The organism is Marinitoga sp. 1135 (genome assembly GCF_013363245.1).
GTDB classification, from domain to species: domain Bacteria; phylum Thermotogota; class Thermotogae; order Petrotogales; family Petrotogaceae; genus Marinitoga; species Marinitoga piezophila.
The window spans coordinates 1-57,671 of record NZ_LBEZ01000012.1; the positions used below are offsets into that span (position 1 = coordinate 1).

54 protein-coding genes and 1 pseudogene (1 of these 55 running past the window's edge) are annotated in these 57,671 nt (G+C 28.1%); 31 read left to right on the forward strand and 24 right to left on the reverse strand.

What is annotated here, in order from left to right; all coding sequences use genetic code 11:
• Nucleotides 1-39 precede the first annotated feature (39 nt).
• The 18 genes from XO10_RS05975 to XO10_RS06060 all read right to left on the reverse strand — a co-directional run bounded on the left by XO10_RS05975 (nucleotide 40) and on the right by XO10_RS06060 (nucleotide 20,613).
• Nucleotides 40-1,176 carry a glycosyltransferase gene (locus tag XO10_RS05975; RefSeq protein ID WP_175421257.1) on the reverse strand — a complete coding sequence of 379 codons (1,137 nt, stop codon included), beginning with the start codon at nucleotides 1,174-1,176 and terminating at the stop codon, nucleotides 40-42.
• Nucleotides 1,177-1,235: 59 nt separating this feature from the next.
• Nucleotides 1,236-2,459, reverse strand: coding sequence for a hypothetical protein (locus XO10_RS05980; RefSeq protein WP_175421258.1), 1,224 nt, complete (start codon nucleotides 2,457-2,459; stop codon nucleotides 1,236-1,238).
• Between the two features lie 154 nt (nucleotides 2,460-2,613).
• Nucleotides 2,614-3,702 carry a glycosyltransferase gene (locus tag XO10_RS05985; RefSeq protein ID WP_175421259.1) on the reverse strand — a complete coding sequence of 363 codons (1,089 nt, stop codon included), beginning with the start codon at nucleotides 3,700-3,702 and terminating at the stop codon, nucleotides 2,614-2,616.
• The gene (gene wecB / locus XO10_RS05990; protein ID WP_175421260.1) at nucleotides 3,683-4,834 is read right to left on the reverse strand and encodes a non-hydrolyzing UDP-N-acetylglucosamine 2-epimerase; all 1,152 of its coding nucleotides are present in this window, start codon (nucleotides 4,832-4,834) and stop codon (nucleotides 3,683-3,685) included. Before wecB ends, XO10_RS05985 begins: the two co-directional genes overlap by 20 nt.
• A 1-nt stretch (nucleotide 4,835) precedes the next feature.
• Nucleotides 4,836-5,945 (reverse strand): capsular polysaccharide biosynthesis protein CapF, encoded by a 1,110-nt coding sequence (locus XO10_RS05995; protein WP_175421261.1) that lies wholly within the window; start codon nucleotides 5,943-5,945, stop codon nucleotides 4,836-4,838.
• 1 nt (nucleotide 5,946) lies between these two features.
• Nucleotides 5,947-6,966 (reverse strand): polysaccharide biosynthesis protein, encoded by a 1,020-nt coding sequence (locus XO10_RS06000; RefSeq protein WP_175421262.1) that lies wholly within the window; start codon nucleotides 6,964-6,966, stop codon nucleotides 5,947-5,949.
• Complete coding sequence (locus XO10_RS06005; RefSeq protein WP_175421263.1) at nucleotides 6,967-8,190, reverse strand: glycosyltransferase family 4 protein; 1,224 nt, start codon at nucleotides 8,188-8,190, stop codon at nucleotides 6,967-6,969. It lies immediately after the preceding gene.
• Nucleotides 8,187-9,509 carry a sugar transferase gene (locus tag XO10_RS06010; RefSeq protein ID WP_175421264.1) on the reverse strand — a complete coding sequence of 441 codons (1,323 nt, stop codon included), beginning with the start codon at nucleotides 9,507-9,509 and terminating at the stop codon, nucleotides 8,187-8,189. Before XO10_RS06010 ends, XO10_RS06005 begins: the two co-directional genes overlap by 4 nt.
• A gap of 250 nt (nucleotides 9,510-9,759) precedes the next feature.
• Nucleotides 9,760-11,151, reverse strand: coding sequence for a cysteine--tRNA ligase (cysS, locus tag XO10_RS06015; RefSeq protein ID WP_175421291.1), 1,392 nt, complete (start codon nucleotides 11,149-11,151; stop codon nucleotides 9,760-9,762).
• Between the two features lie 5 nt (nucleotides 11,152-11,156).
• Nucleotides 11,157-12,617: a glutamate--tRNA ligase gene (gltX, locus tag XO10_RS06020; protein ID WP_075780563.1), complete on the reverse strand. Its 1,461-nt coding sequence runs from the start codon at nucleotides 12,615-12,617 to the stop codon at nucleotides 11,157-11,159.
• Between the two features lie 655 nt (nucleotides 12,618-13,272).
• Complete coding sequence (locus XO10_RS06025) at nucleotides 13,273-13,557, reverse strand: DUF4351 domain-containing protein (protein ID WP_175421265.1); 285 nt, start codon at nucleotides 13,555-13,557, stop codon at nucleotides 13,273-13,275.
• Between the two features lie 15 nt (nucleotides 13,558-13,572).
• Nucleotides 13,573-14,727, reverse strand: coding sequence for a SpoIIE family protein phosphatase (locus XO10_RS06030; protein ID WP_175418341.1), 1,155 nt, complete (start codon nucleotides 14,725-14,727; stop codon nucleotides 13,573-13,575).
• Nucleotides 14,702-15,127: a cytidine deaminase gene (locus XO10_RS06035; RefSeq protein ID WP_014296679.1), complete on the reverse strand. Its 426-nt coding sequence runs from the start codon at nucleotides 15,125-15,127 to the stop codon at nucleotides 14,702-14,704. The genes XO10_RS06030 and XO10_RS06035 overlap by 26 nt, the downstream gene beginning before the upstream one ends.
• Nucleotides 15,102-16,436: a hemolysin family protein gene (locus XO10_RS06040; RefSeq protein ID WP_014296680.1), complete on the reverse strand. Its 1,335-nt coding sequence runs from the start codon at nucleotides 16,434-16,436 to the stop codon at nucleotides 15,102-15,104. Before XO10_RS06040 ends, XO10_RS06035 begins: the two co-directional genes overlap by 26 nt.
• Nucleotides 16,437-16,455: 19 nt before the next feature.
• A complete protein-coding gene (locus tag XO10_RS06045) occupies nucleotides 16,456-17,349 on the reverse strand; it encodes a YitT family protein (RefSeq protein ID WP_368494260.1) in 894 nt (297 codons plus the stop codon).
• Nucleotides 17,350-17,351: 2 nt separating this feature from the next.
• On the reverse strand, nucleotides 17,352-18,485 hold the full coding sequence (gene dnaJ, locus XO10_RS06050; protein WP_014296682.1) for a molecular chaperone DnaJ: 1,134 nt from the start codon (nucleotides 18,483-18,485) through the stop codon (nucleotides 17,352-17,354).
• 2 nt (nucleotides 18,486-18,487) lie between these two features.
• Nucleotides 18,488-19,126, reverse strand: a complete 639-nt coding sequence (gene grpE / locus XO10_RS06055) for a nucleotide exchange factor GrpE (RefSeq protein WP_175421266.1) — start codon at nucleotides 19,124-19,126, stop codon at nucleotides 18,488-18,490.
• A 476-nt stretch (nucleotides 19,127-19,602) separates the two neighbouring features.
• Complete coding sequence (locus tag XO10_RS06060) at nucleotides 19,603-20,613, reverse strand: heat-inducible transcriptional repressor HrcA (RefSeq protein WP_014296684.1); 1,011 nt, start codon at nucleotides 20,611-20,613, stop codon at nucleotides 19,603-19,605.
• Nucleotides 20,614-20,731: 118 nt separating this feature from the next.
• Here XO10_RS06060 and XO10_RS06065 point away from each other — a divergent pair, with 118 nt between their 5' ends.
• The 5 genes from XO10_RS06065 (at nucleotide 20,732) to XO10_RS06085 (ending at nucleotide 25,068) form a co-directional block, all read left to right on the forward strand.
• On the forward strand, nucleotides 20,732-22,219 hold the full coding sequence (locus XO10_RS06065; RefSeq protein WP_175421267.1) for a UDP-N-acetylmuramoyl-L-alanyl-D-glutamate--2,6-diaminopimelate ligase: 1,488 nt from the start codon (nucleotides 20,732-20,734) through the stop codon (nucleotides 22,217-22,219).
• Nucleotides 22,216-23,469, forward strand: coding sequence for a UDP-N-acetylmuramoyl-tripeptide--D-alanyl-D-alanine ligase (murF, locus tag XO10_RS06070; RefSeq protein ID WP_175421268.1), 1,254 nt, complete (start codon nucleotides 22,216-22,218; stop codon nucleotides 23,467-23,469). Before XO10_RS06065 ends, murF begins: the two co-directional genes overlap by 4 nt.
• An 11-nt stretch (nucleotides 23,470-23,480) precedes the next feature.
• Nucleotides 23,481-24,428 (forward strand): phospho-N-acetylmuramoyl-pentapeptide-transferase, encoded by a 948-nt coding sequence (mraY, locus tag XO10_RS06075; protein ID WP_075780568.1) that lies wholly within the window; start codon nucleotides 23,481-23,483, stop codon nucleotides 24,426-24,428.
• A gap of 93 nt (nucleotides 24,429-24,521) precedes the next feature.
• Nucleotides 24,522-24,803 (forward strand): hypothetical protein, encoded by a 282-nt coding sequence (locus XO10_RS06080; protein WP_014296688.1) that lies wholly within the window; start codon nucleotides 24,522-24,524, stop codon nucleotides 24,801-24,803.
• Nucleotides 24,796-25,068 carry a type II toxin-antitoxin system mRNA interferase toxin, RelE/StbE family gene (locus XO10_RS06085; RefSeq protein WP_014296689.1) on the forward strand — a complete coding sequence of 91 codons (273 nt, stop codon included), beginning with the start codon at nucleotides 24,796-24,798 and terminating at the stop codon, nucleotides 25,066-25,068. The genes XO10_RS06080 and XO10_RS06085 overlap by 8 nt, the downstream gene beginning before the upstream one ends.
• Before the next feature lie 7 nt (nucleotides 25,069-25,075).
• Here XO10_RS06085 and XO10_RS06090 read toward each other — a convergent pair whose 3' ends face one another.
• From XO10_RS06090 to glpX, 3 genes are all read right to left on the reverse strand, one after another.
• Nucleotides 25,076-26,251: a HAMP domain-containing sensor histidine kinase gene (locus tag XO10_RS06090; protein WP_175421269.1), complete on the reverse strand. Its 1,176-nt coding sequence runs from the start codon at nucleotides 26,249-26,251 to the stop codon at nucleotides 25,076-25,078.
• 92 nt (nucleotides 26,252-26,343) lie between these two features.
• A complete protein-coding gene (locus XO10_RS06095) occupies nucleotides 26,344-27,147 on the reverse strand; it encodes an S-adenosyl-l-methionine hydroxide adenosyltransferase family protein (protein ID WP_014296691.1) in 804 nt (267 codons plus the stop codon).
• 2 nt (nucleotides 27,148-27,149) lie between these two features.
• Nucleotides 27,150-28,199, reverse strand: coding sequence for a class II fructose-bisphosphatase (glpX, locus tag XO10_RS06100; RefSeq protein ID WP_014296692.1), 1,050 nt, complete (start codon nucleotides 28,197-28,199; stop codon nucleotides 27,150-27,152).
• A 690-nt stretch (nucleotides 28,200-28,889) separates the two neighbouring features.
• Between glpX and XO10_RS06105 the strand changes: the two genes are divergently transcribed.
• From XO10_RS06105 to XO10_RS06120, 4 genes are all read left to right on the forward strand, one after another.
• Entirely contained in the window at nucleotides 28,890-30,290 is a 1,401-nt protein-coding gene (locus tag XO10_RS06105; RefSeq protein WP_075780571.1) for an aminopeptidase, read from the forward strand.
• Nucleotides 30,291-30,301: 11 nt separating this feature from the next.
• Nucleotides 30,302-30,889 (forward strand): hypothetical protein, encoded by a 588-nt coding sequence (locus tag XO10_RS06110; RefSeq protein ID WP_014296694.1) that lies wholly within the window; start codon nucleotides 30,302-30,304, stop codon nucleotides 30,887-30,889.
• Nucleotides 30,886-31,599 carry a hypothetical protein gene (locus XO10_RS06115; RefSeq protein WP_075780573.1) on the forward strand — a complete coding sequence of 238 codons (714 nt, stop codon included), beginning with the start codon at nucleotides 30,886-30,888 and terminating at the stop codon, nucleotides 31,597-31,599. The genes XO10_RS06110 and XO10_RS06115 overlap by 4 nt, the downstream gene beginning before the upstream one ends.
• Nucleotides 31,600-31,757: 158 nt before the next feature.
• Nucleotides 31,758-33,551: a GNVR domain-containing protein gene (locus tag XO10_RS06120; protein ID WP_175421270.1), complete on the forward strand. Its 1,794-nt coding sequence runs from the start codon at nucleotides 31,758-31,760 to the stop codon at nucleotides 33,549-33,551.
• A gap of 410 nt (nucleotides 33,552-33,961) precedes the next feature.
• On the opposite strand, the gene XO10_RS06125 is transcribed toward XO10_RS06120, so the two are convergent.
• From XO10_RS06125 to XO10_RS06135, 3 genes are read right to left on the reverse strand one after another with little or no spacing between them, the layout of a single operon-like run.
• Entirely contained in the window at nucleotides 33,962-34,183 is a 222-nt protein-coding gene (locus XO10_RS06125; RefSeq protein ID WP_175421271.1) for a hypothetical protein, read from the reverse strand.
• Between the two features lie 60 nt (nucleotides 34,184-34,243).
• Nucleotides 34,244-34,456: a DUF2922 domain-containing protein gene (locus XO10_RS06130; RefSeq protein WP_014296715.1), complete on the reverse strand. Its 213-nt coding sequence runs from the start codon at nucleotides 34,454-34,456 to the stop codon at nucleotides 34,244-34,246.
• Nucleotides 34,457-34,471: 15 nt separating this feature from the next.
• Nucleotides 34,472-34,687, reverse strand: coding sequence for a DUF1659 domain-containing protein (locus tag XO10_RS06135; protein ID WP_014296716.1), 216 nt, complete (start codon nucleotides 34,685-34,687; stop codon nucleotides 34,472-34,474).
• A gap of 281 nt (nucleotides 34,688-34,968) precedes the next feature.
• On the opposite strand from XO10_RS06135, the gene XO10_RS06140 reads away from it, so the two are divergent.
• The 22 genes and pseudogenes from XO10_RS06140 to XO10_RS06245 all read left to right on the forward strand — a co-directional run.
• The gene (locus XO10_RS06140) at nucleotides 34,969-36,381 is read left to right on the forward strand and encodes a sugar transferase (RefSeq protein ID WP_175421272.1); all 1,413 of its coding nucleotides are present in this window, start codon (nucleotides 34,969-34,971) and stop codon (nucleotides 36,379-36,381) included.
• Nucleotides 36,381-37,493 carry a glycosyltransferase gene (locus XO10_RS06145; RefSeq protein ID WP_175421273.1) on the forward strand — a complete coding sequence of 371 codons (1,113 nt, stop codon included), beginning with the start codon at nucleotides 36,381-36,383 and terminating at the stop codon, nucleotides 37,491-37,493. The genes XO10_RS06140 and XO10_RS06145 overlap by 1 nt, the downstream gene beginning before the upstream one ends.
• 2 nt (nucleotides 37,494-37,495) lie before the next feature.
• Entirely contained in the window at nucleotides 37,496-38,629 is a 1,134-nt protein-coding gene (locus XO10_RS06150) for a glycosyltransferase (protein WP_175421274.1), read from the forward strand.
• Nucleotides 38,626-39,897: an O-antigen ligase gene (locus XO10_RS06155; RefSeq protein WP_175421275.1), complete on the forward strand. Its 1,272-nt coding sequence runs from the start codon at nucleotides 38,626-38,628 to the stop codon at nucleotides 39,895-39,897. Before XO10_RS06150 ends, XO10_RS06155 begins: the two co-directional genes overlap by 4 nt.
• On the forward strand, nucleotides 39,887-41,695 hold the full coding sequence (locus XO10_RS06160) for a Wzz/FepE/Etk N-terminal domain-containing protein (RefSeq protein WP_175421276.1): 1,809 nt from the start codon (nucleotides 39,887-39,889) through the stop codon (nucleotides 41,693-41,695). The genes XO10_RS06155 and XO10_RS06160 overlap by 11 nt, the downstream gene beginning before the upstream one ends.
• 2 nt (nucleotides 41,696-41,697) lie before the next feature.
• Complete coding sequence (locus XO10_RS06165; protein WP_175421277.1) at nucleotides 41,698-42,732, forward strand: glycosyltransferase family A protein; 1,035 nt, start codon at nucleotides 41,698-41,700, stop codon at nucleotides 42,730-42,732.
• Nucleotides 42,668-43,543, forward strand: a complete 876-nt coding sequence (gene rfbA / locus XO10_RS06170) for a glucose-1-phosphate thymidylyltransferase RfbA (RefSeq protein ID WP_175421278.1) — start codon at nucleotides 42,668-42,670, stop codon at nucleotides 43,541-43,543. Before XO10_RS06165 ends, rfbA (XO10_RS06170) begins: the two co-directional genes overlap by 65 nt.
• Complete coding sequence (gene rfbC / locus XO10_RS06175; protein WP_175421279.1) at nucleotides 43,540-44,112, forward strand: dTDP-4-dehydrorhamnose 3,5-epimerase; 573 nt, start codon at nucleotides 43,540-43,542, stop codon at nucleotides 44,110-44,112. Before rfbA (XO10_RS06170) ends, rfbC begins: the two co-directional genes overlap by 4 nt.
• 8 nt (nucleotides 44,113-44,120) lie before the next feature.
• Nucleotides 44,121-44,975 carry a dTDP-4-dehydrorhamnose reductase gene (gene rfbD / locus XO10_RS06180; protein WP_175421280.1) on the forward strand — a complete coding sequence of 285 codons (855 nt, stop codon included), beginning with the start codon at nucleotides 44,121-44,123 and terminating at the stop codon, nucleotides 44,973-44,975.
• A gap of 2 nt (nucleotides 44,976-44,977) precedes the next feature.
• Nucleotides 44,978-46,042 carry a dTDP-glucose 4,6-dehydratase gene (gene rfbB, locus XO10_RS06185; RefSeq protein ID WP_175421281.1) on the forward strand — a complete coding sequence of 355 codons (1,065 nt, stop codon included), beginning with the start codon at nucleotides 44,978-44,980 and terminating at the stop codon, nucleotides 46,040-46,042.
• Nucleotides 46,035-46,781 carry a CDP-alcohol phosphatidyltransferase family protein gene (locus XO10_RS06190; protein ID WP_175421282.1) on the forward strand — a complete coding sequence of 249 codons (747 nt, stop codon included), beginning with the start codon at nucleotides 46,035-46,037 and terminating at the stop codon, nucleotides 46,779-46,781. The genes rfbB and XO10_RS06190 overlap by 8 nt, the downstream gene beginning before the upstream one ends.
• A 23-nt stretch (nucleotides 46,782-46,804) precedes the next feature.
• Nucleotides 46,805-48,622 (forward strand): aminotransferase class I/II-fold pyridoxal phosphate-dependent enzyme, encoded by a 1,818-nt coding sequence (locus XO10_RS06195; protein WP_175421283.1) that lies wholly within the window; start codon nucleotides 46,805-46,807, stop codon nucleotides 48,620-48,622.
• A 16-nt stretch (nucleotides 48,623-48,638) separates the two neighbouring features.
• Nucleotides 48,639-50,057 carry an oligosaccharide flippase family protein gene (locus tag XO10_RS06200; RefSeq protein ID WP_175421284.1) on the forward strand — a complete coding sequence of 473 codons (1,419 nt, stop codon included), beginning with the start codon at nucleotides 48,639-48,641 and terminating at the stop codon, nucleotides 50,055-50,057.
• 200 nt (nucleotides 50,058-50,257) lie between these two features.
• Nucleotides 50,258-51,169 (forward strand): glycosyltransferase, encoded by a 912-nt coding sequence (locus XO10_RS06205; RefSeq protein WP_175421285.1) that lies wholly within the window; start codon nucleotides 50,258-50,260, stop codon nucleotides 51,167-51,169.
• 4 nt (nucleotides 51,170-51,173) lie between these two features.
• Nucleotides 51,174-52,049 (forward strand): glucose-1-phosphate thymidylyltransferase RfbA, encoded by an 876-nt coding sequence (gene rfbA / locus XO10_RS06210; protein ID WP_175421286.1) that lies wholly within the window; start codon nucleotides 51,174-51,176, stop codon nucleotides 52,047-52,049.
• Nucleotides 52,046-52,204 (forward strand): annotated as a pseudogene (locus tag XO10_RS06215) (dTDP-4-dehydrorhamnose 3,5-epimerase family protein); the annotation flags it as partial. The gene rfbA (XO10_RS06210) and the pseudogene XO10_RS06215, both read left to right, overlap by 4 nt.
• The gene (locus XO10_RS06220; protein WP_368494261.1) at nucleotides 52,204-52,542 is read left to right on the forward strand and encodes a GDP-mannose 4,6-dehydratase; all 339 of its coding nucleotides are present in this window, start codon (nucleotides 52,204-52,206) and stop codon (nucleotides 52,540-52,542) included. The pseudogene XO10_RS06215 and the gene XO10_RS06220, both read left to right, overlap by 1 nt.
• Nucleotides 52,542-53,549 (forward strand): hypothetical protein, encoded by a 1,008-nt coding sequence (locus tag XO10_RS06225; protein WP_175418357.1) that lies wholly within the window; start codon nucleotides 52,542-52,544, stop codon nucleotides 53,547-53,549. The genes XO10_RS06220 and XO10_RS06225 overlap by 1 nt, the downstream gene beginning before the upstream one ends.
• The gene (glf, locus tag XO10_RS06230; RefSeq protein WP_175418358.1) at nucleotides 53,546-54,652 is read left to right on the forward strand and encodes a UDP-galactopyranose mutase; all 1,107 of its coding nucleotides are present in this window, start codon (nucleotides 53,546-53,548) and stop codon (nucleotides 54,650-54,652) included. The genes XO10_RS06225 and glf overlap by 4 nt, the downstream gene beginning before the upstream one ends.
• Nucleotides 54,653-56,092: a flippase gene (locus tag XO10_RS06235; RefSeq protein WP_175418359.1), complete on the forward strand. Its 1,440-nt coding sequence runs from the start codon at nucleotides 54,653-54,655 to the stop codon at nucleotides 56,090-56,092.
• 15 nt (nucleotides 56,093-56,107) lie between these two features.
• A complete protein-coding gene (gene tagD, locus XO10_RS06240) occupies nucleotides 56,108-56,611 on the forward strand; it encodes a glycerol-3-phosphate cytidylyltransferase (protein ID WP_175418360.1) in 504 nt (167 codons plus the stop codon).
• A 9-nt stretch (nucleotides 56,612-56,620) separates the two neighbouring features.
• Nucleotides 56,621-57,671: the 5' portion of a CDP-glycerol glycerophosphotransferase family protein gene (locus tag XO10_RS06245; protein ID WP_175421288.1), read on the forward strand. Its footprint extends 113 nt past the window's final position; only the first 1,051 of its 1,164 coding nucleotides appear in the window; the start codon lies at nucleotides 56,621-56,623; its stop codon lies off the right edge, out of view.

The following is a 57,671-nucleotide window of genomic DNA, read 5'->3' on the forward strand; positions in this document are numbered from 1 at the left end:
TGTCCTGTTATTCCGGTTATTATTGCTGTTTTCATTAAATTAACTCCTTTCTTGAACATATTTTAGCAGCTTTAGTATTTCTTTCTTTTCATTTTCTATTATTTTTTCTATCTTTTTTAAATTTTTATTTTTTTCTTTATTTTTTTCAATACATCTTTTTATTGCATATTCTAAACTTTCTTTATTTCCCTCATCATAAAAACTTATGAAATCTTTATACGGAGAATTTAAAGCAGCTTCCATTTTTGTCGAAACAATACATTTTCCTAATGATGCATAATATGTAATTTTTGAAGGAAATGAGACTTTAGAAAATTTTGATTTCGCAGGTTGAGGATTTACGCAAATATCAACATTTTCTATTATAAATTTTTTATACTCAGAATCTTTTAAAATTCCCAAATATTTTATATTTTTATTTTTTTGTGTAATTCTAATTAATTTATCTTTTAAAGGTCCATCACCTGTTATGCATAATTTATAATTTTCATTTTCTTTTATTAATTCATTAAATATTCTAATAAAATTAAATAAACCTCGTTCCTCGTCGATTCTTCCAGAATATAATAAAATATTATTATTACTCTTTTTCTTTTTTAAACTACTTATATTATTAAGAATAAATGGATAACCATAACTTAACACTACAGGAGAATTATTATTTATTTCTTTTATAATGTCTTTTATTTTTGTAGAACATGTAATAAACCCTTCAGCTTCTTTTATTCCTAAAATTTCTAAAAACTTAAAAAGCTTAAATTTTCTGCTAAAAAAACTATAAATTTCTTCAAATTCGATTATTAATTTAAATTTTTTTATTTTCTTCGCTAATAATATAGACACTGCCATTTCTGGTCTAAAATTATATGTGATTATAATATCTTCTTTTTTTACTTCCAATAATAGAAATAACAAAAAATTAAGAGATGAAAAAAAATAATTAAATGGAAATAAACTAAAAAAATTTCCTATGTATATACTATTTTTATATTTTTTCTTAACAAAAAAAAAACTTTTTCTTTTATTATTTAAAATATAAACTGTTTTTATTTTCTTTATATTTTTTAATATATTTAATAAATACTTTACTCTTTTTTCTCCGGCTAGTGAGGTTTGCAAATTTTTTTCAAACTTTACTTCATTACTTAAAATTACATTAGAAACGTAATATAACAAAATTAACACCTCGCCCCTTATTAATTTAACCTTAAATTCGATTTTAATAGTTCATACATTTATTTATTATTATTATTATTATTAAATTTTGACTTTTGTAAATTAAAACTTCGATTTTTATAAATATAAAACCCCAAAATATATCCTATAAAAGGATTTGCTATAGGTATTTGATTTATTAAAATAATATTGAGAAGTACAAATCCAAAAAAATCTTTATTAATATGAATATTTTTTATTAAATTTTTATTAATAATATAGATTAATGGAAATGAAAAAATACCTAAAGTAAACATCATCATTCCATATGCAGACATAATTCTAGTTGTTTTTATATTAAAAACAATATTTGTTGTATTTAAATATTTTGATATATTATTAATAAATAATTTCCATTCACCATATCGATGCGGAAAAAAGAAATTATAATAACTCCCTTGTAAAGAATAGATAATATGACCTATTCTATCACTAGCACTTTCATCCATAATTAATAATTTTACTGGATCTTTTTTTAATTTTATCAAAACATCAACTAATCTTATATTATTAAAATTACTTAAAAAATCTTCATTTACGAATAAAAATAATATAAGAATAATCAATATTAAAAGAGGAATTTCATAAATCTTCTTCTTTAAAAATATATCCATAAATTTATAAATTACCAAAAAAGCTATAAATATTAAGAAAGATATAGCAGATTTTGCCATAAATAATATTTGTATTATTTCTAAAATATACATTACATATTTCATCTTTTTCTGCTTTATAAATTCATGTGTAAAATATATAAATATTAACATATTCAATCCATAATAACTTGGCTCTGGAGCAAAGCTAGTTACACCACGTTCTATTGAAGTAGAAACTCTACTTGTAAAAAGCCATATATGTTTCCCAAAAAACATTTGAATGATTCCACCAATAAACCATATAAAATTTGAATATATAAATAATTTTGAAGGAAATTTATAACCTTTTTTAAAAATCAAATATGATGTAACAGCTCCCATAAAAATTGATATATATCCAAAAACATTCTTTAACCCATAAAAATAATCATATGAAAAAAATAACCATTCTATACTTATAATCACAACTAATAAAAGGATATAAAAATCTTTTGGTATTCTTGTGTAAAAAACATAAAAATTTATTAAAATAAAAATCATAGAAAATATTAAATTATATGGTTGTAAATCAAATAATCTAATTTTTATAAATGTAAAGTACGGAAAAAACAGAGTAAAATAATATAAATAAATAATTTTTTTTTCCATAATTCCTCCATATGTATATAATTCAAACATGAAATACATTGATTTAAAATACTGTAAAATTCATGTAACCCTTCAAATTAAAAGCTACTTTTTACATTTCATGTTATTTCAATATTTATTGAATTTGAAATTTTTAATTTTATCCATATTATTTTTAAAACTTTATTACTTCATATAATAAATTATTATTATTATTATTATTATTATTATTATTATTATTATTATCTAATTCTCTATATTTTATTTTTTTGATTAAAACTGATTTCATAAGAGTGTATAATGAACTTTTATCAAATGGATCAAAAAAATATGCATTTGGATAACCATCTAAAATTTCATGTGAAAACGGCATATCCGAAGCTAATATTATCGTTTTATGTAATTTTGCTTCTAACAAAGGTAACCCAAAAGTTTCTATATAAGAAGGAAATAATAAAACTGACTTTGTATATAAATCAAAAACTTTCTCTCTTGAAATATTTCCAATGAATTTTATAGGAAGATTATATTTATTTACTTCATCTACTAATTTTAATATATGCTTATTTTCATTTCCTTTTAAAGTAAATAATATTTTAAACTTATCAAAACCATCATACTTAAGTTTTTTTACAGCTTCAATAATAATTTGATGATTTTTGTATTGGATTCCACTTGCTGGATAAAAAAAAGTGCTTAATCCTTTATCTGTTGGAACAAAATTTTCATCTATCTTAATATTTATTTTTGGTGGAATAACTACAATTTTTTCAGAATCTATTCCTGTTTTTTTTATACAAGCTTTTCTAAACCATTCTGTTTGTACGATTACTTTATCAGCTTTTTTTATAGATCTAAAAATTTGCCTACTAATTATATTTTGATAAATCCAAAATAATCTATTTTCTTTAAAAGAAAATCTATATTCAGAAAAAGGAAGTGATTGATGTACATATACTATTTGAGATATATTAGAACATGGAATTATCATGTTTTGTAAAGAAAAAACTTTATCTATATTATATTCTTTTATTAACTTAGGAGCAATAAAATTATCAAAATATAACCTATGAAACCAACTTTTTTTTACCCATGGAAATCTTAAAATTTTGATATTTTCTGTTTCTTCAAAGGTTGGAGTACTAACAACAAAATACCATTTTATATCTTTACTGTTATTTTTACGAATTTCATTATAAAAATCTGTCAATATTGATAAAGCACCACCACTTGAAGCCGGAACATCAAAAACCATTATTCTCATAATTCATATCCTTTCTCCATGTAACAATATTTATAATTTTTGTATAACTCTGAATAATTTTAACAACTTTCACTGAAACATTATCATCAAAATAATCGTTTGCTCTAATTGTTTTTTCATTATTTTCCCACATTGAACGTGTTAATTCAACTGCTTGAACTATATCTTTTTCTGTGATTCCACCAATAACAATTGTTCCTTTATCTAAAACTTCCGGTCTTTCTGTTGATGTTCTTATTAATACCGCTGGAAATTCCAATATAGCTGATTCTTCCGATAATGTTCCGCTATCAGATAAAACACAAAAAGCATTTTTTTGTAATTTATTATAATCAAAAAAACCGAAAGGTTTTAATTGTCTAATTAAAGGATGAAATTTAAAGTTTCTTTCTTCTATTCTTTTCCAGCTTCTTGGATGAGTGGAATAAATGATTGGTAATTGATATTTTTCGGCAATATTATTAAGAGCATTCATTAATGAAAAGAAGTTTTTTTCATTATCAATATTTTCTTCTCTATGTGCTGAAACTAAAATATATTTTTCTTTTTCTAATCCTAATTTTTCCAATACTTTACTATTTTCTATTTTGTCCATATTTTTATAGAGAACTTCTGTCATTGGTGAACCTGTAACAAATATATGTTCTTTTCTAAAACCTTCTGATAATAAATATCTTCTGCTATGTTCTGTATATGGTAAGTTAATGTCTGCTATATGATCAACTATTTTCCTATTAATTTCTTCAGGAACGTTCTGATCAAAACACCTATTACCAGCTTCCATATGAAAAATTGGTATTTTTAATCTTTTTGCAGATATTGCTGAAAGTGCTGAATTTGTATCTCCCAATATTAATAATGCATCTGGTTTTTCTTTTAATAATACTTTATATGATTTAGCTATAATATTTCCAATAGTTTCACCTAAATGTTCTCCAACAGAATTTAAATAGTAATCTGGTTCTCTAAGTCCTAAATCTTCAAAAAATATTTGGTTTAATGTATAATCCCAATTCTGTCCTGTATGAACCAAGATATGATTAAAGTATTTATCGCATGCTTTTATAACTTCTGATAATCTAATTATTTCAGGTCTTGTTCCCACTATTGTCATAACTTTTAATTTTTCCATTTTAAACCTCCAAATAATATGTATCAGGATTTTCTGGATCAAATGGTTCATTTGCCCACATTATTGTTACCATATCTGTGTCTCCAAGATTTTCTATATTATGTGTATATCCTGGAGGTATATCAATTACTTCTAATTTATCTCCACTCACATAATATTCTATTACTTCATCAGAATCTATTTTTCTAAATCTTATTACACCTTTTCCACTTACAACTAAAAATTTTTCATTTTTAGTATGATGCCAGTGATTTCCTTTAACTATTCCGGGTTTAGAAATATTTACAGAAACCTGACCTCTATCTATTGTTTTGATAAATTCTGTAAACGATCCTCTATTATCAATATTCATTTTAAGTTCATAACTAAATTGATCTTCCGGTAAAAAACTTAAATACGTACTATATAGTTTTTTTATAAAAGAATCTGACATATCAGGGATAGTTTTATCTTCTCTACTTTTTTTGAAAGAATAAATTAATTCAACTATTTCTCCTAATTTCTTTTTATGTTCAACAGGAACCTTACAAAAATTCCCTTTTCTATTTTCAGTGTTATTTAAAGCCCTTATAAACTCATTAACAACATCATCTATATATACCAAGGTTAATTCAACAGTTGGATCATTTACTTTAATTGGTAAATCTCGTGATATATTATAACAAAATGTGGCTATTGCACTATTGTAATTTGGTCTACTCCATTTTCCAAAGACATTTGGTAATCTATATACAAAAACTTTAACATTATTTTCTTTTCCATATTTAAAGATTAAATCTTCTCCCGCTTTTTTGCTTCGCCCATAAGGATTATCTCGTTCTGCTTGAATTGAAGATGTTATTAAAATTGGTGCTTTATTATTGTGTTTTTTTAATAATTCTAATAATTCAGAAGTAAATCCAAAATTACCTTTCATAAACTCTTCTTCATTTTTAGGTCTATTTACACCAGCAAGATGATATACAAAATCACATTTTTTGGTATATTCATCCAATAAATTTTTATCTGTTTCCCGATCAAATTCATAAATTTCATTATATCCTCTATTCCTCAATTCTGCAACTAAGTTTTTACCTATAAATCCTTTAGCCCCTGTTACTAATATTTTCATTTTATTTCACTCCAAATTCTTTTAAATCTTCCTCTATTTCCTTTAAGTTTAAAAGCATTTCTTTTAACTCTTCTTCTGTTAATCTGTGCGTATTATGTGAATTGTATTCATGTGCCTCAGTTATTACTTCTTCACCATCATTAAAGAATTTATCATAGTTTAAATCTCTTGTATCTGCTGGAATTCTATAATATTTTCCAAGATCAATAGCCTTTACCATTTCTTCTCTTGTAATTAATGTTTCATACAACTTTTCACCATGTCTTGTCCCTATAATCTTTATTTCGTGATCAGGCCTATTTAATAATTTCCTTATTGTATTAGCAAGTAATTCTATAGTAGCAGCTGGTGCTTTTTGAACAAAAATATCACCATCTCTTCCATTTTCAAAAGCAAATAAAACAAGATCAACAGCTTCATCTAAACTCATCATAAACCTTGTCATTTTAGGATCAGTAATAGTTATAGGTTGATTGTTTCTAATTTGATTAATAAATAATGGTATAACGGATCCTCTTGACGCCATTACATTTCCATATCTTGTTACACAAATTGTAGTTCCATTATCCGCTCTGGATTTTGCTATGGCTATTTTTTCCATAATGGCTTTTGTCATTCCCATAGCATTTATTGGATAAACTGCTTTATCGGTACTTAAACAAATAACTTTTTTAACTCCAGCATTAATTGCTGCATTTAAGACATTTTCTGTACCAATCACATTTGTTCTTACTGCTTCCATTGGATAAAACTCACAAGAAGGAACCTGTTTTAATGCTGCTGCATGAAATATATAATCTACTCCTCTAAAAGCGTCTATCAATGAATCATAATTTCTAACATCACCAATGTAAAATTTTAATTTTGGATTTTTATAATATTTTCTCATATCATCCTGTTTTTTTTCATCTCTTGAAAAAATCCTTATCTCTTTGATGTCTGTATCTAAAAATCTTCTCAAAACTGCATTTCCAAATGATCCTGTTCCACCTGTAATTAATAATATTTTATCTTTAAACATCTATTTGCACTCCTTTATATCTTCATTTTTTATTGCTTTTTCTAGCATACATTCTAATTTTTGAAAATATAGGTTTCTTAGAAAGTTTTTCTCATAATATTTTCTTGCATTAATTCCGTACAAATCTGCTAAATGAGGATTTTTATATAATTTCAGTATATTATTTGCTAAAGTTTTATAATCTTCCGCAGGTCCGCATAAGCCACAATTTGCTTTTTGTATTATCTCATTTGTTTCACCATTTATCGCTCCAATTATCGGTTTTCCAAAAGCCATATAAGATTGAACCTTTCCAGGTAGGGTATATGAAATAATTTTGTTATCTTTTAATGTTACTAAAAAAGCATTTGCAAATCCATAGAAATATTTCATTTTTTCAACAGGATGATATCCATGAAATATTATATTTTTTAATTTGAGTTTTTTAGCAAGTTGTTCCATATTTTGCTTTTCTGAACCATCACCAACAATATGAAATAATATATCTTCATATTCTTCCAATTCTTTTGCTGCTTTTACTATTGTTTCAGTACTTTGCATCTTTCCGATATTTCCTGCAAATAATAAATTAAAACTTTTAGAATATGCATTATCTATATTATCCTCTTCATTACTTTCAAATATATTTTCTGCATACATAGGAAAATATATTAAATTATTTTTAATTTTATGATACTCCTTAAAATATTTTTCAAAAGAATATGAACTCATAAAAATATAATTTGCTTGTTTATATATCCAATTGCTAATCTTAGAAAAAATTTTATATATTGGATTATCCGGTGTCAATTTAGCAGTTTCTAAACTTGCAGGCCACAAATCAAAGCAATAAATTATAAAAGGTTTTTTAGTAATTTTTTTTAAAATAACCCCACCTAATACCTGAGTAATTGGGGATGTTTGGTGACCTATTATTATATCAAAATCCTTCTTTAAAAAGATTGATCCTATACTTGAAGTTATGGCAAAACTTATATAATTTAAAGCAAGCTTAAATAGACTTTTACCTCTACTTATTAACGGAACTCTTACTATTTTTACTCCATTAATATTTTGAATTCTATTTCTAAAGAATTTATATTCTTTAGGTATTTTTCCACTTGGATAGTTTGGTAATCCCGTTAAAACAGTAACCTCATGTCCTCTTTTAACCAATTCAAAAAAAATATCATTAATTCTAAACTGTTCTGGATAAAAATGTTGAGTAACAAAAAGTATTTTCATCTTGCCCCTCTCATTCCTAGCATAGTTTCTAATGTTAAAAGCATTATTCTTAAATCTAACCATATGTTTTTGTTTTTTATGTAGTAAAGATCATATTCTGTTTTTTTAATATAGTCTTCTAATGTTGAAGTGTGTTTGTAATTTATTTGTGCCCAGCCTGTTATTCCTGGTTTTGTTTTTAAGCGGTATCTGTAAAATGGTATTTGTTTTTTCATTTTTTCGTGGAATTCTATCATTTCCGGTCTTGGGCCAACTAAGCTCATTGTTCCCTGAATTACATTTATAAATTGTATTGATTCGTCTATTCTTGTTTTTCTTATTATTTTTCCAATTTTTAATACGCTTTGATCTATTTTTTTATTTGGATTTTCAGGATCTATTTCAGTATTTTTTAAAGATCGAAGTTTGTTTAGAATAAATATTTGTTCGTTTTTGCCAACTCTTTTTTGTTTGAATATTATCGGCAGCCCATCTTCTAAAAAGATAAATATTGATGATATAATTATAAATGGCGAAAAGACTATTAACAATATTCCACCTGAAAATACATCTAAAACCCTTTTAGATGGTGATTCATATTCATGATCGAGTATTATTGTATAATACTCTTTAAATCTTTCTATCACTTCCAGAGGAATTCTTTTTAAATATTTTTCTGCTATGTTTGGCAAATGTTCTATAGGAATTCCAAGGTTTTTGTATTCTTCGAGTTTGTCTTTTACTATTTCTTCGAGTTTGGGATCAGTTACAAGAATTGCGTCGTATTTTGACGTGTTTTGTTTGTAGGTGAAGTTTATTATTTTGTTTATTCTGTTTTTTTCTTTTTCTGTGAATCCGTCTTTCACCAATTCTTCGAGTCTTATTGGTGATGGGTTTATGTAATCTACAAATTGCAATTTGTTTAGAGTTTTTTGCTGGATTTCGTCTAAGATATGGCCTATTTCATTTTTTCTTCCAATAACAAGATATCTTTTTGGCTGAGCATGTTTTTCAAAAAGTTTGTATTCTGTTTTGTGTATTAAAGGAAAGATTATTATAGCTATTGCCATATTATGGATAAATGTGTATCTGCTTATATCTTTTTCTATTAGAGGATAGAACATAAGAAGGATTATAGAACCCAGCATAAATCCTGCGAATATTCTTATAACTGATTCATTGAGTGAGTTCATTGTATCAAGATCGTAGGTTCTAAATGCATAGAAACCAAGAAAGAGGGATATTGATATTAATGAAGATATATACCAGTTGTATTTGAACAATAGCAGGTTTATTGCAAATATGATTATTATATCTATGATTTTAGGTAATTTTCTCATGAATTAACCACCTTTACTCAGGTCTATTTATATTATATCATATTTTTTTATTTGAGTGAATATTCAGTAGTCAGTAAAAGAAAAATTCACAAAGGTGACTTTGTGAGGATTTACGAGGATATTAAAATAAAACACGGAGTTTTTTGCTCCGTGTTTTATTTTATCATTAATCTATTAAATTTTCAATAGTTAGAAGGTGTTTTTCTTTCTTTTTTAATATCTTATTAATATATCAGGTGATAGATTAATTTTAATCGATTGTGAATGTTGTACCATTTGGTGTGTCTTTGAGTGTGATGCCAATGTTTTTGAGTGTGTCTCTGATGTAATCGCTAAGCTGGAAGTTTTTTTCTTTTCTAAGCATGTTTCTTACGTCTATTAAGACGTTTATTAATTCTTCTGCTTTTGCTGATTTTTCTTCTTTTGTTGGAAGTTCAAAGATTCCAAGTACTGGACCAAATTCGTTTCTGATTAGATGATAGTTTTCAATGATTTTTTGTTCGTTGTTTTCTGTTAATGCTTTGTTGAGTTCGTTGGTTAATTCAAAGATTAAGGCTATTGCTTTTGGTGTGTTGAAATCTGTTGAAAGATAATCAATGAATTCATTTATTTTTTCTTTCATGTATTCTGATTTTGGAATATATGGAACATTGCCTTCGTATTTTTCTTCTACTGCTTTTAATGCTTCATTTACTCTCTTTGTTGATTTTTTCTGGGCGTTTAATCCTTCTTCTGTGAAGTCTAATGGTGTTCTGTAATGTTTTGAGAGTATAAATGTTTTTATGGTATCTGGATCATATGCTTTTACAAGTTCTCTTACTAACCAGATGTTTCCAATGGATTTTGACATTTTTTCGCCTGAGAATTTTATCATTCCGTTGTGCATCCAGTATTTTGCAAATGTTTTTCCGTGTCTTGCTTCTGACTGTGCTTTTTCATTTTCGTGATGTGGGAAGATTAAGTCGTTTCCTCCAGCATGAATGTCAAATGAGTCTCCAAGGAGGCAGTTCGACATTACTGAACATTCAATGTGCCAACCTGGTCTTCCTTTTCCCCATGGGCTTTCCCAATATGGTTCTCCTTCTTTTGCTTTTTTCCAGAGAGTGAAGTCCAATGGGTTTTGTTTTTTGTTTGAAATTTCTATTCTTGATCCTGCGATCATATCTTCTGGGTTTCTGTGTGAGAGTTCGCCGTATTTTTCGAATTTTGATACGTTGAAATATACATCTCCGTCTGATTCATATGCAAAGCCTTTGTCTATTAAATCCTGAATGAATTCTATTATTTCATCAACGTAATTTGATGTTTTTGGGTGGAAGTTTGCTGCTCGGATTCTGAGATTATATGAATCTTTCCAGTATTCTACTATATATCTTTCTGCTATTTCTTTAAAAGGAACGCCTTCTTCATTTGCTTTGTTGATGATTTTGTCGTCTATGTCTGTGAAGTTTTGTACCATTGTTACTTTGTATCCTATATATTCAAGAAATCTTCTGAATGCGTCAAATACAATCATGGGTCTTGCATTACCAATGTGGATAAGATTGTATATTGTTGGACCACAGACATACATTCTTACATGATTTTTTTCTATAGGTTCAAAATCAACTAATTCGCCTTTTAATGTGTCAAAGATTTTTATTTTTTTTACCATTGTGCCACCACTCTTTCCAATCTTTGAAGGACTCTTGTTCTTCCAATTAAGTGTATTGTTTTTACAAGGTCTGGTCCTTCAAAGGAGTTTGTGAGTATTTTTCTTAATGACATGTAGAATGGTTTTTTTGCTGGTTTTGCTTCTTTCATTGCTTCTTTTATGTTTTTGAGTATTGTTTCAACTTTCCAGTCTGGATCGTTGAGTATTTTTTCGTGTATTATTTTTATTGTTTCTTTTACGCCTTTTGCTTCTAAGAATTCTTTGAGTTCTTCATCTGCTTCGTCGAGCTCAAATTCTTTGAGGAAGATTTCGAGTTTTTCCGGAACTTGTGATAAGTCGTCAACTGATTCCCTAACTATATCAACTGCTTCTGTTACCCATTTTTTGTTGTTTTCGAACTGTTCTTCTGTAAGTAATCCTGCTTCGAGGATAAATGGTTTTGAGAGTTTTACTATTCTATCGAGATTTGCTTCTCTAATGTAAACGCCATTCATCCATTTTAGTTTTTCGTTGTCGAATATTGCAGGACTTGAATTTACTCTATTTAAGTCAAATGTTTCTATCATTTCTTTTAATGGGATTATTTCTTTTCCGTCTGGGTGTGACCAGCCAAGCAATGCAAGGTAGTTTACCAATGCTTCTGGTAAGTAACCTTTGTTTCTAAATTCTTCTACTGATGTTGCACCATGTCTTTTTGAGAGTTTTTTGCCATCAGGTCCAAGTATCATTGATACGTGGGCAAATTGTGGCATTGGTGCATTAAATGCTTCGTATAATGCTACCTGTCTCAATGTGTTTGAGAGGTGATCGTCTCCTCTGATTACGTGTGTTATTTCCATTGTGATATCATCTACTACAACTGCGAAGTTGTATGTTGGTAAACCGTTGCTTCTCATGATGATGAAGTCGCCAATTGCGCCTTCACCAAAGGTTACAGGTCCTTTGATTAAGTCGTTTATTGAGAATGGTTTTCTTGGCATTTTGAAGAATACTACCGGTTTTAATCCTTTTTCTTGAAATTCTTTTTTTCTTTCTTCTGTGTTGTATGGTTCTAAGAGTTCGTATGAGTAGTGTGGTGGTTTTCCTTCTTTTGCGAGTTTTTCTTTGATTTCTTCCATTTCTTCTGGATATACGTAGGAGTAATATGCTTTTCCTTCGTTGATTAATTGTTCTGCCATTTGTTTGTAGATGTGTGTTCTTTCGCTTTGTCTGTATGGGCCGTATTCGCCTTTTACGTCTGGACCTTCGTCCCAGTCTAATCCTAACCATGTTAATGCTTCGATGAGCTGATTTTCTGATTCTTTTGTGGAACGTTCCACGTCTGTGTCTTCTATTCTTAATACGAATACACCATTGTGTTTTTTGGCGTATAGGTAGTTGTATAATGCTGTTCTTGCTCCACCTACGTGGAGGAAGCCTGTGGGGCTTGGGGCGAATCTTACTCTAACACTCATTGTAGTTACCTCCTTATTGGTTTTTGTTATTGCTTTATCACTCAGCAGAGGAATATTCTGAAGATATTCCTCTGCTGAGTGATAACAGAAAATAAAAGTGGTGGTGGATGATTGGAAAAAATAAAAGTTTTTGCTTCGTAAAAAACACTCCTAAAAAGGTTCATTCATGCGGGTGAAATTTCTTATAATTGTGAAAAATAAAAACTTATTCAGACGACTCGAACGCTGATCCTCAAAAACTTTTTTCGAAAATAGAAATAATAATAATCGCTCAAACGGTAGAAAATTCTAATCCTCAAAAATTCTCGTTCCCGCCGGTCGTTGCAGACTCACGTCCATGTTCGTCCTTTTTGTTGTAGATTGAAAAAATAAAAGTTCATTCATACGACTTGAGCACTAATCCTCAAAAACTGCTCATATTCGTGGGGTCGCTTAGATTCTGCATCCCTGCAGAAGCTGCGCTCAAAAAAACCTCCTGTTTTTTTGACCCTCTCCATTCGCAGTTTTTTTCGGGTGCTCTGCGAGTATTCATTCACTTTTATTTTTTCAATCGTTTGTAATTTTACCTTGGACACTCTGCGAGCCTTCACTCGCTTTTATTTTTTCCAACTATCCTGTAATCCCCGCTGCGGGAAATTCTTAGTTTTCGCTCATATTATTTTTCTTTTTTCTTTCTGTTTAATATTTCCACTGTTTCTTCGTAATTAATTCCAAATATGTTTTCTGTTATGTATTCTATTGTTTCTATGTTGAGACTATCTATGTTATCTATATATGGCGTTATTTTTTTTCCGAATTTTTTTAGTAATAAATTTTTTAATACTTTTTTTTCTCCTTCGTATAACCCTTCTTGTAATCCTTTTTCTAATCCTTCGTGCAACCCTTTTTCGTAATTTTCTCTCATGTTTTCATCTAAGGCTTTTGCAAATCTTTCAAACATTAGGCGCACCTCTTTTCAGCTGGATTGTTTCCAGGATAGTATTAGAAATGTGATGTCGTCTGGGGGGCGGGGGGGGTTGAGGTTGGTTTTTATTGCGTTTTCTATTTCCGGTATTATTTGTTCCGGTGTTTTTAGGTTTTGGGTTATTATTTTGTATAGTTTTTCTGTTGTGAATTTTTCGCTGAATTCCACCAGCCCGTCTGTGTATAATGCTATTTTTGTGTCTGGAGTGATTTTTTGTTCTTTTAATGTTATCTGTTCTGGCGATGTAACCAGTCCAATTCCCAATGGGAAGTTGGTGAATTCGTCTGTTGTTATTTCATTGTTTGTTATAAATATTATTTCTCTATGTGCAAAGTTGGCATATTGGATTTTTTCTTTTGATAATATTGCAAATATGCCTGTGAAATACATATCGTCACCAAAGTAATTTGTTACTGATTTTTCTAAGGCTAATATTACTTTTTTTAGATTTTTTTCTTTTTTTTCTACTACTATTTTTTCAAGTTCTTCTTTTACTATTATTGATAGTAATGATGAGGTTAGTCCGTGGCCTGAGATGTCGTATATATATACGAAGTTTTCATTATCTGATAATGGGATTATTCCCGCCATGTCACCTGATGTGCTATGGGATGGGATATATAGATAATCGAATTTTATGTTTTTGTATTGTGCAGGTGTTGGTAATAATCGTTTTTGTAGATTTCTTGCCAGGTTCAGGTCTTTTTCGTGAATTTCAAAGGTTCTTTGCAATTCTAATTGCAGATGATATAGTTCTATGTGTCTTTTTATTTTCATTAGTAATTCATATGGTTGAACAGGTTTTTCCAGATAATCTGATGCCCCCATTTGAAATGCTTTTTCTTTTTGTTCTGGATCCTGTATTGCTGTGTGAAATATTATTGGGATTTTTTCAAGTCCTTTTAAAGCTTTAAATGCTTTACATATTTCAAGTCCTGACATTCCCTTTAATTTTTGTTCTAAAATAACAACATCTGGCTCATGTAACTGAGCCATTTTTATTCCTTCGATACCAGTTGAAGCTTTGTATATTTTAAACGGTTCATCGAATTTTAATTTTTTTATTATGTTTCTTTTTTCTGTGAATATTTGTTTTAAGAAATATACATGATCCTGATTGTCATCGATTATCAGAATTTTGATCATTTAAATCTTTCCCTGAAAAACCGTATGGAAGTAATTCCTCTACTGTCATTATTTTCAGGTCTTTTTTGAGGTTTGTGAGTATTATGTTTTCAACACCAAATTCCGCAATTACCTGTCTGCATGCACCACAAGGGCTAATTGGTTCATCGGTTTCTCCTATTACTACTAATGCTTCAAAGTTTTTTTCGCCTTCTGATACAGCTTTGAATATTGCTGTTCTTTCTGCACACATTGAAAGGCCATATGACGCATTTTCAATGTTTGTACCGGTATATATTTTTCCGTCTTTTGTGAGCAATGCAGCACCAACTTTGAAGTTTGAGTATGGTGAATATGAGTTTTGCATTGCATCTTTTGCTTTTTGGTATAACAGGTCAATCTTCTTTTGGTCTAATTTCATTAAAATCCTCCTTAACTGTTATTTTTACTTTGTCTATTTTGTTTTTCGAGACTGAGACTATTTCAAATGTAACTCCATCGAGGGTTAATTTTTCACCTGCTCTTGGGAATCTTTCGAATTCTTCGAGTAAAAGCCCGCCTATTGTTTCGAAATCTGTTTCTGGAAGTTCTAAGTCGAGCTCTCTTTCTATGTCGTTTATTGGTGTTGTTCCGTTTACGAGATAATTATTTTTGCCGAGTTTTACTATGTTTATTTCTTCGGAAACAACATCGTATTCATCGAGTATTTCACCTGTTAATTCTTCAAGTACGTCTTCGAGGGTTACTATTCCTGCTGTTCCACCGTATTCGTCCACAACCACGGCAAGATGTGTTCTTTTTTCAAGGAATAGTTTCATTACGTCTCTGAGTTTCATTGTCAATGGAATGAATTCCACTTTATGCATTATGTGTTTTATGTTTAGTTCTAATGTTTCTTCGTTGAGTCCTTCTTTTTCTATGATTTTAAATACGTCTTTGGCATAACATACGCCTATTATGTTGTCTATTGAGTCTTTGTAAACGGGAATTCTTGAGTATCCTTCTTCGTTGATTATTGTGATTAAGTCTCTTATTGATTCTTCTTCTGATATTGCAATTATATCAACTCTTGGTGTCATTATTTCTTTTACTGATATTTCTTTTAGTTCGAGTCCTCTTTTCATTATGAATTTTTCGTCTTTTTCTATTACCCCTTCTTCATGCCCTATATCAAGGTAATTTATGAGTTCATCTTCGGTGATAAACGGAGCCTCGCTTATTTTTTCTCCACCAAAAAGTCTTATGAAAAAGTTTGAAATGCTTACAAGCAACCATATTATTGGTTTTAATATATATGTGAGAAATGAAATCACAGGAAATACAAAATTAAAGAATTTTTCGGTGTTTTCTCTGGCGTATACTTTTGGTGTGATTTCACCAAATATGAGTATTGCCAATGTGAGTATTCCTGTTACTATTCCAACAACTTTTCCGGTGTTTCCTGGAATCATTTCAATTACAAATGCAGTGGTAATAGATGATACGAGTATGTTTACCAGATTGTTCATTACAAGGATTGTGGTGAGCAATTGGTTTGGATGTTGTAAGAAATGATGTAATTTGTCTCTTGCATGTTCATCTTCTTCGTTTTCTATCATGTCTTTTACTTTAAGCCTGCTCATGGATGTTAATGCTGTTTCTGATGCTGAAAAGAACGCTGACAGTGATAATAATCCCACAATCTCGAGTAACATTATTATGATGCTCTTATAACTGGTAGGGTCGTCCACTTTGCTTTTTCCTCCTCTGTTATCTTATTTTTTTGAATCCATACCCTAATGCCTCGGAGTTCTGGAGTATGGAAATGAATGCATTGCTGTCTTCTTCTCTGATTATTCTTCTGAAATCTCCAATTTCACGACGTGAAAGAACTATCATTAATACGTTTTTGTCCTGATATGTGTATCCGCCTTTTCCCTGAAGTATTGTTACTCCACGGTCGAGTTCTTTTAATACTCTTTCTTTTATTTTATCATATTTTTCGCTGATTACAAATACTGTTCTGGTTGATTCGAAACCTTCTACCACTGTGTCTATCATTTTTGAGGTTACAAAGATGGTGATTATACCATACATTGGAACCAATGGGTTTATTAAAAATGCTGAAGCGGTAACCATTGTATCCACTATTAATAGCCCTTTTCCTGTTGATATATGGAAGTATTTGTTTATTATTAATGCAAGTATATCTGTTCCTCCTGTTGATGCGTTTCGCCAGATTACAAGCCCCAATCCTATTCCTGATAGAACCCCACCGTATATTGCACTCAATAGGTATGGATCTATTGCCATTTGTGAATTGAGCATTATTTCTTTCATCATTGAGTCTAAATGCAATGCCTGTTCAAAGAAGTCTATTTGAAACGATAATAGTGTTGCTGCATATATGCTTTTGAAACCAAAGCCAATTCCAAGTAGCCAGAATCCAAGCGCAAAGAGGAATATGTTGTAAATGAACATTTGAAGACCGAGCCACCAGCCAAATAGGTTTTTGAGAACAATGGCAAGACCGCTAACTCCACCAGCAACTATTGCAAATGGGTCAAGGAATAATACTATTCCCAATGCTGTTAATGTTGTCCCTGCTGTGATGATGATGTAATTCACTGTTTCTTTTTTGATGTCGATGTTTGTTTTAAACACCCCTATACCTCCAATCCCTTAAGTTTTGCTATTTGTTTTAGCAATCTTTTTTCCCTGAGTCCAGGTTTTTTTAATTCTACGTCTATTTTAACATATAGGTCGCCATATTTTCCAGTTCTGAAATCTGGAAGTCCGTGGCCTTTTAAGACGATTATTGTGCCTGGGTTTGTTCCTTCTGGGATTTTCAGGGTTGTACTACCGTTTAAGAGTTCGAGGTTTATTGTTGTGCCGAGTAATGCCTGGATATAATCGATTTTTACTGTTGTTTCAAGATGATTACCTTTTCGTTTAAAATTAGGGTGTGGTCTTACATTTACTTTTATGATTAAGTCTCCTGCTGGACCGCCATTTTTACCGTCGTTACCTTTTCCAGGAATTTTAAATGTGTAGCCATCTTCAACGCCAGCTGGAATTGTGATTTCAATGCTTTCTCTTTTTAGTTGTTTTCCTGAGCCATGACAAACGTCACATCTTTCGTTTATTATCCTTCCTTCGCCATTACATGTTGGACATGGATATGTTCTTACGAATACACCAAAGAATGTTCTTTCTTCTTCCTGAACTTTTCCTGTTCCGTTACAACGAGGACATGTTGTGAAGCTAGTTCCATTTTTTGCTCCTGTTCCGTTACAAGCATAACAGGTTACATATCTATCATATTCTATTCGCTTTTTTACGTCTTTTAATATGTCTTTGAGGTCAACTGTTATTGCAAAGTATTTGTCTTCTCCTTTTACAGGAGGTCTTGATGTTCTGGTTTTTTTTCTTGATGTTGTTCCGCCGCCCATGAACATGTCAAAGATGTCGGAGAATGTTCCACCAAAGTCTCCTATGTTGCCAAAGAGGTCTTCAAATAAATCTTCGAAACCTCCACCTGCTCTCTGGCCGCCGTTTGGTGGCATTCCTCCTTCGGGGACGAAACCAAATTTATCGTAAAGTGCTTTTTTCTGTGGATCGCTAAGCACTTCATATGCTTCCTGGATTTCTTTGAATTTTTCTTCTGCGTATTGTTTGTTTTCCTGATGTCTATCTGGATGCCATTGTTTTACTAATTTTCTATATGCTTTTTTTATTTCTTCTGGTGTTGCGTTTTTGCTGACACCTAGTATGCCGTAATAGTCTTTTTTCTGGTTCATGTTTATTCACCTCCATTTGTTTCTTCGTTTTCTGTTTTGTCTTCCTGTTTTGTTTCTGGTTTTTCCTGTTTTACCGGTTTTATTGCAACTTTTACTTTTGCGGGTTCTATTATTTTTCCTTCGAGTTTTATTCCTGGTGATACGAGTTCGTATACGTGATATTCTTCTACTTCGTCTGTTTCTACTCTTTCTATTGCGTCGTGTTCAAATGGGTCGAATTTTTGATTTTTTTCTGGTTTTATGAATTCTACTCCTACGTTTTCTATTGTTGAGACGAATGATTTGTATATCATTTCAACTCCTTTGGCAAAGCTTTCAAGGTTTTGTTGATTTGCCATGACTATTGAGAAGTTTTTGTATAATGGAATTAGTTGTTTGATGACGCTTTCTTTTGCTTCTTTTTTGATTCTGTTTTTTTCTTTTTGGACTAAGTCTTTGTAGTTTTCGAAATCGACTTTGAGGTTTATTGCGTAGGATTTTATTTTGTCGTATTCTTCCATGAGTTTTTTGTTTTCGGATTCTTTGGTTTCGAGGTCTTTTTTGAGTTGTTCTATTTCATTTTTTAATTGTTCCATTTCTTTGGTGATTTTTTGTTCTTTTTTCCTGGATGTTGTTGGTTTTTTTGTGTTTTTTTCTGCCATGCTGATCCCTCCTTGAGGCTATTGTTGTTGTTATTGTTGTTGATTGAGAAAACATTCATAAAAAGGTTCGTTCATGTGGTTTGAGTATCGTTTTTTGAAAGTAGAAAAATAATATTCTCTCAGACGGCAAGAATTTCTAATCCTTGCTCCATTTGAAAATTCGGGCACGCTCAGATTCCCCTTCCCTGGGGAAGCTTCGCTTTCCAAAACTTCCTGTTTTTCCAACCCGAATTTTCTGCATTCCGCTTCGGGAAATTCTTAGTCTTCGTTCATATTATTTTTCTACTTTCTTTCATATAATCCGACACTCTGCGAGTATTCATTCACTTTTATTTTTTAAATCGTTTGTAATTTTACCTTGGACACTCTGCGAGCCTTCACTCGCTTTTATTTTTTCCAATCATCATTATTTCTCCTTGGGAATTTTCAAGTTTTCGCTCACATTATTTTCCGCATTACATCCAAGAAAAAAGTTTTTATAGGTTCTTGGATATAATTTCTGATAATCGGGAGGTGTATTCACCGAGGATTGAGTAGATTTGCTTGTAATCCGAATATTTGAATGTTAGCAATGCCACTTTGCCAAGTGGGTTTGAGTTGTAGCTATATGCTGTTTCGAACATTATGAAATTTTTGAGTTCTGGAATTTCAAAGTCACTTCCTATTGTTGCTTTTATTTCTGATGTGAATGGTTTTTTTGAGAGCAATTCTACTTTTAATTTGTCTTCTTCTACGATTTTTGACAGATATAGTATTTCTTCTGGTGTGTGATATCCTGTTGATATTATTTTTGCCAGACCACTGATTATGAATTTGTTTCTAAAGAATTCTTCAACCAGGAGATATACGAGTTTATATAGGTTTATGAGCCTTATGTCTCTTTCCTGTTCGATTTTATTTGTTTTTATGATGTTTATTATTTCATGCATGGATTTTCCAACAAGTCCTGTTTCCAGGATTTTTTCCAGTTCTTTGGGGGACGGAAATCCATAATTTTCAACGGTTCTTGTTATTGATAATCCCAGATTTGTCATTAATGTGATTTGATAGAAATCATTTGTCAGGTCGGATACAACTGCCCTGGTTATGTATATGTATTTTGAGTCCGGGAGCTCCAGAATTACAAGGCTGTTTGTTGTTTCTGAGAGCATTTTTGAGAATTTGTCGAACATTATGTTTATGTCATAGAATTTATATTCATGAGGTAATTCTATGTTTTTGCTTTTTACTGAAAAGCTTTCTTTTATGGCTTCAAAATATAATCTTAAAGCCATATCAGTTGGAATTCTTCCGGCGCTGGAATGTGGCTGGAAGATGAGTTTTAGGTGCTGTAATTTTTGCATGTCGTTTCTAATGGTTGCTGAGCTAACATTCAGGTTTGATTTTTTTAAAATTTCCGATGAACTTACCGGTTTTTTTTCTTTTATAAAATTTTCTATGATTGAGAAAAGTACTTTTTTTTGCCTATTGCTCAGTTCTCTGGGCATTTTATCACTCCTTTTTTTTGAGTGCTAATTATATGATAACATAAAAAAAGGGTTGTAAAAAATTAAATATTAGTGTAAAATTAGTTAAGAAATGAAATAATATAAGGGGTGTGGTTAAATGCTGGGACATGAGATTGTTGAGATTTTAGACGACCTGATTATTGAGTATAATTTTCCGCTTGATAAGAACTATACGTTTTTTACCAACAATACAAACAAGATTAAGCCTGGATCGGTTTTCGTTTGTATTAAAGGTACTTTTTTTGATGGGCATGATTTTATCAAGACCGCTATTGAATTTAATGCATCTTTAATTATTTCTGAGGATGCTAAGAAAACACAATTTGATTTTCCTTATATTCTTGTAAGCGATACTAAACAGGCTTATGCTCTGCTTAATTATGCATATTATAACATAGACTTTAATGATTTTAACTTTATTGGCGTTACCGGAACTAATGGAAAAACTACTGTTATTTCTTTAATCCATTATGTTCTGACGCAAGCTGAAAAAAATAGTTCTCTTATTAGCACTGTGGGTATTAAATTGAATAATGAATTATTGTATGAACCGTATAATACTACGCCGGGAGTTGATGAGATTGCCAGAATCTTAAATCTTTCAAAGGAACGGAATATTGAAAATATCTGTCTTGAGGTTTCTTCTCATGCTCTTGCACAGAATAGGGTTTATAAGATTCCGTTTTCTATTGCTATTTTAACCAATATTACCAGGGACCATCTGGATTATCATAAGGATTTTGAAGAGTACAAAGAAATTAAGATGTCTTTATTCAGACATCTTAAGGATGATGGTATTGGAATCATTAATTTAGACTGCAATAATGTAGATGAAGTTCCATTGGAAAGAGACAGAATTGTTACATATGGGTTTACTAATGTTGCAGATTATGTTATTTCTGATGTGGAATATAATAATTCGCAAATGGTGTTCACCATTAAGGAGCCTGATGGAACTGAGAATAAGATACACACACATTTAATAGGAGAATATAATGCTCAGAATCTTACAGCAGCTTTTGTTGCTTTGAGAAATATGGGAATAGATAGAGAAATAATTCGTCATGGTTTTCTTGAATTTCCCGGTGTTCCAGGAAGGTTTCAGCTTGTTGAGAATACCCGCGATGTGGAGTATAAGGTTTATATTGATTTTGCTCACACTCCTGATGCTCTTGAAAAGGTTTTGACAAGTGCCAGGAAGATTACAAAGGGAAGAATTATTCTGGTATTTGGTGCAGGTGGCGCTGCGGATATTGGAAAACGAAAGATTATGGGTGAAATTGCCTCTAAATATAGTGATTTAATTGTTATTACAGATGATGATCCCAAGAATGATGATCCTGATGAGATTATTGAACATATTCTTGAAGGAATTGATAAGAGTAAGCCGTATATTGTGATAAGGAATAGACGCACTGCTATTAAGGCTGCTGTTAGTTTTGCTTCAAGGGATGATATTGTGATTATTGCCGGAAGAGGGCATGAGAAGTTCCAGTTGTATGAAAATGGAAAAAAGATACCTTTTAACGATTATGATGTGGCTTATGAGATTGTGCAAAAGTTTAGAAAGGTGATGAAGCGATGAGCAAATTTGTTTTTGATTCTCGCCAGGTTGAAGATGGGGATATTTTTGTGGCTATTAAAGGCGAAAGAAATAATGGCCATGATTTTGTCAATGAAGCTTTTAAAAAAGGTGCCGTTAAGGCTATTGTTGAGGAAGAAAGGGATTATAATGGCGAGGTTTTGCTTGTTGATAACGTAATTGATTTTTTAAATAGAGAGGCTTCTAAGATTCTCGTTGATAATTCAAAGATTCGTATAGGTATTACCGGTTCAAATGGAAAGACTACCACAAAGAATTTTCTTGCTCATTTGCTGGCCTATGGATTTAAGGTTTTTAAAACAGAGAAGAATTATAATACAGAGATTGGAATTCCTTTAAGTATTTTGAATAATTATTCAGGCGAACCTGTTTCCATTGTTGAGATGGGGTTGAGAAAAGAGGATGATATAGGCTTTTTGACGAGATTGTATAAGCCCAATGTTTCTATTTTGTTGAATATAGGCACTGCACATCTTCAATTTTTTGAAAAGCGAGAAAAAATTGCTTCTGAAAAGTTGAAAATTGTTTTTGAGATGGAGAAACCCGGCATTGTTTTTGTTAATGGCGATGAGGAGTTGCTCAATATTGATTATCCTGAAGATGTAAAGGTTTTTAGATTTGGAGAAAATGAAAATAATGATGGCGTTTTAATTGATTTTGATTATTTAAACGGTAATACACGCGTTTTTTATAATATTTATAATGAAGATGTGATGCTCACATTACAGGGAATCTGGAGTAAAGGACAGTTAATTGATGCACTTGCAGCTTTACTGGTTTCCCTTTATTTTGAGATTCCTTTAGATCCATTTTATATTTTTTCTTTTAAATTGCCTGAAAAACGATTTGAGTTGAAGGAATATAATGGAAAAATTGTTATTAATGATGCTTATAATGCTTCAAAGGAATCTTTTTTCAGTGCTTTTGAGAGTATTGAAAAGATGGATGTTGATAGGAAGATTTTGATTATGGGTAGGGTTTTAGAAATTACTGATGAAATTGAGTATCACATGGAAATTATTAATGAGGCTAAAAAGGTTTTTGATAAGATTTATTTTTATGATCCTGAAGAGTTTTTTGATTTTGAGGGTATTGAATATTTGAGAAATAGCGATGATGTGTTAAATGTTTTAAATATGGAAAGCGGTTTGATTTATGTAAAAGCATCTAATGGCACAGGTTTAGGAGCTATTGTGGAAAAGATTTTAAATAAAAAGAATAATAAGCAGTAATGGAGGTTGTTATGGAGATTTTTTATGGAATTTTAATACTTGGAATTGAGTTTTTCTTATTTCCAATTTTTATAGGCTGGGCAAGAAGGAAACAATTTGGTCAGTATATCAGACCAGAAGGTCCTGATTTGCATGGTTATAAGCAAGGAACCCCTACTGCAGGGGGTATTATTTTTGTTCCCACTATTGCTGTTTTGAATTTAGTGGGATTTCTGTTTTTAAGGGATTTTGTTTTTGTTTATGTTGCCATAGCTGCTTTGCTTTTTGGTTTAATAGGTTTTTTTGATGATTTTAGCTCTATTTTGAAGAAGGAGGCTATGGGATTAACTGCAAAGAGGAAGTTTATGCTACAGTTGTTGCTTTCTGTGGTTTTGCTTTTGTTTTTTGAGAATGCTGTTAATGGCAATTTTTTCTGGTATGTTCCGGGAAGTGATTTTATTTTAAGATTTAATAGATATTTTTATTTTTTTGTATATGTTTTTCTTTTTACAGGATTTTCAAATGCAACTAATTTAACCGATGGGCTTGATGGGCTTGCTGGTGGGAATTTTATTGTTTCTGCAGCTTTTACTATTTTAATTGCTGTTTTGAAGTTTAATGCGCCTGTTTATTTGATTTTTGCTGTTGTTTTGCCTGTTGTTGTTTTTTTGTTTTTTAATGCAAAACCGGCGCAGGTGTTTATGGGAGATACTGGTTCTTTAGCGCTTGGAGGGATTTTAAGCGCTATTGCAACTTATTATCATATTGAGTTGTTTTTGATTTTTACTGGAATTGTGTTTATTGTTGAGACGTTGAGTGTTATTATTCAGGTTTCCTCATTTAAATTGAGAGGAAAAAGGGTGTTTTTGATGTCACCGATTCATCATCATTTTGAGTTGAAGAAGTGGCCGGAGGAGAATATTACTTTCAGGTTTATACTGGTGGGCTTTTTTTTCTCTGTTGTTGCATTAATGTTGTGAGCCCGGTTTAATTGACATTAAATTATTATCATGATATACTAATAATGATACAACAAAAAGTACTATTATTAGTACTAAAAAGAGGTGATTTTAATGTATAATAACCTGGTTAGTGCAACAGAAATAAAAAAGAGTGGAGTTTCTATTTTAGCTAAGATAATAAAAAAAACAGGTGAAGCTGTAATAAGTGTCAGAGGAAAAGGAAAGTATGTTGTTCTGCCAATAGAAACATATAATTATTTAAGAGAATGTGAGTTAGAAGCTGCTTTGTTAGAAGTAAATAATGATATAAAAAACAAGAAATATCATACATCAATAGATAAGCACATTGAAGAAATTAAAAATGCTCTTCATGAGGACGATGAAAATGTATGAAATAGTATTTACAGATTCATACGTGAAACGAGCAAAAAAATTTTTCAAAAAACATTCGGATTTAATATCTCGATATGAAAAAGTGCTAAGATTAATGGAGTATAATCCTTTTCATCCTTCATTAAGACTCCACAAATTAGAAGGTAAATTATCCCATTTTTACTCAGTTTCTATAAATATGAATTATAGAATAATCATTGAATTAATTATTGATAATGAAAAAATAATTTTAATAAATATAGGTTCTCATGATGAGATATATTAATAAAAATTTATTTTTTTAGAAAAAAAAGCTTTATGATGGTGCCGCGACCTTTGATGGAGTTGACTGAGAGCTGGGCGTTTTGGAAGATGATGAATCTTTCGAGGAAGATGCTTCCAAGTCCTGTGCCGTTTTCTTTTGTGGTAAAGAATGGTTTTAAGAATCTGGCTTTTTCTTCTTCTGTCATGCCAATTCCATTATCACAGAACAACAATTTATAACCGTCTTTTTTTTCGTAAATGCCGACGGTTATATTTTTTTTGCTTTTTTTCATGAGAACAGCATCAACAGAGTTTTGAATTATATTCGCTACTGCTGATTTAAATAAGGCTATATCGCTCTGTATATATATATCAGCTTTTTCTTTAATGGTAAAAGTTATTTCTGGATAGGTATTCTGAAAGATTTTTAAGGTATCTTTTATTATTTTGTTTATGTTTATTTCTTCTATAACTTCTTCCATTTTAAATAATTCCAGCGTTTCTTTTATGATGTTTTGTATGTTGTTTATTTCGTTTTCGAGTTTTTTTAGATATTTTTCGTCTTTTGTAATTTCATACATTTGAAAGACCATTTTTAGTCTGGCTATAGGTGTTTTTAAGCCGTGCGAAGCATCTGCTAATATTTCACCAAGTCTCGCAAAGTGTCTGGAGTCTTCAAGGGTTTTTTTCATTTTTTTGTAATCTGTTATGTCATTAATTACAAGGATTATAAAATTGTTTTTTTTGCTGACGATAATTTGAAGGTTTTTCTTTAGCTTTTTTGAATATACGTCATATATTCCTGTTATTGCTGGAATTTTTATTCCTGATTTTATTAATATTTTTGATAATGGCATTCCGTATTTTAGGGTTACACTATGAAATATTTCCCTGGCTTTTAGATTTGTTTTTTGAAGAATTGCTTCGTTATCAAATACGAGAATTCCTGCCCCCATTGTGTCGAATATGGCATTGAATTTGTCATAATACTCTTTTAACCCTTCTCTTTCTTTGGTTAATAGTATTGAATATGTTCTAACCATTTCATCAAGCTCTCTGAATATTCCTGAATACTGGAGATTATAATTTTTGTAATTATATGCATTTCCTTTGTGAAGTATTCTTAACAGGCGTTTTTCAACGAATATTGCGATAAGCACATATAACGCAAAAAAGCTTATTGGTATTAAATACCAATAAGCCATTAATTTAAATATATACATGAATATTATTAATATTACTGTATGAATAACAGAGATTTTTTCGGCTATATCCCAGCCAAGCAGTTTACGGTATTTTATTCTTCTTTTCTTTTTAATGTTATTTCTACCCCTTCTGTATCAAGTTTCATGTATTCTTTAGCATTTCCCTGATTTATTGCTATTTCGAGATGACCTGAGCTTTCCGGGTGTATTAATAATTCCCCTGGCAATACATCTGAGAATACTCTTTCATAATATGCTTCGAATTTCTGATCTTCTATCTGTATTATTATTTTATCGTCTTTTTTGAATAATGTATCGCCCATTTCTGCTGGAATATTTGTTTGAACGTTTCCAAATGTGTCCCAGAATACTATTTCGCCTTCAAGATAATCATTTTTTATTTCTGGCTTTTTGTATCTAAATAGATTGATGTCTTCAAGTTCTGGACCGAATTCTTCTATTGGCACACCTTTTGATAGATATGCAGCTGCCGGTGAGAATATGTCTCTTCCGTGGAATGTTGTAGAATAGTTTTTTCTAAAGAAATATTTTTCGTTGCTAATTTCCACAAGTTTGTCTATTCCATATTCCTGAGCTACTAATGTGAGTAATCCGTTGTCCGGTGCTACAAAGTAATAGTTTCTTTCTTTTGTTTTCATGATTACCGGTTTTCTGCTGCCGCCAACGCCAGCATCTATTACACAGAGAAATATTGTTCCTTCAGGAAAATCTCCGGCAAATCTATGTAAGATATGAGCATTTACTTTTGGATCGAATTTTTTTGTGTCATGCAAAACATCTATTATTTCCGCTTTTCTGTTTATTGTTTTTATTACGCCTTTGCACACTCCCACGTAATAACTGTCATTTCCCCAATCTGTAAAAAAGGCTATCATTATTAGATTCCTCCCCCTAAGCCAAACTCCCTTCTATTTCCAATGCTTAATAATTTTGAATCTCCCTCTGTTGATTTAAGTCTTATTGTTTTGTGTTGTAAATCGTGGAATGTTGTGATTCTTCTTATTGTCCTTGTTTTTGTTCTCATTACTATACTTTCTGTTATGGCTTTTCCTTTGTGGAATTTTACTCCTTTTAGGAATTCGCCATTTGTAACGCCTGTTGCTGAGAATATTACATTTTCTCCACCTGCAAGGTCTTCGGTAAAGTAGACTTTTTCAAGATCCCAGCCTTCTTCTATTAATTTTTCTTTTTCTTCTTCTGTTTGTGGCCAGAGTTGTACCTGCAATTCACCGCCTAATGTTCTTAATGCACCTGCTGCAAGTACTGCTTCTGGGGAACCACCTATACCGATATAGATATCAACGCCGCTTTCTGGCATTGCTGTTGCTATTGCTGCTGCAATATCGCCATCGCCTATTAATTTTATTCTTGCCCCAACTTCCCTTATTTCTTCAATTATTTTTTTGTGCCTGTCTCTGTTTAAGACTACTACTGTTATTTCGCTTACAGGCACTTTTAATGCTGCTGCTGCTACTCTTAAATTTTCTCTAATTGAACTTCTAATGTCAAGAATTCCTTTTAATTCTGGCCCTACTGCTAATTTGTATGAATAGAATGTTGGGAGATATGCTAATTTTCCCTTTTCAGCAAGAAGCATTACACTTATTGCGTTTGGAAGACCGTATGCTACAAGTCGTGTTCCGTCTATTGGATCTACAGCTATATCAAATTCTTCATCGTCTTCATTCCATGTTCCAACTTTTTCACCAATGTAAAGCATAGGAGCTTCGTCTTTTTCACCTTCTCCGATTATAACGGTTCCTTTTATTTCTATGTAATCTAGCATTCCTCTCATTGCGTCAACTGCAGCCTGGTCTACGGCGTTTTTGTCTCCTCTACCGAGGTATAAACTGCTGGTTAATGCTGCTGCTTCTGTTACTCTTACGAGGTCTAGTGTTATTTCTCTGTCGAAATTGTTTTCTGGCAACGCAATTCCCCCTTTTCTCTTTGTTATTTTAATTATACTAAATTTTGCAAAATTTTAAAACTTTGAATATTTGTTGTATTTATTGAATAATTGTTTTTAGCGATTGTGAAACTGATTAAAAGAGAGTATATTCAGTGAGGTAATACAATACGAAGATATTTAAATTTTATCTTAGAAAATAGAAATAATAATATTCGCTCAACAGGTAGAAAATTCTAATCCTCAAAAATTTTCTTTGAAAGTAGAAAAATAATATTCTCTCAGACAGCAAGAATTTCTGATCCTTGCTCCATTTGAAAATTCGGGCACACTCAGATTCCCCTTCCCTGGGGAAGCTTCGCTTTTCGAAACATCCTGTTTCTCCAACCCGAATTTTCTGCATTCCGCTGCGGGAAATTCTTAGTCTTCGTTCATATTATTTTTCTACTTTCTTCTATACAACAGATAATTTATGAGTTTTTATTTTTTCACTCATCATTGTTTCTCCTTGGAAATTTTCAAGCCTTCGCTCACATTATTATTTCTATTTTCTTTTATTTTTTCCATTCTAAACAATTATTCATAATTTTTGGGGTTATTTCCCCGGGAAAATTGATGAGCATTGCTAACTATTTGGTTTGGGTTTTGCTTTTTTGCAATAGGTATGATAAAATTTAAATAGAAAATATAATATCGGAGGTGTGGACGGCGATGGAATTAAAGGATTTAAAGGAAAAATTAACCAGAAAAAAGGTTTCTGTGTGGGAAAAAAGGGATAGAAAGGTTATAGATGAGTATTCAAAGGGTTATAAGAAGTTTATAGACTATGCAAAGACAGAAAGAAGAGCTGTTGAATATGCTGTTAAGGAACTTGAAAAAGAAGGATTTAAACCTCTTTCTTATTATCTTGAAAAAGGTAAAATAGAAGATGGCGATAAGGTTTATTATGTTAATAATTTTAAATCATTGTTTGCCATAAAGATTAAAGGAGATTTGACTAATGGTATAAATATTGTAGGAGCGCATGTTGATGCTCCAAGATTGGATTTAAAACCTGAGCCAATTGTTGAAGACAGCGGCGTTGCTATGGCTAAAACTCATTACTATGGCGGAGTTAAAAAATACCAATGGTTGAATATTCCTCTTGAATTACATGGTGTTGTTATTAAAAATGATGGAACTAAAGTTAATGTTTCTATTGGAGATTCAGAAGATGACCCTGTTTTTGTTATTTCAGACCTTTTACCTCATTTAGATAGGAGAAAAGGTGATGTTGCAGAAGTATTTAAAGGAGAAGCTTTAAACTTATTATTAGGAACAATTTCTATTTCATATGATGAAGAAATAAAGGATTCTATAAAATTAAATGTACTTAATATATTATATGAAAAATACGGTATTGTGGAAGAAGATTTTATTTCTGCTGAACTTGAGGTTGTTCCTTCATTACCAGCAAGAGATGTTGGTCTTGATAGATCATTGATAGCAGCATATGGTCATGATGATAGAATTTGTTCATATACAGGTTTAACTGCATTAATTGAAGCTGAACCAGAAAATAAGAGTGCTGCTTTGTTATTAACAGATAAGGAAGAGATCGGTAGTGACGGAAATACCGGCGCAAAACATCATTTCTGGATTACTGTAATGAAGAAGTTATTAAAATTACAGGGAAGCACTAATATTGAACTTGATATAGACGATTTATTATTAAATTCCACATTATTGTCAGCAGATGTTTCAGCTGCATATGATCCAAACTTTAAGGATGTTCATGATCCTGCAAATGCTCCAAGATTAGGTTATGGCGTGGCTATTTCTAAATATACTGGTGCAAGAGGTAAGGCTGCAACAAATGATGCAAATGCTGAATTCTTTGGAAAATTAAGAAAGGTATTTAATGAAAATGGTGTTATCTGGCAATCTGGTGAATTGGGTAAGGTTGACCAGGGTGGTGGAGGAACTATTGCTAAGTTCTTCGCCGAAAAAGGTTTAAATGTTATTGATGCCGGAGTTGCATTATATGGAATGCATTCACCATATGAAATTGCTTCAAAAGGCGATTTATATGAAACATATTATGCTTACAAGGTGTATTTGAATAAAATGTAGGGAGTGAAAATTTGAAGGTTTTTGCCGGTAGCCCTATACATTTAATGGAATTTGAAAATGATAATATAAATATTAATATTACAACCCACTCATGGTCCTTTTTGGGCCAGAGTGGTTTTTCTGTTATTTTGAATAAGGATAGTTTAACGATGTATAATGGGCTGGTGGAAGATACTGTTGTTTCTTTTGAAAGAAGAATGATAAATATTGAAGATAAGAGCAGAATTATGTTTATGCTTCAACAGGAAGGTTTTAAATTTGAAAATTATTTTTATGCCAAAATTCAAAAGAGTGATTTAATTGTTTTGCGAGTTGATTTGTTGAATAAATCTTCCTATGATTATTTATTAAATATCATTTTATCTAATATGTTTCTGGTGAAAATTCCCGTGTTATTTTTTAAGGTTTATAATGATTCACATGAGATTTCGTATTTTTATCCTGATAAAAAGGATTACGTTATTTTCAAGGATTCACCTTATGCGTATTTTAATGTGGTTGAGAAAAACGAGCATGTTATTATGCTTCATGGAAAATACAGAGATAAAGTAAAGAATAAGCTGGTTTCTTTTTTGAAAAAAGTTGGTGATTTTAAATGAAAAAGATTCTTGACTTTATTTCAAAGAAGATTTTGTTTGAAAGTTTAAAACGTATTTTTTATTCTATTCCTTCAAAAAAAGGATATGCAGATAATAAGAAGTTTTATGTTATAAACTTTGGGTTTGTTCATTTTGGTTTTTTTAAACTGGGTGGATATATTCATTTAATGGAACAGTTTAAAGATGTTCAAAAGTTTAATAATAAGATTGGGATTGTTTCTGTTAATAATATTTCAAAAACCGGAATTCGATATATTTCTGAAATTGCAGAGATTTTTGGAATACCATTGATTATGCGTTATGAAGGAAATTGTTATTATTTTAAAGAAAATACTATTACTCCGCTTGATAATGGAAGCACTTTTAGAATTAAGAACTTTAAGTTTTATTTTTTTAATCAATCAAGTGAATTTTTATTCCAGATTTTAGATTCTCGAATTGAAAATCCAGAATTTATTATTGTTGATAATTTTAATGCTAAAATACCAGATATTGAGCTAAATTCCTTATCTACTGTTATATCTTCATATCTTTTGTCTGTTGATCAATCTGTTTTGAAATTGTATAAACCTGAAAATAATAGAAGTTATGATTATAAATTAAGAGATCATTTTGTTTTAAAGTTTGATATGCAGATTCTTGAAAAATTGAAAAATGGAATTACTAAAATTGATCCCAGAAAGCTGGAAAATCTTGTGAAATATATATAACTCTGTTACTAAAAATTAAACTAAGTGTTGTTATATTTCATTTTTAATGTATTGACATTTTATGAAATTATAGTAAAATATAAAATGCGTATGCCATTTTGGTATGGCATTTTTTGTTATATAATAACAAAAAATAAACATATGAATGGAGGAAGAAAATGGAACCAGAAATGTATGAAGATGAATTGACGTTATCTGATATTCTAAGGATTTTCAAACGAAGAAAAATAACTTTTTTTGTAATTTTAATTCTGACTATCTTATTAACAGGTTTATATTTGTTAAAAACACCTGCAACATATGAAGCTTCTCTTACTTTTGAAATGAAGGATGTTTCTTCAACTTCCTCTTTACTTTCACAATATGGAAGTCTGGCTTCAATGGTTGGAATTAACCTTGGTGGAAGTAAGGGAAATTCAATTAGTAATACCATTGAAAAGATGAAGTCTGATAAGATCCTAACAGCTGTTATTGAAAAAAATAATCTGGTGGAGTTGTATAATTCTAATAGAAATCCATCTTTTATTGATAAATTGTTAAATAGAGGTGGAGAAGTTAAGTTAAGAGATATTATTAATAATTTAAGAGAAAATGTTTCTATTGCTCAACAAAAGGATACGTCTTTTATTAAAATCTCTTATAAGTCAACGAAGCCAACTCTCGCTGCATCTATTGTAAAATCTATATATACAGAATATCTTAAATACGATAAAGAGGAATATCTCAATGATTCTGAATATTACCTTTCTAACTTAAAAAAATTATTTGGCCCTGTTGAAAAAAAATATATGGAAATACAGAAAAAATTGCTTGATTTCCAGGTTGATAACAAAATCTTTAATGAACAGGCTTTAGATCCTTATGTTTCGCAATATTCAAAATTGTATTTTTCTTTAATTGATATTGAATCAAAAAAGAAGGAATTGGAAGCTTCTATAAAATCTGTGGAGGATTCTATTTCCGCTTTAAATCCTGATATGAAAAAATTCTTTCTTGAAAATAATGGAAATATTGGTAGCTTGAAAAATCAGCTTGTTTCTTTAAAGATTGAATATGAAACTTTAAAACTCACTTCTTCACAAAATCCAAAATTATTGGAATTGGAATCAAAAATAAAGGTTATTGAAGAAAATTTAAAGGCTCAAATGAATGAAATTTTAAATAATAATCTGAAATTTCTGGTTTCAACTGATCCAGATGCATATAAGCAATATGTTTCAAATAAAATTCAACTTGAGTTGCTTGATGTAATGAAGGCTTCAACTGTTGCTGTTCTTAATAAAATTGATGCTGATATTAAAGCAAAATCTCCATTATTATATGAATACTTTCAGTTGAAAAAGGATTCAAAGATTTTGCAGGAAAAATATGAAATGCTTAAAACTTCAATAGAAACTGAAGAATTAAAAAGAAGCTTTTATAAACCAAGTTTGAGTATTATAAATGATGTTTATATTCCTTATAAACCTGTTGCTCCTAATAAGAAATTAACTCTGGCTATAGGTATTGTTCTGGGATTTTTCCTTGGAATACTTGGTGTGTTTATTAAGGATTATAACGATAAGAGAATTAAGGATTGTTCTGAACTTTCACGTATTTTAAAAAGCCCTGAGTTTATTATTACCAGAAAAAATAGACGAAATGAAATTAAAAAACTCGCTAATTATATTTATGTAAAAGGGTATCATAATAAAACTTTGGGATTTACTGCTGTTGATTATAATGAATTTCTTGATATAGTTGAAGAGGTTAAACTGGATCTTTCTCAACTTGTTAATAAAAGAGATTTAAGAATTAATATTTTACCTGATATTGATAATCCAGATTTTATACTTCACGAAGATGATGTTGATTATACATTTGTGTTTATTTATAGAGAAAAATCAACTTTAGAAAATATTGAAAAATATAAGGATTATTTGAAGAATAATTATATTGTTTTTGTTGAATAAATAAAAAAATCACCGTGGATTGTTCTAATAAGAATTAGAAACTAATCCACGGTTTTTTAATCCCCATCCTGTATTTGTTTGATTATTGTTGTGAGTTTTTGGGGAATGTGTTTATAAATGTGTTATAAATATGGAATAGGTCTTTTTCATTGTAAAAGCGCATGCCGCGTGTTTGAAGGTCTCCTGTTATAGGTTGAACATTAAGGTATTTTACAAGCTTTCTAAGTAGGTCAGGATCAAAATTATATTTTTGACAAAAATAGGGTATGGTTATCACTATCCCCATCCTCCTTTTTCTACTTTTTTGTTTTTTTACAGATATATTTTACTACAAAATAGAGCTGATGTAAAGAGGTGTTTTTTAATTTTTTGAGTCAATTTTTTGAATGTTATTTTTAATTTTTATGATTTTAATTTTCAATTTCTTCTATTTCATCTTTTATTTCTTCTAATTTTTCATCTATTTCTGCTGATAACAGTTGAAGCTGTTTATCAAGCTCTTTGTTGAAGTTTTCTTGTAATTCTTTTAATTCCTGAATTTTTTCTTTATCTTTTTCTTTTGATATTTCTGTTAGCATTTTAAAAAATTGATCCATTATGTTCAGGAGTAATATTTTTAAAAAATCCCACATAACATATCCCCTTTCATGGTATTTTTTAAAACAACCGGGCTTTTAATGCCCGGTTGTATGTTATTGAATTAAATCAAAGAGTTCATTGGTTGTTGTATCAACTATTGTTGCGCTGTCTTTTTCGTATCCTGAAGGAATAAATACTCCAACAAATGAGTCCATTGCATTTTGTACTTCTGTATCTGTTAAGTCTGCTTTTGGATCATTGAGATAAATTGTTTTTCTTTTTCCGTCTGTGCTATTTACAAATGACATTCTTAATTTTTTTGCCATGCCACATCACCTCCATTAAGCCTGTAATTCGTAATTTTCTATTTTTTCAATTTTAAGTAATGGTTTTTCACATAATGATGCAAAGTTGTTTGATGCTGTGTAAACCTGATCATCTGTTGCTCCTGGCATTATGGTAAATGATTTTCTTTTAATAATCTTTTTTCCGTTTGCGTCTAATCCATAGTCAAACCCTATTCTAACTTTTTCCCCTGCACTTAATTTTGTTGCCATACTTTCATCTCCTTTCATTTTTTTGTTTTTATTTTTTCTCTGTCAGCGCTGACGATTGTAGTATATCCCATTGTTTTTGCAGGGGAATATTCAACAATTTATTGGCAAATTTCGTTACTAACGCGTAACATTATCCGGCGTAAAAAAAGAAATTTTTCATTTAATTTCAAAATATTGATTGCTAATTTTAATTTTGGGAGAATGGTTTTATGCTATAATTATAATGCAATATTTATACTTGATAATAATTGGTTAATAGCGCTTAATATAAAGGAGGCTTTATGGATAATATAAATATAATTCAAAAAAGAACTGTAAGAAGAGGCTTCAAAAAATCAATATATGGTTTAATATTGATGGTTATTGATTTTTTAATCCTAACTTCTTTACATTTTATTCCTAAAATTTCAATATTTGACAGAACAGATCCTTATCTTATTTTTATTTCTTCAGGAATATTGATTGTAATATATATATTTAAAAAGATGTATTATTTTGAGAGTTATTTATTCTGGGATGAACTTGTTAATGTCATACATTCCGTAACTATATATTTCTTTATTATATTACTATTGGTAATTGTTAGAAAGAATTATATTGATTTGTTTAAGTTGTTTGTTATTTCATTATCTTTTGCTATGTTGGATGCTTTTTTCAGATATATATACAGAAGATTTTTAATAAATTTTGATTTGCTAAAAACAAATGTTATTATACTGGGAACAGGTGAATTGGCCAACATGGTATATGATAAAATGAAAGAACATCCTTTTACTATGTATAACTTTTTAGGTTTTTTGGAAAGTGATTTTGATTCAGATAAAATAGTTGAAAAAAATAGAATTATAGGTTCTATTAATAAGATAAATGATATTATAAAAGAGAATTCTGTTGAGGAAATTTTTATTGCCATACCAAATTTATCCAAAAAGGATCTTTCTGAAATTATGTCAAAATTTGAACGACTTGTTAGAAAAATTAAATATATTCCAGATTTGTATGGCTTAATGAGTTTTTCAACTCAAATTCAAGATCTTGATGGAATTCTTACAATTACTGCAGTTCAGGAATTATTAAATCCTATAAATAAGATTTTAAAGCGTTTTTTTGATATTTTGGGTGCTTTGATTGGAGTTATATTTTTAATTCCGTTAACCGTATTTGTATGGATTGGAATAAAATTAGAAGATAATGGACCTGTTTTTTTTAGACAGAAAAGAATCGGTCAGGATGGAAAGGAATTTTATGTTTTGAAATTTAGAACAATGATTGTTGATGCTGAGAAGAGATTAAAGGAAATGATGGAACGTGATCCAAAAATAAAAGAAGAATATTTAAAATATAAGAAATTAAAGAATGATCCAAGAATTACGAAAATTGGAAAGTTTTTAAGAAAAACATCACTCGACGAATTCCCGCAATTTATTAATGTTTTAATGGGAGATATGAGTGTTGTTGGCCCCAGACCATATCTTCCTGCTGAAAAAAATGATATGAAAGAAAGTTATCATACGATAATAAAGGTTAAACCTGGAATTACTGGAATGTGGCAGGTAAGTGGTAGAAATGAATTAAACTTTGAAGAAAGATTAAAATTAGATGAGTATTATGTTAGAAATTGGTCATTATGGCTTGATGCGATAATACTATTGAAAACCGTTAAAACAGTTATAACAAAGAAAGGAGCTTATTAGTGAATAAAAGATTAGTTTCTATAATAAAAAGATATCCTCCAGAAATCGGAGGTATGGAGGTTGTTGCAAAAGAAATTAATAGTAGTTTAGATAAAATAGAAAAACTGGTTATTACTTTTAATAATAAAAATAGTTATAATGTTGATTTTGTTGAAGAAGTTAAAGTTTATAGACTACCTATATGGTTTGATCGATTCTCTGTACGATATTCCCCAATGTATAATAAAAGTTTAAACAATATCATCAGAAATGATGATATTTTGTTTTATCATTATGCATCTGGTCAACCTGAATTATTTTTTATTTTCAATCATAGAATAAAAGATAAAAAGTTTAAAAAAATTGTTTTTTATCATATGGACGTTGATGGTAGAGGATTAATGAGCAATTTATATAATTCTTATGTTAAAAAGTTTTTCTTTCCTTATTTTGATAAAATAATAGTAACTTCTCCAAATATAATTAAGACTTCTCCAGTTTTAAGGGATTTTAAAGATAAGATAGAAGTTGTTCCTTTATTTGTTGATACAAGTCATTTTTATCCTAGAAAGGATAATGTTAGATATAAATTTGTTGATAATGATGAAAAACTGATTTTATATGTTGGAAGGTTTGGTAGATATAAAGGGCTTGAATATTTAATTGAATCTTTGAGATTTTTACCTGAAAATTATAAATTACTTTTAATTGGTAAAGGAAAGAAAGAAAAAGAATTAAAGGATTTAGTAAAAAAGCATAATTTTAATAATAGAGTTATTTTTCTAAATCATGTTAAATATCAGGATTTACCGTTTTATTATTCTGCGGCTGATGTTTTTGTTTTACCTTCTATTGATAGAGGTGAAGCTTTTGGATTAGTCGCACTTGAAGCAATGGCATGTGGAATACCTGTAATCACCACAGAATTAGGTACAGGAACTACATATCATAATATAAACGGAGAAACAGGTATTCATGTTCCTCCAAAAAACTCAAAAGAAATTGCAAACGCTGTAAATACAATTGTTTCACAGGACTGGAAAAATAAAAAAAGTGATATAATAATTAATAGAGCTAAAGATTTTGATATTAAAGTGTTTCAAAAAAAGATTAAAAAAATATTAGAGGTGTAATAATGAAAAAAATTTTGATCTTAGATCATGCATATTGGTATGGTGGAGCAGAAAAGGTTCTTGTTGAATTTTTAAAAGGATATGATAGAAATAAATATGATATAACTGTTGGTGTAACATGTGAAAGTGAATTCACTAAAAGATTAAAAGAAATTAATGTAAAATATAAAGTTTTTCCTTTAAGTAAAGAGATACTTGATATTAGCAGGTCTAAATTATCTATGAAAATACTTTCAAATTTTAGTGAGTATAGAAAAATGGTAAAAAATATAGAAAAATTTACTAAAGAAGAAAAAATAGATTTAATTTTTACAAATTCTATGAAAGCTCATATTTACGGTGGTCAAATTTCAAAAAAAACTGGAGTTAAAGCAATCGCGAGAGTTCATGATGATATTAATAATGATTTTATAAAACCTTTAAAACTACTTTTAAAAAATGTTTTTAATAATAATTTTTGTCATATTTCGTGTGTTTCTAATTCGGTAAGAAAAACTCTCATAGACATTGGTGTTCATTCTGAAAAATTATCCGTTTTATATAACGGTATTACTTTTGGAAAACCTGAAAAAAATATCGATTTTTATAGAAGTTTATATAATATATCTGAAAATGATTTTATTATAGGAACCGTTGGCTGGATTCAGCCACGAAAGAATCAATTATTAATTTTAAAAGGATTATACCCTATTTTAAAAAATAATATTAAACTAATGATTGTTGGGGGGGTTACAGAACCTAACAAAAATTATTACGAGAAAATTATTGAATATATTAAATCAAAGGATTTAGAAAATAATGTAATTTTAGTAGGCCATACAACTGATGTAATTGGTCATTATGATATTATGAATGTTTTAATTCATTATCCTGAATCTGATCCGTTACCTACAGTATTAATTGAAGGTATTAAAGCAGGAAAAACAGTTGTTGCAAGGAATATAAGTGGAATACCAGAGATTTTAAATCATCATAATGGATATCTTGTTAATTCAATTGACGAAGCTAAAGATATTATTTTTAATATATATAAATATCCTGAAAAATATAAATTAAACGTAGATATGGAAGATTTTGAAAAAATTTTTTCTTATGAGAATTATATAAAAGGGATAGAGGAGTTATTTGAAAAATGATTTTTAATTTAAAAGATATTATACTTTTGAGTTTTAATATTGCTTTTCTTTTTTCGTTTTTCAATATTGTTCCTGCATATCCTATCTTTGTTGTTTTGGGTATAACTTTTTTAATGTTATATGTATATATTCCCGAAAAATTAGAATTTTCAAGAACAAATAAATTCTTTTTTGTTCTCGGTTTTTTTTATTTATTTAGCGCTATGATTAGTGGTGTAAAACCTATCGGATTTTTTTCATACAAAAATTTCAGATACGATAGTAATTTTTATATTACTTATATGCCGCTTTTTTTGCCTTTTTTAAATGAACATTTTAAATCTGGCATTAATTATAAAAGATTACTAATAAAAATTTATAGTTTTATTAGTTTTATAACCTTACTTTTGACTTTATCTTTTTTATTAAAACATCCCATTGGAGGTGTTGAAGAAGATACAGGAATATATCATTATTTATTTAAGGCACATAACGCAGCTGGTGGATATTATTTAATGATTTCTTTATTTGGTTTGTTTTTGTTTTTTGAAAAAAAGTCGTTTTTTTATGGTTTTCTTTTTGTTTCTAATGCTGCGGCTCTATATTTTACCAAATCTCGTGGTTCTTTATTGGCTTTTTTGTGGGTAATGGGACTGTTAATAATCGACTTTTTATTTAAAAATAAAAAACTTAAAAAAGCTTATTATATTTTAACAATAATTGGTTCTATTTTGATTATAGGTGGAGCTTATTATTTATCAAAAGAACATGGAGTTTATAATTTACAACCTACTAATGCCGAGGTTTTCGATTTAAATAATCCTAACCGAACTGCTAATATTTCAGACAGGCTTTTTGTACTTTGGCCAAGAGCTATAGATGATTTTTTAAGAAGTCCTTTATTTGGTATTGGATTTACACGTTATAATGATTTGCCTTATCGTTTCATAGGAATTGAACATGTTTTTATGATTAATACATCAACGGTTCTTTTCTCAGATGCACATGCACATAATTCTTTTTTACATATACTAGCTGAAACAGGAATAATAGGTTTTATTTTTTTAATCTTATTATTAAAAGAGCTGTTTTTTATTGCAAAAAAAATACCTGATAAATTCTTTTCTCAATATGTTTATTATTCAATATTTGCTATAATTATTTCTGGACTTACAGAACATAGAATATACACTCCTGCTCAGGTTATGCCTTTTACTATTATTTTAGAAATAATCATTTATATATATTATAATCAAATTTATGTGGAGGATGAAATAAATGAGAAATGAAATTACTTTAAGAGATATTCTTAATACATTAAAAAGACGGTTTTATATAATAATAATTGTTTTTGTTTTGGTTTTTTGGGGAATTATGTATATTTATAACTTTTCCCCAAAATGGTACCTATCCTATATGGAAATTGAATTAAATTTAAATCAAAATAATTCTTCAAATCAAATTGAATCTCTTTTTAATTTCGGTAGTTCTAACACCGAATTAAAAGCAGAAATTGAAAAAATGAAAACCGATGAAATTCTAAGAAATATTGTTAGAGATTTTAATTTAGTCGAATTGAAAAACAAATCACGTCATATTATAGATAGATTACGTGGAAAAATTTATTATGAAAGAGATTTAATAGAGATTCTTAGAAATCAATTGAAAATAGAACCTGTTGAAGGAACAAACATTTTGAAAGTTTCTATACAAAAATCTTCCCCTGAAGATGCAAAAATGCTCATTGATGCCTGGTTTAAATATTATAAATTATATAGAGAAAATTATCAAAAAAAGGTTAATGCTGAAAAACTTGAATATTTAAATCCTATTCTGAAAAAAGTTGAAAATGATTTAGATGAAATTTCCAAAAAAGTTTTAGATTTTGAATTAAAAAATAAAATTACAGAAAATAATCCTTTAATGGATAAGTATTATGAAATAGTGAAAGAATTATATCAGTATGAAGAAGAAAAAAATACTTTAGATATTAAAGTTAAAAACTTTGAAAATGTGTATTTGAATATCGATCCTCAAATGAAAGAAATTTATCTTACAGAAAAAAATCAGCAAATTAAAAACATAAAATTAGAATTAGAAAATACACAATACGAATATGAAACTGTTAAAATTTTATCTCCAAATTCACCAAAAATTATTGAATTAAAAACAAAGATAGATGTGTTAAAAACTCAGTTAGAAAAAAAGCTAAATGTAATTATAAACAATAAGGATATTTATCTTAGTTCTATATCTTCTGATTTATTAAGTCAATACAAAGAATTAAAATATTCCTATGAAGTATTGGATACAAGATATCAAATGCTAAAGAATCTTGAAAAAGAATTGAGTAAAAAAATTATAGATCAATCTCCTGTTATGTATGAATATTTAAAACTAAAGAAAGAACAAAAGGTTTTAGAAGAAAAATATGAAATAATTAAAAATACGATAGAACAAATTACTATTAATAATTTATTGAATGCCAACAAAATAAAGGTTATTAATTCTTCATTTACGCCAACAAGAGCTATTTTTCCATCTTTTAAAATGGTTTTTATTGGTGGATTTTTGCTTGCATTTTTTATAGGATCCATTGTTGCTTTAAGATTTGAATTAAATGATAATAAAATTTACTCATTAAAGGATTTTGAATATAATTTTAAAACTCCTGAGGTCGTAATAAATAGTAAAAAAAATATACATGATATTTCTAAGTATATTTATGGATTAAATAAAAATAATATTTTGATTTTAAACACGATAACTAAAAAAGATATACTTGAAAAAATCGAAAATATGTTGCATGAAGAACTTAAAAATTTGGACTATAACTTTATTTCTATTTCTGAACTTACCATACCAAAAATTAAAAAATTAGAAACCGAATTAAAATCTAATAATAATATTATTTTTTTACAAAATTTCGATAAAAATGATTTTGCTATTTTAAATAGTATTTTTGATCATATTATATTTATAATTGCCGAAAAATTTTCGGATATAAATATTTTATTATCTATTCCTAAAAAGGATATCATTTTTATAAAAAAGAATATTATTAAAAATTTAAAACGAGGTAATTAAACATGAAAATTTCCACTATAATAACTTATTACAATGGGGATATAAATTTCTTTATACAATTACTAGAATCTATAAATTTAGCTTCACAAAAAGTTAGGAATTTTATTCATGATTTTTATCATGAAATTATTATTATTAATGATTCTAACAATATACACACAAAAGAAAAAATTAATACAATATTTAAAAAAAGAAATTTTCATGTTGATGAAATCAAGATTATCACTAATGAAGAAAATTTTGGAATTATAAGAAGTCGTATGATAGGAATTGAAAACACCAATGATACAGATTTATTTCATATAATTGATCAAGATGATTTTATCGATGAAAATTTCTATGTTAATTCAATTACTCTATTAGAAAAATATCCAAAAGTAGATGTTATTGTTTCTAATAAGACACTTTTTATTACTGAAAAAAATAATTATATAAAATCTGAGTTGATAAAAGGAATTGATAATAAACTTTTAAATAGATACAATTCTAAAATTTTAAAAAAATATTTGTATGGTGGAAATATGATTACTTCTATAGGAAATTATATATTTAAAGGATATCTAAAAGAAAAAATTGTATATTTTTACAAATCCGTTCCACAAATAATTTCAGGTTCTGATGAATATATATTATCTTTATATTTGTTAGGTAATAATTGTAATTTCTTATTTTCTAATGATTTATTACTATACTATAGATTACATAATTCTAATACATCAAAAATTTTAGGAAATAAATTTTATGACAAGGATTTAAATGGAATTCACTTTTTATATAAATCAAATATAATAACATTCTCTCAGTATAAAATTTCTAGCAATATTATAAATTTAATTGCTATACTACATGATGAAAAAACTTCTTTATTCAAAAAAATCCTTTATTCAATAAAAAACATTTATTTGTTTATCATTCGCTTATATTACAGTAAAATATTGTGGAGAAAAAAGTTTTTAAAAAGGAGTCAAAACCATGAAATCAATAATCCTATCAGGAGGAAGCGGAACAAGACTATATCCAATAACCAAAGCTGTTAGTAAACAATTATTGCCGGTATATGATAAACCAATGATATACTATCCACTATCAACAGTAATGCTTGCTGGAATAAGAGAAATATTGATAATAACAAATCCTGAATATATTGAATTATATAAAAGGTTATTTGGTGATGGATCACAACTAGGATTAAGAATTGAATACAAAATCCAGGAAAAACCAAGAGGATTAGCAGATGCTTTTCTAGTAGGTGAAGAATTCATTGACGGCGATAAATGTATGCTAACCCTTGGGGATAATATATTCTATGGCCAGGGATTTAGCGCAATGCTAAAAAGGGCAGGTTCATTAGAAAAAGGAGCGGTAATCTTTGGATATTATGTAAAAGATCCAAGAAGTTATGGAGTAGTGGAATTTGATGAAAATGGAAAAGTAATAAGTTTAGAAGAAAAGCCTGAGAAACCAAAAAGCAATTATGCAATACCAGGATTATATTTCTATGATGAAAGAGTAGTAGAATTTGCCAAACAATTAAAACCATCAAAAAGAGGAGAATTAGAAATAACAGATTTAAATAGAATGTATTTAGAATTAAGCGAGCTACAAGTAGAATTATTTGGTCGTGGGTTTGCATGGCTTGATATGGGAACATATGATGGTTTAATAAATGCTTCAAATTTCGTAGAGACAATACAAAAAAGGCAAGGATTCTATATTGGATGTATAGAAGAAGTAGCATATAGAATGGGTTATATAGATAGGGAACAATTATACAGGCTTGGAAAAGAATTAGAAAAAACAGAATATGGAAGATACTTAATGGAAATAGCAGATGGAGTGAGAGAATGAGCAAATTCAAAAAAATAGAAACAGGAATAGAAGGATTATATATAATAGAACCTACTGTATTTGGTGATCATAGAGGTTGGTTCATGGAAAGTTATTCATATGAAGAATTCAAAAAAATAGGAATAGATATAGTTTTTGTTCAGGATAATCACTCATACACAGCAAACAAAGGAACAATAAGAGGAATCCATTTTCAAAACAATCCAAAAGCACAGACAAAATTAATAAGATGTACAAAAGGAAAAATATTAGATGTAGTAGTGGACTTAAGAAAAAACTCACCAACATACAAAAAATGGATAGCAGTAGAATTAACAGAAGAAAACAAAAAAATGCTATTAATTCCAAAAGGATTTGGACATGGATTTTTAACATTAACAGATAATGTAGAAGTACAATACAAAGTAGATGAATACTATTCAAAAGAACACGATAGAAGTATAATATATAACGATCCAGAAATAAATATAAACTGGGAATTAGAAAAATATGGAATAACAGAACCAATACTATCAGAAAAAGACAAAAATGCACCATTATTAAAAGATAGCGATATAAACTTTGAATAGGTGATAAAATGAAAATATTAATAACCGGAGCAAATGGACAATTAGGACAGGAATTTCAAAAATTATTTGAAAAAGAAAATATAGAATATATACCAACTGACCATAATGAATTAGATATAACAAATCTAAAAAAAATAAGAGAATTTGTGAAAGATAAAAAGATAACCCATATAATAAACTGTGCAGCATATAATCTCGTAGATAAAGCAGAAGAAGATTGGAAAACGGCATACAATGTGAATGGATTAGCAGTAAGAAATCTATCAATAGTAGCAAATGAAATAAATGCAGAAATAATACATTACTCAACAGATTATGTATTTGATGGAAAAAAAACAAAACCATATACAATATATGATACTCCTAATCCTTTAAACAAATATGGTGAAAGTAAAGTATTAGGAGAAAGGTTTATACAAGATATAGCAAATAAATATTATCTAATAAGAGTAAGCTGGGTATTTGGAATAGGAAACAATAACTTTGCAAAAAAAGTAATACAATGGTCAAAACAAAATGAAATATTAAAAATAGCAGATGATGAAATAAGCGCACCAACATATGCAGTTGATTTAGCCTATGCAACATATAAGCTAATAAAAGAAAAAGCATATGGACTATATCACATTACAAATGGAAAAGCATCAAGATATGAATGGGCGGAATATATATTAAAACAAATAAACTGGAATGGAAGATTAGAAAGAGCAAGTAAAGATGATTTTAATTTACCAGCAAAAAGACCTGGATATTCAGTACTTGATAACAATGGACTAAAAGAAACAATAAACCATGAAATGCCAGAATGGCAAAATGCAACAGACAGATTTCTAAAAGAATTAAAAGAAACGGGGGAAATATAACAATGAACATATTAGTAACAGGAGTAGCAGGATTCATAGGAAGCAATTTTGTATATTATTATCTTGAAAAATACAAAGACAGAAAAATAATAGGATTAGATAAACTAACATATGCAGGAAACTTAGAAAACCTTGAAAAACTAACCCAGGAACAAAAAGAAAGGTTTATATTCATAAAAGGGGATATAAACAACACAGAACTATTAGAATACATATTTGAAACATATAAAATAGAAGGAATAATAAACTTTGCAGCAGAAAGTCATGTAGACAGATCAATACATGATCCACAAATATTCTTAAAAACAAATGTACTTGGAACCCAAACACTATTAAACGTAGCAAAAAAATACTGGCAAAAAGACACACAAAAATTCAAAGAAGGAGTAAAATTCTTACAGGTATCAACAGATGAAGTATATGGATCATTAGGACCAACGGGATACTTCACAGAAAAAACACCATTAGATCCACACAGTCCATACTCAGCAAGCAAAGCATCAGCTGATCTAATAGTAAAAGCATACCATGACACATACAAAATGCCAATAAACATAACAAGATGTTCAAACAACTATGGACCATATCAATTCCCGGAAAAACTAATACCGTTAATGATAAACAATGCATTAAATCATAAAGAATTACCAGTATATGGAGATGGAAAACAAATAAGGGATTGGTTATACGTAACAGATCATTGTAGAGCAATAGATTTAGTATTTGAAAAAGGAAAAAACGGAGAAGTATACAACATAGGTGGTCATAACGAAAAAGAAAACATATATATAGTAAAAAAAATAATAGAAATACTCAGAGAAAAAACAGGAGATAAACAAATAAACGAAAACCTCATAACTCACGTAAAAGACAGACTTGGACATGATAGAAGATATGGAATAGATCCAACAAAAATAAAAGAAGAATTAGGATGGGAACCAGAAATAATGTTTGATGAAGGAATAGAAAAAACAATAGAATGGTATTTAAACAATAAAGAATGGATGGAAAGAGTTATTTCTGGTGAATATTTGGAGTTTTATAGGAGGAATTATTATAATGAATAATGAAGATAGAGAAATAATTAAACAATTAAAAGAAGCAAAAAATTACAAACAAATAAAAATTGAATTTTTAAGTGCTTATTTAATTTCTGAAAGAATTTCACCGTATTTTTCAGTTTACTTTATAAAGAAAAATATAATTCCAAATAAAATAACTATTTACATGATTCTTAGTGGTTTAATTGGTGCTTTTTTATTTGCTTTACCATTTTTATGGTCTAAAATACTGGGAGCTATTTTTATTCATTTGTGGTTTATTTTAGACTGTTCCGATGGAGAAGTTGCAAGATATACAAAAACTTTTTCAAAATATGGAAAAGAATTGGATTATATAGCTCATGTTATTAATCATCCGATATTTATATTGTCATTTTTTTTATCATTAAATCAACTACAAAGATATAATCCTTTTTACCTTTCTATTATTTTAAGCACTAGTATTGTTTTAGATTTAATAAATAGAAATGTAACTACGTTAAATTATATAATCGATTTAAAAGAGAGTAAAAAAGCATCCAAAACTAATATTAAACAAAATAAAATAAAAAACATAATTTGGTTTTTCATAAATATTTTTTTGATTTATCCAAATATTGTTTTATTTGGCGTTTTTTTATATTTTATAGATTATTTTTTTCACTCTAATTTATTATATTTTTATTTTATATTAAATGTATTAGTTACATCATTAATTCAAATTAGGGCAATATATAAAATAATTAAAAAGTTCTATTTTAGTTGATAAATTAAAACTGAGGTGAAAAAATGCAAGCTATTATATTAGCAGCCGGAATGGGAAAAAGATTAAAAGAATTAACTAAAGACAATACAAAATGTATGGTAAAAGTTAATGGAATTACTTTAATTGAACGTATGCTTAAACAATTAGACAAATTAAATTTATCTAGAATAATTATTGTAATTGGATATAAAGGAGAAAAACTTAAAAATTTTATTAATACTTTAAAAATTAAAACACCAATTACTTATATTGAAAATACTGTATATTATAAAACTAATAATATTTATTCTTTATATTTAGCAAAAGATTATCTAGCAAACGAAGATACTATATTATTAGAATCAGACATTATTTTTGAAGATAAAGTAATTGAAAGAGTTGTTAAGGATAGAAATGAGACTTTAGCTGTTGTATCTAAATTTGAGAGTTGGATGGACGGAACTGTTGTTACATTAGATGAAGATAATAATATTGTTGAATTCTTAGGGAAAAAACATTTTCTTTTTTCTCAAATTGAAACATACTATAAAACCGTTAATATATATAAATTTAGTAAAAGTTTTTCAAATAATAGATATATTCCTTTTTTAGATGCATATTGTAAAGTAATGGGGCATAATGAATATTATGAAGATGTTTTAAAAGTTATATCCTTACTGGATGGGCCAAAAATTAAAGCTATGATTCTAAATAATGAAACATGGTATGAAATAGATGATGTTCAAGATTTAGATATAGCTGAATCTTTATTTGCAGAAAAAGAAAAAAAATTAGAAAAATTTCATAAAAGATATGGCGGATATTGGAGATACCCTAAATTAATAGATTTCTGCTATTTAGTAAATCCATATTATCCAAATGAAAAATTGATCCACGAAATACAAGCAAATTTTAAAAATTTATTAATAAATTATCCTTCTGGTTTAGATGTAAATAATTTGTTAGTGTCCAAATATTTTAATATTAACAAGGAAAATATAGTTATTGGAAATGGTGCTGCTGAATTAATTAAATCTCTTTTAAATAATATTTCCGGAAAACTCGGAATAATTAGACCTACTTTCGACGAATATGCTAATAGATATAATTACAATAATTTAATTGAATATATTCCTGAAAATGAAGATTTTAAGTATACTGCTGAAGATATAAAAAAATTTTTTGACGATAAAACTATTTCTAATTTGCTAATCATTAACCCTGATAATCCATCAGGAAATTATATTCCAAAAGAAAAAATGTTAAATTTAATAAAATGGAGTAAAGAAAAAAATATAAATATAATATTAGACGAATCTTTTATAGATTTTATTGAATCAGAAGAAAATGGATCTTTGTTAGAAAATGATTTATTAAAAAATAATACTAATCTTATAATTATAAAAAGTATTTCTAAAAGCTTTGGTGTTCCAGGATTAAGATTGGGAATACTTGCTACATATAATTCTGAATTAATAGAAAAAATTAAAAAAGAATTGCCTATATGGAATATAAATTCATTTGCAGAATTTTATTTACAAATTATCGAAAAATATAATGATGATTATAATAAAGCTATAAAAAAGTTTAAATTAGCAAGAAGTAAAATGTATGAACAATTATCTAAAATAGACAATTTACGTGTAATTCCTTCTGAAGCAAATTATTTTATGTGCGAGCTTTTAAATTTTAACGCACAGAAACTGGCAGAAATCCTTTTGAATGACTATAATATATTAATAAAAGTTTTGAATAGCAAAAAGGGTATAAAGGGTGAATTTATACGAGTTGCTATTAGAACGGAAAAAGAAAATGAAATATTAATAAATGCTATTAAAGATATAATGCTTAATAAAAAATAAGTTGGTGGTGTTGTATGTGTCTTTAGTAAAAAAAGCTTCCAAAACTTTTTTATGGACTATTTTAGGAAATTTGATAGGTTTTGGAATGCAGCTTTATATTGCAAAAATTCTAGGTGCAACTGAATATGGTAAAGCAAATGTTATATTCGGTATCACTGGTATGTATGTTGTTTTTTTTAATTTTGGATTGCCCTGGTTAATTGTAAGAGAAATATCTGTATCTGATACAAAAAAATCTGATAAAATATTATCTGAGTATATAATTTTATATTGGATTCTTGATATATTATTTTTCCCCCTTATTTACTACATAACAAAATATTCTTTAATAAAATCAAATATGTTTTCATCCATAAATATATTTTATGTTATTGTTTTATTTCTTTTAATGCAAATATCAGACATTATATTTAATTACTATGTCGGAAAAAGAAAACAAAATATCAGTTCGTTTATAAAAAGTTTTTTAATTAAAATTATATTTATGGTATCTTTTTTTCTTATTTATATTTTTATCTATGATTATAAAGCTTTAGTTATATCCCAAATATTATCTTTGATAATTCCTACAATAATACTTATAAAAAAGTTTTCTTTTCCTTATAAATTAAATTTTTTTCATATAATAAAAAATTCTTGGCAATATTATTTATTAACAGTAACTTATTCCCTTTATACAAATATCTCTAAAGTTCTACAAAAAATTTATTCAACTAATGAAATGGTTGGATATTTATCTTTAGGTATAATGTTAGGTACTTTAGGAGATATTTTGGGAAGCGTTTTAGCAAATATAGCTATACCTGAATTCGCAAGTTATTCTAAAAATAAAGATTATGAAAAAATAAAAATTTTATTCCAAAAAATTTCAAGATATAATACTTATATAATATTACCTATAGTTATTTTTACATTATTTAATTTAAAAAGATTAATTTCATTTTTAGGAAAAGACTATGAAAAAGGGTTTTTAATAATTTCTATTATTGTAATATCTAAATTTTTTGATTCTTTTGTTGGACCAAATGGAACACTATTAAACATGAGTGGACATCAAAAATTTGAAATTTTTAATGGTTTAACAATGATATTTGTAGGAATTACTACAGGTATTATTTTAGGAAATAAATTTGAATGGGGAATTGCTGCTTCTATTGCTTTATCTGCTATTATCGTTAATGTTCTAAAATTTATAGAAGTTGGGATAATATTTAAAATATATCCTTATACTAAATATACACTTTTTTATATTCTGATAAATTCTTTTTTATATTCATTAGTTTTCTATCTTACCAAAGGCTTATCTTCAATATTATTTTGGATAATAATTAATGGTATAATTACAATTATTGCAATAATTTTCTTTTTCGTATTTTCCCCAATAAAAGAAGACAAAAATTTTATAATAAGTTATATTCAAAAACTTTTATCTTAAAATTTATATAATGTAAATAATATTTGAATATATTAAATCATTTTATAATAAAAAAAGATATAACGCTATAAATTACCTCACTTTCTGGAAAAAGAAGTGTATTTGAATTGTTATTTTTTAGTTAAACTCAGGCTGTCCACTAATTTGGGGTAAGTGCAGTTTTTTAAATAATCTGTATAATAAAGTTAGGGTGAATTAAATTGAAAAAGGATTATGAGATTTCTGTTGTCATATTAAATTATAAACAAAAGAACTTAACTAAAAAAGCTGCTTTAAATTTATTAACCCAAAAAGGTATTAATTTATCTATAATTATTGTTGATAATAATTCACTTGATGGTTCTTATGAATACTTACATAAAACATTTGAAAATTATGATAACATAAAAGTTATTTATAATAATGAAAATTCTGGTTATGCCCAAGGTAATAATTTTGGAGTAAAAAAAGCTATAGAATTATTTAATCCTAAATATATAGGTATAATGAATCCTGATGTGCTTTTGCCTAAAGAGAATACATTAAATACCGTTATAAATTTTTTAAATAATAATAGTGATGTTTCTGCAGCTACTGGTTTTATGTTTGAAATGGGGAAAAATTTAAATTTATATAATTTTGCATGGAAATGCCCTGATAAATTTGACGATATAATTATGAATATTCCTATACTTTACAGATTTTTTAATCCTGTTAAATACAAAAAATTAAATGTTGGAAAGAGTGGAGAGCTTTTTGTTGATGTAATACCAGGCTCTTTTTTTGTTATTAGAACTCAAGATTTTGTCAAAGTAAATATGTTTGATGAAGAAACTTTTCTATATGGTGAAGAGAGAATATTAGGAAGAAAAATTAAAAATCAAGGAAAAAAAATATGTGTATTGCCTTACATATATTATTATCATAATCATCCATACAAAAAAGAAGGTCTTAAAAAGAAAATTAAAAGTTATATGATTCTATACAAATCACGATATTATTATAATAAAAAATATAATACACTACCTAATTTTGTTATTCTACCACTATTACATATTTCTTTTTTATTTGGAATCATAGATTTTACTTTAGAACAATTATTACTAAAAATTATATTAAAATTTAGGGGTTGAAACCATGAAATCAATAATCCTATCAGGCGGTTCTGGAACAAGATTATATCCAATAACAAAAGCAGTAAGCAAGCAATTATTACCAGTATATGATAAACCAATGATATACTATCCACTATCAACAGTAATGCTTGCTGGAATAAGGGAAATATTGATAATAACAAATCCTGAATATATTGAATTATATAAAAGATTATTTGGTGATGGATCACAACTAGGATTAAGAATTGAATACAAAATCCAGGAAAAACCAAGAGGATTAGCAGATGCTTTTCTTGTAGGCGAAGAATTCATTGATGGCGATAAATGTATGCTAACCCTTGGGGATAATATATTCTATGGCCAGGGATTTAGCGCAATGCTAAAAAGAGCAGGTTCATTAGAAAAAGGAGCGGTAATCTTTGGATATTATGTAAAAGATCCAAGAAGTTATGGAGTAGTGGAATTTGATGAAAATGGAAAAGTAATAAGCTTAGAAGAAAAACCGGAAAAACCAAAAAGCAATTATGCAATACCAGGACTATATTTCTATGATGAAAGAGTAGTAGAATTTGCCAAACAATTAAAACCATCAAAAAGAGGAGAATTAGAAATAACAGATTTAAATAGAATGTATTTAGAATTAGGAGAATTACAAGTAGAATTATTTGGTCGTGGATTCGCATGGCTTGATATGGGAACATATAACGGATTACTTGAAGCATCAAACTTCGTAGAAACCATTCAAAACAGACAGGGTTTCTATGTTGGATGTATTGAAGAAATAGCATATAGAATGGGTTATATAGACAGAGAACAATTATACAGACTCGGAAAAGAATTAGAAAAAACAGAATATGGAAGATATTTAATGGAAATAGCAGATGGAGTGAGAGAATGAACAAATTCAAAAAAATAGAAACAGAAATAGAAGGATTATATATAATAGAACCTACAGTATTTGGTGATCATAGAGGTTGGTTCATGGAAAGCTATTCATATGAAGAATTCAAAAAAATAGGAATAGATATAGTTTTTGTTCAGGATAATCACTCATACACAGCGGCTTGACCCCTAGATATTGGAGAAGAAATAAGGAAAAATCATTTTTTCACAGAGATAAAAAAATAATAGAAATACTTAGAGAAAAAACAGGAGATGAGCAAATAAATGAAACCCTCATAACGCATGTAAAAGACAGACTTGGACATGATAGAAGATATGGAATAGACCCAACAAAAATAAAAGAAGAATTAGGATGGGAACCAGAAATAATGTTTGATGAAGGAATAGAAAAAACAATAGAATGGTATTTAAACAACAAAGAATGGATGGAAAGAGTTATTTCTGGTGAATATTTGGAGTTTTATAAAAGGAATTATGGAGGGATATAATGAATTTTAAAATTAATAAAAATACTAAAATTTATGTTGCATGTCCGGCAAATGTTGCTACTGGTGGACCAGAATTATTACATCAATTAGTTCATAAAATGAATTTATTTGGAATAAATGCAAAAATGTTTTATTACCCAAATAATATAGAGAATCCTGTACATAAATTTTACAAAAAATACAATAATGCATTTGTTAGAGAAATAGAAGATGATGAAAATAATATTCTTATAGTTCCTGAAGTAAAAACTGATTTAATTTATAAATATAATAAAATTAAAAAAATTATATGGTGGTTAAGTGTAGATAACTTTACAGGTTATCCCAAAAATGTTAAAAAAACTATTAAAATAATATTAAAAAAAATTACAAAACCTAAAAGTTTTTATAATTTTGAAGATTTACCAAATTTGTATCATCTTGTTCAGTCATACTATGCAAAAAACTACCTATTAAAAAAAGGAATAAAAAAAGAAAAAATCGACTATCTTTCGGATTATCTTAATCCTCTTTTTATCGAAAAACAATTAAAAAACAAGAATAAATTACAAAAAGAAAATATCGTTGTTTATAATCCGAAAAAAGGTTATCAATTTACCAAAAAAATTATAAAAAATGCTCCTGATATAAAATTTGTTCCTATCATCAATATGACACCAGAAGAAGTTGCGGATTTATTGTTAAAAGCTAAAGTTTATATAGATTTCGGAAATCATCCTGGTAAAGATAGAATTCCTAGAGAAGCTGCTATATCAAATTGTTGTGTTATAGTTGGAAAAAGAGGTTCAGCTCAATTTAAAGAAGATGTCCCTATAGATGATGAATATAAATTCGATGTAAAAAGTAAAAATATATCAAATATAATTAACAAAATAAGGTATTTATTAGATAATTATGATTATGAAATAAAAAAATTTGAAAATTATAGGAATTTCATATTAGCTGAAGAGAAGAATTTTGAGCAAGATATAAAAAGAATTTTTGTTTTAGAGGAGCTGGAAAAATGAAATATGAAATAGTAATAGTAGGAGCAGGATTGGCTGGAGCAACGGCAGCCAGATTATTAGCTGAAAAAGGTAAAAAAGTATTAGTAATAGAACAACATAAACATATAGCTGGACATTGTCATGATTATAAAAATGAGCATGGGATTACTGTACATACATACGGTCCACATATCTTCCATACAAAAAATAAAAAAGTATGGGACTTTGTAAATAGATTTACAGAATTCCATTATTATCAACATAAAGTATTAAGTTACGCTGAAGGAAAGTTAATACCTTTTCCAATAAATAGAGATACGTTAAAAGAAGTATTTGGAATAGAAATAGGGACACATGAAGTAAAGGAATTTTTAGAAAAAGAAGTGAAAAAATCTAAATTCAATAATCCTCCTAAAAACTTTAGAGATGCGGTTGTATCACAGGTTGGAGAAAGATTATATGAAATGTTCTTTAAAAATTATACAATAAAGCAATGGGAAAGAGATCCAGAAGAATTATCAGCCGAAATAGCAAAAAGAATACCTGTAAGGGAAAATAGAGATGACAGGTATTTTTCTGATCAATATCAGGGAATACCAAAACACGGATATACAAAAATGGTAGAAAATATGTTAGATCATGAAAATATATCCTTACTATTAGGAGCAGATTATTTTGAGGTAAATGATTTATTTGAGTCTGAATTAACAATATATACAGGAGAACTTGATAGATTTTTTGATTACAAATATGGAAAATTAGAATACAGATCGCTTGAATTAAAATTTAAAACTTTTGATAAAGAATATTATCAGCCAGTTGCAACAGTAAATTATCCAAATGATTATGACTGGACAAGAATAACAGAATTTAAACATTTCTTAGATGAAAAATCTAATAAAACAACAGTATGTTTTGAATATCCAAAGGCAGAAGGAGAACCATACTACGTAGTAATGACAGAAGATAATATGGAAAAAAGAAAAAAATACATGGAAGAAGTAGAAAAATTAGAAAAAACAGGAAAATACATATTTGTTGGAAGACTTGCTGAATATAAATACTATAATATGGATCAGGTTATTGAAAAAAGTATTGAAAGAGTAGAGGAGTATTTAAAATAAATGAGTGTTGCAAAAAATTATGTTTATAATACTTTACTTCAAATTTCAAATATTTTAATTCCGTTTATAACAATTCCATATATAACAAGAGTTTTAGATCCTCAAGGAATAGGGATTGTTGCTTATACAAATTCAATAGTTCAATATTTTATATTATTAGCAACATTAGGAATGACATTATATGGCAATAGAACAATTGCATATGTAAGAAATGATAAGAAAGTATTAAATAAAACTTTTTGGGAATTGTTCTTTTTAAAATTATTCACCTCTATTATTTCTATCTTTGTATATGTATTTTTTGTTTTTACTATAAATAGTGATTATAAAATAGTATATTATATTCAATTAATAAATTTAATAGCTGTTGTTTTCGATATTTCATATTTTTTCATGGGAATAGAAGATTTTAAAAAAACTTCTATTCGAAGTATAACAATAAAAATTATTTCTACAATTTTAATTTTTATTGTTATTAAGAAACCTGAGGATTATGTTTATTATGCTTTGATTTCTGCATCTGGAAATTTTGTAGGACAATTTATATTATGGAAGTATCTACCTGAATATATAAAATTAGAAAAGGTTTCTAAAGAAAAAATTTTGTATCATCTAAGAAATACAATAAAATTATTTATACCAATGATTGCAATTCAAATATATACAGTTTTAGATAAAACAATGATAGGAATACTTGCAAATGAATCCGAAGTAGCGTTTTATGATATGTCGCAAAGATTGGTAAAAATGACTTTAGCTTTAGTAACTTCAATTGGAATAGTTATGTTACCTAAAATTTCTAATTTAATTAGTTTGAACGATAATGCAAAAATTACATATTATGCAAGAAAAGTTTTTGATTATATAACTTATGCATCTGTTTTTATAATGCTAATGATGATTATTACAATGCCAACATTTGTTCCAATTTTTTTTGGAAGAGATTTTATTAAGGTAAAAGATATTATTATGATTATAAGTCCTATAATCTTATTTATAAGTTGGAGTAACTTTTTTGGAATTCAATTAATGGTTCCAATGAAATTAGAAAAATATTTAACTTTATCAGTTACCATTGGAGCAATAGTGAATTTTAGCTTAAATTACTTTTTAATACCAAAATATCAATCAATTGGAGCAGCAATTTCAACAATAATAGCAGAATTTTTGGTTGCACTTATTCAAATAACTATAATAAGAAAATACATTAAAATATTTGAAATAACAAAAGGAATTTGGAAACATTTTATTAGTGGTATATTAGTTTATGGTATTCTTTTTCAAGTGACGAAATTAAATATAGAATCGTTAGAAAAAATTATAATAGAAGTATTTTTAGGATTAATTTTATATTTAACATTTGAATTTATTTTAAAATCAGAGATAAATTCTTTAGTTGTTTCAAAAATGATTAGTTTTATGAAAATGAAAAAAAATTAGTTTTGAGGTGAAAAAATGAAAACAGTAATAACATATGGCACATTTGATTTATTTCATATAGGGCATCTTAAATTATTGCAAAGAGCAAAAGAACTAGGAGATAGATTAATAGTAGCAGTTTCAACCGATGAATTTAATGCAATAAAAGGAAAAAAGTCTATAATACCATATGACCAAAGAGCAGAAATAGTTAAAAACATTAAATGTGTTGATATGGTTATTCCAGAAAAAAATTGGGAACAAAAAATTGAAGATATTAAAAAATATAATGTGGATATTTTTGTAATGGGTGAAGATTGGAAAGGAAAATTTGATTTTTTAAAAGAATATTGTGAAGTTGTATATTTACCAAGAACAGAGGGAATATCTTCTACAGAAATAAAACAAATTCTACAACATATTTCTAAATTATCTACTACCGAATTAAAAAAAGCTTTAGATATATTGACAAAAATAGATTTTGAAGAATTGAAAGAAGCTTTTCAAATTTTAGAACAATTAAGAAAAGACTTATGGTAGGGTGGTTTTATGTTACAAAAATTTATTAGGAAGATTGGGTATATAATAAGTAAATTTTTAATATTTTTATTTCCTATAAATAAAAATAAAATAACTATTATAGAAGAAACTCCATTTAGCGGTTCAAATTCTTATGCTCTTTATATTCACTTAAAAAATATAAATAAAAATATAAATAAGAATAATAAATTGAATATTATTTATTTAGAAGGTAAGATTAAATCTTTTAAAGAATATTTTAATTGGTTAAAAAACATATCTTCTTCTAAAATTGTTGTTGTTAGTCATGGACTTCCTTTTAAAAAGAAAAAAAATCAAATTTTCATTCAGTTATGGCATGGAATACCTTTAAAAGCTATGGGACTTTTGGATAAATCTGCAAATTTAAAAGAAAAAAAGTTAGTTATAAAATCAATTAATCAATATGATTATATAATTTCTTCTTCTGATACATATTCAACTTTACTAAACTCAACAGTAGGAAGTTATAAATCAAAATATTTAAACCTTGGATTTCCAAGAATAGATTTTTTATTTAAAAAAGGAAGATTAAATGAAATAGTTGATTTTGATGGAAAAAAGGTTGTTTTTTACATTCCAACATATAGAAAAGGTTATTTAGATAAAATTGAAGGAATTGAAAGATATAATAATATTTTTGGTTTTGAAGATTTTTCATTAGAAATTTTTGATAATTTTTTAAAAGACAATAATATACTTTTTATAGCAAAATTGCATCCATTTGAAGAAGCATATTATAAGAAAATTTATAAAGATTTTAATAGCAAAAATTTTATTTTTTTAAATCAAGATATTTTGAAAGAAAAGAAAATTGATTTGTATGAAATTCTCCCCGATTCTGATTTACTTATAACAGATTATTCAAGTATATATTTTGATTATTTAATTTTAAATAAACCTGTTATTTTCATAAACAATGATATTAAAACTTATTATGAAAAAAGAGGCTTTTTACTATATCCATATGATTTTTGGACTCCCGGATTAAAAGTTTCTAATTTTAATTCTATGTTAGATTCTATCCATAAAATCTTATCTG

Bases quoted from the DNA above. Each gene is read 5' to 3' on its own strand.
- XO10_RS05980 (WP_175421258.1), bottom strand. From the start codon at position 2,459: ATGGAAAAAAAAATTATTTATTTATATTATTTTACTCTGTTTTTTCCG.
- XO10_RS05985 (WP_175421259.1), bottom strand. From the start codon at position 3,702: ATGAGAATAATGGTTTTTGATGTTCCGGCTTCAAGTGGTGGTGCTTTA.
- wecB (WP_175421260.1), bottom strand. From the start codon at position 4,834: ATGGAAAAATTAAAAGTTATGACAATAGTGGGAACAAGACCTGAAATA.
- XO10_RS05995 (WP_175421261.1), bottom strand. From the start codon at position 5,945: ATGAAAATATTAGTAACAGGGGCTAAAGGATTTATAGGTAAAAACTTA.
- XO10_RS06000 (WP_175421262.1), bottom strand. From the start codon at position 6,966: ATGTTTAAAGATAAAATATTATTAATTACAGGTGGAACAGGATCATTT.
- XO10_RS06005 (WP_175421263.1), bottom strand. From the start codon at position 8,190: ATGAAAATACTTTTTGTTACTCAACATTTTTATCCAGAACAGTTTAGA.
- XO10_RS06010 (WP_175421264.1), bottom strand. From the start codon at position 9,509: ATGAGAAAATTACCTAAAATCATAGATATAATAATCATATTTGCAATA.
- gltX (WP_075780563.1), bottom strand. From the start codon at position 12,617: ATGAGTGTTAGAGTAAGATTCGCCCCAAGCCCCACAGGCTTCCTCCAC.
- XO10_RS06025 (WP_175421265.1), bottom strand. From the start codon at position 13,557: ATGTTTGAAAGATTTGCAAAAGCCTTAGATGAAAACATGAGAGAAAAT.
- XO10_RS06030 (WP_175418341.1), bottom strand. From the start codon at position 14,727: ATGATCAAAATTCTGATAATCGATGACAATCAGGATCATGTATATTTC.
- XO10_RS06035 (WP_014296679.1), bottom strand. From the start codon at position 15,127: ATGAAATTAGACCAAAAGAAGATTGACCTGTTATACCAAAAAGCAAAA.
- dnaJ (WP_014296682.1), bottom strand. From the start codon at position 18,485: ATGAACCAGAAAAAAGACTATTACGGCATACTAGGTGTCAGCAAAAAC.
- grpE (WP_175421266.1), bottom strand. From the start codon at position 19,126: ATGGCAGAAAAAAACACAAAAAAACCAACAACATCCAGGAAAAAAGAA.
- XO10_RS06060 (WP_014296684.1), bottom strand. From the start codon at position 20,613: ATGCCCAGAGAACTGAGCAATAGGCAAAAAAAAGTACTTTTCTCAATC.
- XO10_RS06065 (WP_175421267.1), top strand. From the start codon at position 20,732: ATGCTGGGACATGAGATTGTTGAGATTTTAGACGACCTGATTATTGAG.
- murF (WP_175421268.1), top strand. From the start codon at position 22,216: ATGAGCAAATTTGTTTTTGATTCTCGCCAGGTTGAAGATGGGGATATT.
- mraY (WP_075780568.1), top strand. From the start codon at position 23,481: ATGGAGATTTTTTATGGAATTTTAATACTTGGAATTGAGTTTTTCTTA.
- XO10_RS06080 (WP_014296688.1), top strand. From the start codon at position 24,522: ATGTATAATAACCTGGTTAGTGCAACAGAAATAAAAAAGAGTGGAGTT.
- XO10_RS06085 (WP_014296689.1), top strand. From the start codon at position 24,796: ATGTATGAAATAGTATTTACAGATTCATACGTGAAACGAGCAAAAAAA.
- XO10_RS06090 (WP_175421269.1), bottom strand. From the start codon at position 26,251: ATGGCTTATTGGTATTTAATACCAATAAGCTTTTTTGCGTTATATGTG.
- XO10_RS06095 (WP_014296691.1), bottom strand. From the start codon at position 27,147: ATGATAGCCTTTTTTACAGATTGGGGAAATGACAGTTATTACGTGGGA.
- XO10_RS06105 (WP_075780571.1), top strand. From the start codon at position 28,890: ATGGAATTAAAGGATTTAAAGGAAAAATTAACCAGAAAAAAGGTTTCT.
- XO10_RS06115 (WP_075780573.1), top strand. From the start codon at position 30,886: ATGAAAAAGATTCTTGACTTTATTTCAAAGAAGATTTTGTTTGAAAGT.
- XO10_RS06120 (WP_175421270.1), top strand. From the start codon at position 31,758: ATGGAACCAGAAATGTATGAAGATGAATTGACGTTATCTGATATTCTA.
- XO10_RS06125 (WP_175421271.1), bottom strand. From the start codon at position 34,183: ATGTGGGATTTTTTAAAAATATTACTCCTGAACATAATGGATCAATTT.
- XO10_RS06130 (WP_014296715.1), bottom strand. From the start codon at position 34,456: ATGGCAAAAAAATTAAGAATGTCATTTGTAAATAGCACAGACGGAAAA.
- XO10_RS06135 (WP_014296716.1), bottom strand. From the start codon at position 34,687: ATGGCAACAAAATTAAGTGCAGGGGAAAAAGTTAGAATAGGGTTTGAC.
- XO10_RS06140 (WP_175421272.1), top strand. From the start codon at position 34,969: ATGGATAATATAAATATAATTCAAAAAAGAACTGTAAGAAGAGGCTTC.
- XO10_RS06150 (WP_175421274.1), top strand. From the start codon at position 37,496: ATGAAAAAAATTTTGATCTTAGATCATGCATATTGGTATGGTGGAGCA.
- XO10_RS06155 (WP_175421275.1), top strand. From the start codon at position 38,626: ATGATTTTTAATTTAAAAGATATTATACTTTTGAGTTTTAATATTGCT.
- XO10_RS06160 (WP_175421276.1), top strand. From the start codon at position 39,887: ATGAGAAATGAAATTACTTTAAGAGATATTCTTAATACATTAAAAAGA.
- XO10_RS06165 (WP_175421277.1), top strand. From the start codon at position 41,698: ATGAAAATTTCCACTATAATAACTTATTACAATGGGGATATAAATTTC.
- rfbA (WP_175421278.1), top strand. From the start codon at position 42,668: ATGAAATCAATAATCCTATCAGGAGGAAGCGGAACAAGACTATATCCA.
- rfbC (WP_175421279.1), top strand. From the start codon at position 43,540: ATGAGCAAATTCAAAAAAATAGAAACAGGAATAGAAGGATTATATATA.
- rfbD (WP_175421280.1), top strand. From the start codon at position 44,121: ATGAAAATATTAATAACCGGAGCAAATGGACAATTAGGACAGGAATTT.
- rfbB (WP_175421281.1), top strand. From the start codon at position 44,978: ATGAACATATTAGTAACAGGAGTAGCAGGATTCATAGGAAGCAATTTT.
- XO10_RS06190 (WP_175421282.1), top strand. From the start codon at position 46,035: ATGAATAATGAAGATAGAGAAATAATTAAACAATTAAAAGAAGCAAAA.
- XO10_RS06195 (WP_175421283.1), top strand. From the start codon at position 46,805: ATGCAAGCTATTATATTAGCAGCCGGAATGGGAAAAAGATTAAAAGAA.
- rfbA (WP_175421286.1), top strand. From the start codon at position 51,174: ATGAAATCAATAATCCTATCAGGCGGTTCTGGAACAAGATTATATCCA.
- XO10_RS06225 (WP_175418357.1), top strand. From the start codon at position 52,542: ATGAATTTTAAAATTAATAAAAATACTAAAATTTATGTTGCATGTCCG.
- glf (WP_175418358.1), top strand. From the start codon at position 53,546: ATGAAATATGAAATAGTAATAGTAGGAGCAGGATTGGCTGGAGCAACG.
- XO10_RS06235 (WP_175418359.1), top strand. From the start codon at position 54,653: ATGAGTGTTGCAAAAAATTATGTTTATAATACTTTACTTCAAATTTCA.
- tagD (WP_175418360.1), top strand. From the start codon at position 56,108: ATGAAAACAGTAATAACATATGGCACATTTGATTTATTTCATATAGGG.